Raw genomic sequence first — 41070 nt, forward strand, 5'->3', positions numbered from 1 at the left:
GTGAACTGCACGACATCCACCATTTCCCAATCGCGATTTTTCCCGGTGTAGAACCCGTAGCCCTTGAGACTGCCATCAGCCTGTTGCTCGACCTGTAGTCGTACGCGAGTTCGTGCCTGTTTCAGGGCACGCAGTTGGTCTTCGGTATACAGCGCGCTGTCACCCAGGCTCGGGATCCAGAACAAGGCAACAACACCGGCCAATGTCGCGGCCCCGGCAGCGCCAAGGCCCGGAGTAGCAAGAGTGGGGGCGCCAAGGGCGAGCCGGCCGATGCCGAGCGAGAGGGTACTGCCACTGATGGTTTCGAGATTCAGTAGCCCTGTGTCGTCTACGTCACGAGCGCCAAGCCAGGCGATTTCACCGTAATCCTTGAGGCTGTCGGTGGGGACGACGCCTGAGGGATTCGAGTAGTCGATGATGGCGTCCGGCAAGTTGCAGGACTTGGCGAACACGCATCCGGCACGAACGGTTTCATCCTTTTTCGTCGAGCCTTGAAAACGATCTTCAAAAGCCTGCTGCCGAGCGAGCATGGCGTCGTAAGCGCTTTGTCGCGCCTCGCGCTCGGCCAGTTCGGTGGTGGTCATGAAGCGGTGGGTGACGTGATGACCGTCACCGGAGGGTGGGTTTTTAACCCTGGGAACTTCCTTGTTGCCAGCCACTGATCTTCCTTGCGTTCGTCCGTCGACAGCTCCCGAAAAAGGAGCTGTGCGACGTTAACGAAGGAGGTTGATGGTGGCTGTAGGACGAGTCCTGAATGTCGACAGGACTGTTCGCTATCTCAGGATTTCAGCACGGCGCCTTTGGCGTTAAGGGGACGGATCAATGTGATCCAGCACCCGGATCGCCGTGATCTCCGCCACCATGATGCTGTTGGAAATACCCAGCAAAGCGTGGCGCGACTCGCCCTCCAGATGATCGACCAAGTGATGGACCATCACATCGACCGAGGCCAGCGTCTCGACCAAAAACACTGCCAGGGTTTCGGCTGTGGCCTCTGGGTCCACGGCAAACAGTTTGCTGGGTTTACGCGCGGTGGCTTTGATATCGGCATTCGACGGGAAGTGAAAGTTGAGGGCGCGCTCGGCGGCGTCGTTGAGTTTTTTTGAATCGGGTTCGTACGGGGATGCCGGATCGGTGTCTGGCGGATTGGGCGTTACTTTGAACATTGGCTCGAACCTCATATGAGAGAGGCTGCAACCAGCTCGCGACTAAACGAAAGGGAGGCAGCTGTGCACAGGTTAGTCGACCGATGAGCCAAGAAATCGGCGCGCCGAAGCGCCCTGCGCACAGCCGCCATCGAGTGCAGGCATGGGAGACCTGGCTGATAGAGGCATTGTGCGTTCTTGACATCAACGGGCGACTAAACCCGATCACTGATGGGCAGTGACACGAATCAAGTTACCGAGCGGCCTCAAGGCGCACAAGCCGGCGGATTCTGGCGTAGCCGTAGGTAACGGCGCAAGGTCTTGTGGCTTTCAGGACGTAACCTGGACGGGTTTTAAACAAGCCCTTTCGGGCGATGTTTAATACCTCAAAAATCGAAGGTTCGGCTGGCTCAGGATTCGTCGGGACCCGAGACAGGCTTTGAAGGGGTTGGCTTTTGTGCGCGCCAGGCGGCGGGGGGCATGCCGAACTGGGTGATGAACCAGCGTGTGAAGGAACTCGCCATGGAATAGCCGAGCATGTCGGCGATGCGCCCCAGCGAATAGTTCGGGTTCTCCAGGTAACGCAGCACCAGGTCGCGGCGCACGTCGTTGATCAGGTCGTTGAAGGCGCAGCCGTCATCCTTGAGGCGACGTTGCAGCGTGCGTACGTTCATGCCCTGGGTCTGGGCGATCTGTTCGATGGTGGCGCGCCCCATCGGCAGCAGCAGGTAAATGGCCTTGCGCACCTCGAACAGCAACGATTGCCCTTCAGTGCTCAGCAAAGAGTCGAGGTAACCCTGGGCGTAACGGGCCATGGCCGGGTCGGCATGGGGGTTGGTCGCATCCAGGCTGGCATTGGGGCAGACAATGCCGTTGAACTCACTGCCGAACTCCAGCGTGCAGCCGAACAGACGGCGATGCAGTTGCAGGTTGTCTGGAGGCTGGTGCGTGAAGTTGACACTGTAGGGGTGCCAATGCGCGCCTAACAGCGCCGAGCACAAACGGAACATCACGCCGATCGCCAGCTCGTTGGCTTGCCGGGACGGCCGGAGTGTGTCGGTGACCACCTCTTCGCGAATGATCACCAACTTGCCGGCCTCTTCAATGAAGATGGCCAGCGAGTCGTTCATCAAGTGACGGTAATGCACCACGACCTGCAAGGCTTCACGCAGCGTGCGCTGGTGTGTGAGCAGCAAGCTGACCACCCCGAAGTCCGAGAGCTGACGCGACTCGGCCATGCTCAGGCCGAAGCTCTGGCAGCCACTGGCGACGGCCGAATCCTCCAGCAGACCCACGGCGGAATCGATGGGGATGCGATGCTCCGGCGCCAGCAGTTGGGCCCTGCTCAAACCATTGGCAGCCAGTACGTCACGGGGGTTGAACCCCAGGTATTGAGTGACCTCCAGGTAGTTGGTCAAGACGGCAGCGCGAACAAGCTTTGTCATGCGAAAAGTCTTCCCTGGGCCGGTAGCGTTGGAATGAGCGAGGCGACTATATCCAGCACATCATCAAATGAAAAGTTGTGGTGTTGGCGCTGATGTACAGCCGGTGACACCTCTAATCGCCCTCATCACATCGAGGTAAACCCTTCTCACGTATTGATTACAGTGGTCTTGGGCAATCTCGTTGCAGTTTTCGACCAGCGGGCACCTCACGTCGACCCCCCAAAATCTGTCATGAAAAGAAAAGCGACTGACGTCCAATGAAAAGCGCCGGGGGTGGGCGCTCTTTAATGTCAGCACTACAAAAAGCTTCTGACCACTGAGTCAGTCGAGTCATCGAGAAAGCGTAGGTGCTGATGTGGACAAACTGCAAACTGTCGCAACCGTTTTGATCGTGCCTGGCCTGCGTGAGCATGTGGCCGAGCATTGGCAAACATTGCTTGAGGCCAAACTCTGCAAAGTACGCAGTGTCCCTCCGCTTGAAACCGACAAGCTCGACTGTGCCGCACGGGTCCGTGCAATCCAGCACGAACTGGAGCAAATCGAAGGGCCGGTGATTCTGGTCGCCCACAGTGCCGGTGTCCTGATGGTCGCGCACTGGGCCGCCAAGCACAGTCGCCCGATCAAGGGTGCGCTGCTGGCTGCACCTCCGGATCTCAACGCAATCTGGCCGCAAGGCTATCCTTCCTCTGAATCACTGCGGGCCCATGGTTGGGATCCGCTGCCCAAAGGTCCGTTGCCGTTCCCAAGTCTGGTGGTCGGCAGCACCAATGATTACCTCGCCAGCCTGGAAGCCGTTAGTGATATGGCTCAGGGCTGGGGCGCCGAACTGCGAAATCTCGGTGCCGTGGGTCATCTTAATCCGGCCGCAGGATTTGGCCACTGGCCACAAGCCGAAGCACTCGTCCTCGAGCTGGATCGCTAGTTCAGGAGCCGACTGGCGTTAAGCCAACCGGCAAATGCCCTCACTCCTGGAAAGCGCAACTCCCTGGAACAAGGGGGTGCGTGAGGGCGAGTGTGCTTAAAACAAATACAAAAATGGCGGAGACAACGCAATGCACAACAATAAGAGTCACGGGTTCACAGTTTCGCGATACACCTTGCTGGCCTCGGCCATTCTGGCCGCGACAATGCCGACCGCCCACGCGTTTGAATTTGATACAGGTAATCCGGACTGGGCCGCTCGTTTGGATAACACCGTGAAGTACAACTACGGTGTGCGTACCGAAAGCGCCGACAAGCGCATGCTGGGGACGCCGAACAACAACGACGGTGACTACAATTTCCGCAAGGCGGGTACCAACATCACCAACCGTGTCGATCTGTTGACCGAGATGGACGTGGTGTACAAGAACGCCATGGGCTTTCGTGTCAGCGCCGCCAGCTGGTACGACAAGGCGTATGAGAACACCGGTTCCAACTCCAACCCGTTCGTCAACGGCAATGATGCACGCTCCGGTCTGGTCGCCAACGATCCACGCCTGGCCGGTGTCACCAACGACAACGTCGGTAATGGCAGCCCGCACCTGAGCAACTACGCCCAGCGCTACTACACCGGTCCGTCCGGCGAAATCCTCGATGCCTTCGTGTTCTACAGCACCGAAGTGGGCGAGGAGTCGATGTTCAGCGCCAAGGCTGGCCAGCACAACGTGTTCTGGGGCGAGACCATTCTCAACCCGGTGCATTCGGTCAGCTACGGCCAGTCCGGCCTCGATCTGGCCAAGCTGGCCGCATCGCCGGGTACTGAAGCCAAAGAGCTGTTCGTGCCGCGTAACCAGTTGTCGATGTCGTTCACCGTCAATCCCGAGTTGACCGTGGGCGCCCAGTATTTCCTGAATTGGGATGCTGCGCGTCTGCCGGAAGCGGGCACCTATTACGGTGGTTCCGACCTGGTCGGCTTCGGTGCGCAGTCGTTCCTGCTCGGCAACACCAACGCCGTGGTACCTGGCAGCCCATTGGGTTGCGGCCTGGCGCCGTGCAACGGCTTGACCAACGTGCGTCGCGGTCATGACCTGACACCGCACGACAGCGGCGACTGGGGCGTAATGGCCAAGTGGTCGCCAGCCTGGCTGGATGGCACGCTCGGCGTTTACTACCGCGAAACGTCGGAAATCCTGCCGCAAGCGTGGCTGGATGCCAGAGGTATTACCTCGGCCAACCCCAACGGCACCCGCCCGACCGGGCAAGTGCCTGCGGTGGTCAACACCCTCAACTCGCTGAACACTGCCACCTATCAACTGGCCTATGCCGACAACATCAAGATCGCCGGCCTGAGCCTGTCCAAGGACGTGGGCGGGGTGAGCGTGGGTTCGGACCTGAACATCCGTCACAACATGCCGTTGGCCAGTATCCCGGCGATTGTCAGCACCGCCAGCCCGCTGGGTCTGGGCAAAGGCCTGGGCCTGTTGCCGGCGCGTACGGATGCCACGGGTGTGGTCTATGACACCCCGAGCCGCGGCGACAGCATGAGCGCCACCGGCGACACCTTGCACTGGACGCTCAACGGTCTGATGACCCTGCCGAAAACACCGGTGTTCGATCAGGCAACAGTGCTTGCTGAACTGTATTACAGCAACCTGTTGAGCCTCGATGACAAGAACGAAGCACTCTACAAGGGCAAGGGCACCTATCGCGGCATCGACGCGCCGACCCGTGACAACTGGGGCCTGGCCGTCAACTTCACCCCGACCTGGTACCAAGTGTTCCCAGGCGTCGACCTCAACGCTCCGATGTCCGTCAACGTGGGTCTTGACGGCGTGTCACCGGTGTCCGGTGGCGGTGCCAAGGACACCGGCAACTATGCCGTCGGCGTGGGTGCCGTTGTGTACAACAAATACTTTGTCGACCTGAAATACGTGGACTCCTTCGGCCAGACCGAGAAGTGCAATAAAAGTGGCGTGAGCACCGGCCCGACGGGTGGCGATGGCTCTACTCCAAACGCTTTTAGCGGTAACGAAAACTATGCGTGCTACGCCGGTGGCTACTCGTCCTTCTCGGGTGGCGGTGCCACGACTGAAGACCGTGGTGCTGTTTACCTGACGATGAAAACCACCTTTTGATTCACCACTGATTTGCTCAATGCAAGCAGGAGAATAACAATATGAAATTTGTACAAACCGTATTGGCTGCCTCGCTGGCGATGGTCATCGCTGCTCAGGCACACGCCGCCGTATCGGCCCAGGACGCCGCCAAACTGGGCAGCAACCTGACCCTGGTCGGTGCTGAAAAAGCCGGTAATGCCGATGGTTCCATCCCCGCCTACAACGGTGGTCTGACCACGCCGCCGGCCAGCTTCAAATCCGGTGACAGCATGCGTCCGGATCCTTTTGCCAGCGAAAAGCCGCTGCTGGTCATCGACGGCAAGAACGTCGATCAGTACAAGGGCATGCTCACCGCAACCACGGCGGAACTGGCCAAGCGTTTCCCTACCTTCCATGTTGACGTGTACCCGACTCACCGTACCGTCTCGTTGCCTCAGGCCATCCTGGACAACGGCGTGAAAAACGCCACTGGCGCCAAGTCCCTTGAAGGTGGCCTGGCCATCGACAACGTGTTGCCGGGCATTCCGTTCCCGATTCCGCAGTCGGGCAACGAAGCGATGTGGAACTTCCTGTTGCGCTACCAAGGCGTCAGCATCAGCTCCAAGTACGACTCCTGGAACGTCGACTCGGCTGGCGTGGCGAGCCTGGCGACCACCGGGCAAGCGAACATCTCCTACCCGATCTATGAAAACCTCTCGCAGCCGATCAGCAGCGCTGACGTGTACTACCAGATGAAGCTGCAGTACACCGGCCCGGCGCGTCGTGCCGGCGAAGCAGTGATGCTCAAGGACGCCGCCAACCCGTTGCAACAACCGCGTCGCGCCTGGCAGTACTTGCCTGGCCAGCGTCGGGTCAAGCTCGCGCCGAACCTGGCTTACGACACGCCTAACCCAGGCACCGCAGGCGCAGGCACCTACGACGACGTGTTTGTGTTCAACGGCGCGCTGGACCGCTACGACTGGAAGTTGGTGGGCAAGCAGGAAATGATCGTGCCTTACAACACCTACAAGCTGACCTACGTCCAGGATCCGAAGTCGCTGACCACCCCGAATCACCTGGCACCTGATTTTGTGCGCTGGGAAAAACACCGCGTATGGGTCGTGGAAGGCAACCTCAAGGCCGGTGCCCGTCACATCTACCAGAAGCGTCGCTTCTACCTCGACGAAGACAGCTGGACAGCTCTGGCCTCGGACCAATATGACGCCCGTGGTCAGCTCTACCGTGGTTCGTTTGCCTTCCTCAGCCAAAGCTATGACAAGCAGGTTCCAGACTCCACCCCGTTCATGATCTATGACCTGGTGGGCGGTTCCTACAACATCAACGGTGTGGTCGGCCCTTACGGCGGCATCAAATACATCGAACCGCTCTCCAAGGCTCAGTGGTCGTCGGAATCCCTGGCGGGCGCCGGCATTCGCTAAGCAAACCGCGACAAAACGTTCATGCGGTCCACGGCTCACAAAGCCGTGTGACCGCGCGACGGTTGGTGCTCGCTGATCAGCGCGGCGCCAGTTCTTAACGTCGGGCTGCATGGTTGCAGGCCCTGACGCGGTTTTCCCAAGAGGACGCGGTATGTGTTCGAAAAAGTACCTGCAGCTGGCGTTCGGCGCCCTGCTTGTCTTGTCACAGGGCGCCACCCAGGCGGCCGGCTATATCGATGTGCTGGACCTGCCTGCCAGAGTCAGTGCCTTGGCGGTCAGCAGTCCGTTGTCCGGCATGACCCGTGCGGGCGACCGTTTGGTTGCCGTCGGGCAGCGTGGACACATTCTCTATTCCGATGACAGCGGTAAACACTGGCAGCAAGCAACCGTGCCAGTGAGTGCCGATCTCAGTGCGGTCAATTTTCCATCTGCCAGGGAAGGCTGGGCGGTCGGAAATGACGGCGTGGTGTTGCACAGCAGTGATGCTGGCGTGACCTGGACCAAACAACTGGATGGACGCCAGATCGGTGAGTTGCTGGTCAAGCATTACGATGCATTGGCCAGCGCCGAACCGGGTAACGAAGAATGGTCGCGGCTGGCTGCCGAAGGCCAGCGACTGGCAGAGCAGGGCGCCGACAAACCTTTGCTCGACGTCTGGTTTGCCAACGAACAGGTCGGCTATGTGGTCGGCGTGTTCAACCTGATTCTGCGTACCGAAGACGGTGGCCAGACCTGGACCCCGTTCCAGGATCGCACCGACAACCCGCAAGGCTTTCACCTCAATGCCATCGCTTCGACTGGCGACGCTTTGTATATCGCCGGCGAGCAAGGTCTGTTGCTCAAATGGGATGACGTCGGCCAGCGTTTCGCCGCCGTACAAACCCCTTATCAAGGCAGTTTCTTCGGCGTGATTGGCAAGCCGGGGGAAGTGGTCGTCTACGGATTGCGCGGCAACGTGTTGCGCAGCACCGATGGCGGCCAGAGTTGGACCGCGCTGGACAGCGGCCTGCACATCAGCGTCACCGCCGGCCTCATCGATCTCCATGGCGATTACCGCCTGTTCACCTTGGGCGGGCAGATGCTGGTCAGCCAGGGCACTGGCGCGCAATTGCATCTGGTTCAGCGCCCCGTACCGACGCCGATAGCCGGCGCCACCCAGGCCAACGACGGCTCACTGGTGGTCGCGGGTAGCCGTGGTGCCCGGGCACTGTTCGTCGAATAAGACCTTGAACCTTTAAAGCGAGAACCCAGACATGGGCAATATCAAACAAGACGCCATGCCGGTGATCCGCGACGTGCGCGATTTCGACCGTAAATCCGGCAATCTGCTCGAACGGCTGGTGTTCAACTACCGCCCGCTGTTCATGCTGATGATGGCGCTGGCCACCGTGGTGCTGGGCTACATGGCCGCGACACGCCTGGAGCTGCGTCCCAGCTTCGAAAAAATGATTCCGCAAAGCCAGCCGTACATCCAGAACTTCCTGGAAAACCGCCAGTCGCTGCGTGGCCTGGGTAACTCGGTGCGCGTGGTGGTGGAAAACACCCAGGGCGATATTTTCGATCCCGGTTACCTGGACGTGCTCAAGCAGGTCAACGATCAATTGTTCCTCACCGAGGGCGTCGAGCGGGCCTGGATGAAGTCGTTGTGGAGCCCGGCGGTACGCTGGACCGAAGTCACCGAGGAAGGTTTCCAGGGTGGCCCGGTGATGCCCGATACCTACCAGGGCAAACCTGAAGAAATCGAGCAACTGCGCCAGAACATTTCCCGTGCCGGTATCGTCGGCAGCCTGGTGGCCAGCGACTTCAAATCGAGCATGCTGATTGTGCCGCTGATGGACAAGGCAGCGGCTGGTGGCCAGCGCATCAACTATCACGCGTTCTCGCAGATGCTCGAAGAGCAGTTGCGCGACAAAATCGAATACGCCGGTGACAGCGCAGCGCGCAAGTCCGGCGTTGAAGGCAAGGGTCACTACAAGGTTCGGGTGATCGGTTTCGCCAAGTTGATGGGCGACCTGATCGATGGCCTGATTCAGGTGATGATGTTCTTCGGCCTGGCTGTCGTGACCTCGCTGATTATCATCTACGCCTACACCCGTTGCGTACGCAGCACCCTGCTGGTGGTCGGCTGCTCGTTGATCGCGGTGGTCTGGCAACTGGGCATCGTCGCCTGGCTGGGCTACGCCATCGACCCGTACTCGGTGCTGGTGCCGTTCCTGATTTTTGCGATCGGTGTGTCCCACGCGGCGCAGAAGATGAACGGCATCATGCAGGACATCGCTCGCGGCACCCACAAGCTGATCGCCGCGCGCTACACCTTTCGCCGTCTGTTTATTGCCGGCGTAACCGCGCTGCTGGCCGACGCCGTGGGCTTTGCCGTGTTGATGCTGATCGACATTCCGGTGATCCAGGACCTGGCCATTACCGCGAGTATTGGTGTTGCGGTGTTGATCTTTACCTCGCTGCTGCTGATGCCGGTTGCGCTGTCCTATGTCGGCGTCGGCGCCAAGGCGGCCGAACGTGCCCTGAAAATCGACACCCGCGCCGACCGCCACAAAGGCTTCGGTCGCTTGTGGGATATGCTCGACCGCTTCACCACCGCCAAGTGGGCGACAGGTGCTGTGCTGGTCGCGTTGCTGATGGGCGTCGGCGGTTTCATGGTCAGCCAGCACCTGAAGATCGGCGACCTGGAAAGTGGTGCGCCGGAGTTGCGTGCCGACTCGCGTTATAACCGTGACAACGCTTACATCACCCAGCACTACGCGCTGTCCAGCGACCTGTTTGCGGTGATGATCAAGACTGCACCGGAAGGCTGCCTGAACTACAAGACGCTGGTGCTTGCCGATCGCCTGGCCTGGGAACTGCAACAGAATCCGGGCGTGCAGGCGACCACGTCGCTGGTCAACGCCGTGCGTCAAATCACGGCCGGGACCTACGAGGGCAACCCCAAGCTCAACAACATCCAGCGTAACCAGGACGTTCTGAACTACGCCGCGCAACAAGCCTCGGTCAACTCTCCTGAGTTGTTCAACACCGATTGCTCGCTGATGCCGGTGATTGCTTACCTCAAGGACCACAAGGCCGAAACCCTGGATGCCGTGGTCGCCATTGCGGACAAGTTTGCCAAGGAAAACAGCACCGATGATCGTCAGTTCCTGCTGGCTGCCGGCAGCGCCGGTATCGAAGCGGCGACCAACATCGTGGTGCGCGAGGCCAACCACACCATGCTGCTTTACGTCTACGCAGCGGTGACGTTGTTCTGCCTGATCACCTTCCGCAGCTGGCGCGCGACGCTGGTGGCGCTGTTGCCTCTGGTCCTGACTTCGATTCTTTGTGAAGCCTTGATGGTGGCCATGGGCATCGGCGTGAAAGTGGCGACTTTGCCCGTGATCGCGTTGGGGGTGGGGATCGGCGTGGACTACGCGTTGTATCTGCTCAGTGTGCAGTTGCATTTCCAGCGCCAGGGTCTGTCGCTGTCCCAGTCCTACCGCAACGCCGTGTCGTTCACGGGCCGGGTGGTCGGCCTGGTCGGCATCACCCTGGCGGCAGGCGTGGTGTGCTGGGTCTGGTCGCCGATCAAGTTCCAGGCTGACATGGGCATCCTGCTGACCTTCATGTTCCTGTGGAACATGCTCGGCGCGCTGATCCTGATTCCGGCCCTGTCGTACTTCCTGTTGCGCAATCGGGCGCTGGAACGGGGTGACGTTACCGACGAAACCCCAGCACAAACCGATACCTGCGATACCGCTCAACGTCCTGGCATGCCCCATGCCGTGACCACTTCCGAGTAAGTTAAAGATGTCTGACTACAACGCTCCTCTGCGCGACATGCGCTTCGTACTCAACGAGGTTTTTCAGGTGTCCCGGCTGTGGGCCAGTTTGCCTGGCCTGGCTGAAGTGATCGATGAAGAAACCGCTGCCGCGATCCTCGAAGAGGCCGGCAAAATCAGCGGCGAAGTCATTGCACCCTTGAACCGTGCCAGCGACGAACAAGGTTGTACCTGGAACAACGGCTCGGTCAGCGCACCGGACGGTTTTGCGCAGGCGTACCAGGCATTCGCCGAGGGCGGTTGGGTCGGTGTCGGCGGTGATCCGCACTACGGTGGCATGGGCATGCCCAAGGCCATTTCCGCGCAGGTCGAAGAGATGGTCAACGCGGCCAGCCTGTCGTTCGGCCTGTACCCGATGTTGACCGCCGGCGCGTGCCTGTCGATCAAGGCCCACGCCAGTGAAGAACTGAAAGCGACGTACCTGCCGAACATGTACGCCGGCACCTGGACCGGTTCGATGTGCCTGACCGAGGCCCATGCCGGCACCGATCTGGGCTTGATCCGCACCAAGGCCGAACCTCAGGCCGACGGCAGCTATGCGATCAGCGGCAGCAAGATTTTCATCACCGGTGGCGACCACGACCTGACGGAAAACATCATCCATCTGGTCCTGGCCCGCCTGCCGGATGCACCGGCGGGGCCTAAAGGCATTTCCCTGTTCCTGGTGCCGAAAGTATTGGTCAATGCCGACGGTTCACTGGGCGAAAAAAACGCCCTGTCCTGCGGCTCCATCGAGCACAAGATGGGCATCAAGGCCTCCGCTACCTGCGTCATGAACTTTGACGGCGCGAAAGGCTGGATCGTCGACGCGCCGAACAAAGGCCTGGCGGCGATGTTCACCATGATGAATTACGAACGCCTGGGTGTGGGTATCCAGGGCCTGGCACAGGGTGAGCGCTCGTATCAGAACGCCGTCGCCTATGCCCGTGACCGCCTGCAAAGTCGTGCGCCGACCGGCGCGCAATGCAAAGACAAATCCGCCGACCCGATCATCGTCCACCCGGACGTGCGCCGCATGCTGCTGACCATGAAAGCCTTGAACGAAGGCGGTCGTGCATTCTCGACGTACGTGGCCATGCAACTGGACACCGCCAAGTACAGCGAAGACGAAACGACCCGCAAGCGTGCTGAAGAATTGGTGGCGTTGCTGACGCCGGTGGCCAAGGCGTTTCTCACCGACATGGGCCTGGAGACCACGATTCACGGTCAGCAAGTCTTCGGCGGCCATGGCTACATTCGCGAGTGGGGCCAGGAGCAACTGGTGCGCGACGTGCGCATCACGCAAATCTACGAAGGCACCAACGGCATCCAGTCGCTGGACCTGGCCGGGCGCAAGATCGTCGCCAGCGGCGGGGCGCTCTATCGTCTGTTCGCTTCGGAAATTCGCGACTTCACCGCCAACGCCAGTGCTGACCTTGGCGAGTTCACCAAGCCGTTGAACGCCGCGCTGGACACCCTCGACGAATTGACCGAGTGGTTGCTGGACCGGGCGAAAAACAACCCGAACGAAATCGGTGCAGCCTCGGTCGAGTACCTGCATGTGTTCGGCTACACCGCCTACGCCTACATGTGGGCGCGGATGGCCAAGGCCGCCCTGAGCGCGCCTTCCGAGGACGACTTCTACGCGAGCAAGCTCGGCACCGCGCGTTTCTACTTCGCCCGGTTGTTGCCGCGCATCCATTCGTTGAGCGCGTCGGCCCAGGCCGGCAGCGAATGCCTCTACGAACTGGATGCAGAGCAGTTCTGATCGCCATGCCCCCGCGACTTCCGGCCTAGCGCCGGAAGTCGAATGCAACCGTGTGCATCACGGGGCATTGAGCCAACGCTAAAAAGGACCAGGAACCCCCAACCATGATGGCGACAAAAATAATCCCGCCCGCCGACGGCGCCTATGCCTATCCCTTGCTGATCAAACAGCTCTTGCTGTCCGGTGTGCGCTACGAGCCGGGCCGGGAAATCGTGTATGCCGACAAACTGCGCTACAGCTACCAGACGCTCAACAAGCGTATCCGCCGGCTGGCCAATGCCCTGACGGCGGCCGGCGTCAAGGCTGGCGACACCGTGGCATTGCTCGACTGGGACAGCCATCGCTACCTGGAGTGCTTCTTCGCCGTGCCGATGATCGGCGCGGTGCTGCACACGGTGAACATCCGTCTTTCGCCGGATCAGGTGCTCTTCACCATGAACCACGCCGAAGATGATGTGGTGCTGGTGCATGATGATTTCCTGCCGTTGCTGGAGCCGATCCAGGACAAACTCACCACCGTCAAACGCTACGTGCAATTGACGGACGATTCGGCGACCGATACCTCATTACCGGTGTTGGGCGAGTATGAGCACCTGCTGTCCCAGGCCTCAGACCAGTACGACTTCCCCGATTTCGACGAGAACTCGGTGGCGACGCTGTTCTACACCACCGGCACCACCGGCGACCCGAAAGGGGTGTATTTCACCCATCGCCAATTGGTCTTGCACACGTTGAATGCCGTCGCCACGCTGGGCGTTTATCAAGGCCAGCCGCTGCTGCGTTCCGATGACGTGTACATGCCCATCACACCGATGTTTCACGTGCATGCGTGGGGTGTGCCGTATGTCGCGACACTGATGGGCATCAAGCAGGTCTATCCCGGCCGCTACGAACCCAACAGCCTGGTCAAACTCTTCCGCGAAGAAAAGGTCACGTTCTCCCACTGCGTACCGACCATTTTGCAAATGATCCTGAACTGCGAGGCGGCCAAACAGACCCGTTTCGACGGTTGGAAAATGCTCCTGGGCGGCAGCGCGTTGACCCTGGGGATTGCCAGCGAGGCGAGCGCCAAAGGGATTGCGGTGCACTGCGGTTACGGCATGTCGGAAACCTGCCCACTGCTGTGCCTGACTTACCTGCGTGAAGACGACCTTGCGCAATCCACCGAGGAGCAACTGGCCATCCGCATCAAGACCGGGACACCGGTGCCGATGGTCGACCTGAAAATCATCGATGCCAGTGGCAACGACGTTGTCCATGACGGCGAGTCCCTTGGGGAAATCGTGGTCCGCGCGCCCTGGCTGACCCAAGGCTATTTGCATGAGCCCGAAAAGGGTGCCGAGCTGTGGCAGGGCGGTTGGCTGCACACCGGCGACATGGCTTCCATCGACCCGTTGGGCGGGGTGGAAATCAAAGACCGAATCAAGGATGTGATCAAGACCGGGGGCGAGTGGATCAGCTCCCTGGAGCTGGAGAGCCTGATCAGCGAGCACGAGGCGGTGATGTCCGTCGCGGTCGTCGGCATTGTCGATGAACAGTGGGGCGAACGGCCCATGGCGCTGGTGGTGTGCGAACCGGGGCAGTATCTGGATCGTAAAATCCTTGAAGCGCATCTTCAAGGCTTTGTCGAGAGTGGCCGCATCAACAAATGGGCGATCCCCAAGCAGTTCAAGTTCGTGGCTGAAATCCCCAAGACCAGTGTGGGGAAAATCAACAAGAAGCTCATTCGCGAACACGCGTTGGCTGAAGGTTGAGGCCACCGGGAGTTGGCTGGACGCGGACTTCCCGGGGTAGTAAATGAACGTGGCGTGAGGGCAACCTCACGCCACGTTTTTGTTTGTGCCTGTCTGGCGTTTTGTGAGGGCGAATTAGAGATTTGCCCTACGGCCATTGCCTACTTCCCTGACTTCTTTCCGGTTTGATCCCCGGCAAAGTCTCGCGCGCCCATTTTCTGCGCGAGGGATTGCTGATGTTCGACCCGATTTTCCACTCCACTTCATACCGTTCGGTGCGTTGATGGCGCACATCGCCCGCATCGAGCAGGAGCTCGACCGTTTTCCGGACACCTTGTCTCTCTACCGTGAACAGCTGAAACGCGGGTATGGCCAAGCGGCAGACCAAGCCAGTCACATTGCTGATTTGCCTTCGCTGATGGGTATGGAACGGATCGTCCGATTCGGCAACACCATCACCACGGTGAGCAGTGGCGACGACGAGTTTTTCTCTACCGTCGTGCAATGCCAGAAGGGCGGAAAGCTAGAAATCGAGAGCAAGTTTGAATCGGTTTATGACGTTCCCGTGGGGAATATTCAGGTCGATGTAATTGCCATGGATGGCGGCAAGATCACACCGGTCAAGCTCGATGAAAATGGCAAAGGGACTTTCACGGGGGAAGCGGGCAAGTTCTATCGCATCCACGTCAACGACGAAGTAACACCGCAGCAAGTCGATGATCTTTTCTCTTCTTACGACGGTCTGACCGCAGAACTGGGGGGTTGGTTACGCAAAGAATGGGAAGGGTTTAAGCCGCAGTGGTCGCAGTCGACTTTTGCGGCTGCCGGGAATGGATTGCTGGCGGGAGGATGGGCCGCGGTCATGGGGGTTTGGGATGGCCTGAGCCTTGTCTTTGACATCCTCAAAAATCCAGGCGCTCACCTTGAAAAGCTTGGCAGCGGTGCGCAGCACCTCATCGATCTGGCGAAGCAATCTCCTGCAGCGATGGAAAAAGCCATGCTGCTGGCCAGTGATGAAGCGGCGCTTTGTCTGCTGTTTCGCGCTGCCAGTCTGTGGTTGTCGGCGTTACCACCCAGTGAAGTGGCAGGTAAGGCGGCAGAGCTGAGACCTATCAAGTGGAGTTCGAGTTGGTACTTCCCGACAACGATGTTGTCGCTGCGGCAGAGGAGCCACTCCCTACACTCATAGAAATGATAGGTAACGGATTTTCATGCGCGCTTTATGGGTATTTGGATGGGAGCGTGTTTCGATCTTTCGTTGATTTTTCGGATCAGGACATTCACTACGACCATCCTCATCTGAACGGACAATTTGTAAAAATTCAGGTGGATCGAATAGACGTGTCTTTCTGATGGCAATTGCGAAATTTCTGGGCAAGCTCGTCGGAAGTTTCCTTCAACTCGTATCGATTTCCATGAACTGGTGCAGGTCGGCCCTCATCGATAGTCTTTCACCTGTCGCTGCAAATTCAGTGACAGGGTGTGGAAGCCCTTCTATCGTTAGGCGCGTCACGCGCCACCAGTTCGGCGTGTTTTATCGTCTGTGTTTTATGGTGGCTGTGCGCGGGGCGCTTTCGAGTGCGCCGGGTGCCTAACGTCCCGGTCTTCCACACCTGCGTACAGCCGCCACCTATTGCGTGGAAGTGATTTTTGGCGGCTTCTATCCATACGTTAGGACTTAAATCGATGAAAACTCTGACACCCGACCCACCCTACGAAAAACCAATCCCCCACCCCGACAACCGCTTCATGGCCCTCACCGGCAACTGCACCGACATGCCCACGCTGTTCGTCGATACCCACGCGCCGCTCGATGTTTTATACGAAGCCGCCAACTATCGAATTCGCGCCGTCACGCAGGTGCTGGAGAACATTTCGATGCGAGGTTCGGTTGAGTGCGAATCCTTCATCCTCAGCGACTTCGCGTTGCTCTGCGCCATTCCATTGCGCGATGGCTGTGATGTGCTGGATGTAGTGGGGCGGCGATTGCGGGCACGGACCTCTGAGGTTTAGAAATTGAGGATCAGGCTCAACAATCGGGCTGCCTGATCTGGCCTCTTCGCGAGCAGGCTCGCTCCCACAGTTGATCGCATTCCAATGTGGGAGCGAGCCTGCTCGCGATGGCGTCGGAAAATTCAGCGATGCCCTGCAAGCAATGAATCCTCTTTTTCTGGCGCAGGGGCAGACCAAGCACTAACAACCGACTGCAAAAACTGCTGCGACAACTCAGGTTTATCCAGCGCCCTGGCAATGAGCATTGCGCCGGCTATCGATGCCAGGATTCGCAGCGACTCCTTGTACTTCTCCTCATGGTTTTCGCCTTCGACAAGCACCATCAGCGTTTCGATCAAACGCTCGACGCCTTTGGTGAACGAGCTGCTGACCGTGCTGCCTGTTCGGGCGACGTCAGCGGCCAGTGCGGGGATGGGGCAGCCTTCGGTCCAGTTGTCCATGTGGCTTTGCGTCAGGTAGCCCTCAATCAGCGCCGGGATGGATTTAGCGTTTTGCCAATCCTGGATGTTGGACTCGAACGTGCGGCTGACGGCTTCTGAAGCCAGCTGTTCCTTGCCCCCTGGAAACTGTCCGTAGAAGCCGCCGTGGGTCAGGCCGACTGAACGCGACAGTTCGCCGATGCCGATCCCGTCGATGCCTTTTTCCCGGTACAAGCGGGACGCGGCAGTGAGGATCGCCTCTTTGTTGGCTGCTGCCTGGTCTTTCGTGACTTTCATGAACGGCTCCTGTCGCCGAACGGGCCTTGCCAAGGCCACGTGTCGCTGAGATGTTGTTATTTATTATGTTCGTCATATAAGATCGCCGCAATGGCTTTGTCGGTGTCAGCGAATGTCTGGCGACTCCCGAGCCGGTGGCTCATGCCACAACACTCTACGTGGGCTGATCTATGCAGCGTAATGATCTTCGCAGTATCGATTTGAATCTGCTGGTGGTTTTCGAAGCGCTTATGCAGGAGCGCAGTGTCAGCCGTGCCGCGAAGAAACTGTCGCTCGGACAACCGGCGGTCAGCGGGTCCCTGGTGAGATTGCGAAGGCTGTTCAACGACCCGTTGTTTGAGCGCCACGGACGCACCATGGTGCCCACCGCGCGGGCGTTGTGTGCGGCGCAGACGCTGGGGCCAGCGCTGGATTCTGTGTGTCATGCGCTGGCGAATAACAAGGCTTGAACCGGGGTAAGTCTCTTTTTTTGCCTTTAAACATGACGACCATCATTTAAGTTGATACCCAACTTCACTCCGTTCAATTCGTCGATACCTCGCGCGAGGTCGAGAATCCGGAAATTCCTAAACCGTCTGGCGGACACCCCCCATGGAACAGTCACTGAAACCTTTGCGTTATCCCCTTGCTGTGTTGGCTCTGACGGTCCTCACCGCGTGTGATCGAACACCCAACGCCGCTCAGGCTCCGGGAGCGCCGCACGTCACCGTCGCCAAAGTGCTTGAGCAACCCATCACTGAATGGGATGAAGTGACTGCCCGGCTGGAAGCACCGGAAACCGTTGAGGTCCGCCCACGGGTTTCCGGTCAGATCGAACGTGTTGCCTTTACCGACGGTGTGCTGGTGAAGAAAGGCGATTTGCTGTTCCAGATTGACCCGCGTCCGTTCGAACACGAAGTCCATCGTATCGAAGCGCAGCTGCAACAGGCTCGCGCCACGCTGGTTCGCACCGGTAATGAAGCGCAGCGTGGTCAGCGTCTGTTGAACAGCAACGCCATTTCCGCCGAGCTGGCTGACACCCGCACCACCACCGCGCAAGAAGCCAAGGCCGGTGTCGATGCCATTCAGGCGCAGTTGGATCTTGCACGCCTGAACCTCAGTTTCACCCGCGTCACCGCCCCGATTTCCGGCCGTGTCAGCCGTGCGGAAATCACCGCTGGCAACATCGTGACCGCCGACACCACACCCCTGACCAGCGTGGTCTCCACCGACAAGGTCTATGCCTATTTCGATGCAGACGAACGCTTGTTCCTCAAATACAGCCAGCTCTCGCGCCAAGGGCAACGCAGTCAAACCACCCCCGTGTACATGGGCCTGTCGAACGAGGAGGGTAACAGCCACCTCGGACAAATGAGCTTCGTCGACAACCGGGTCAATCCCAAGACCGGCACCATTCGTGGTCGCGCGGTGTTCGACAATGCTGACGGCCAATACACCCCGGGCTTGTATGCCCGGTTGAAGCTGGTGGGCAGCGCAGCCTATGCCGGCCTGCTGATCAAGGACGAAGCGGTGGGCACCGACCTGGGCAAGAAGTTCGTGCTGGTGATCGATCAGGACAACAAGGCCGTGTACCGCAGCGTCGATCTTGGGCCGAAGCTCGAAGGTTTGCGCATCGTGCGCAGCGGCTTGCAGAAAGAGGACCGCATCGTCATCAACGGCCTGCAACGGGTTCGCCCTGGCGCTGTGGTCGCCCCGCAGGATGCGCCGATGGCCGATGCGGAAACCGTCGCGACCCTGAACCGTCAACGTCAGGCCATCGAGGCGGGCAATCAACCTGCCGCTCCGTCCTCGATCTCAGACAAATCACCGGCGCTGGTGAAAACGGATGCGTCCGTTTCACCTCGCGGATAAGAGAACACCGCCATGAAATTCTCTCAGTTCTTTATCACGCGGCCGATCTTCGCGGCGGTGCTGTCGCTGCTGATCCTGATCGCCGGGGTGATCTCGCTGTTCCAGCTACCGATCAGCGAATACCCCGAAGTGGTGCCGCCGACGGTGGTCGTGCATGCCAACTACCCGGGGGCCAACCCCAAGGTCATCGGTGAAACCGTTGCGGCGCCGCTCGAACAAGCCATCACCGGCGTCGAGAACATGCTGTACATGTCCTCGCAGTCCACCGCTGACGGCAGACTGACGCTCACCGTGACGTTCGCATTGGGCACTGACCTGGACAACGCTCAGGTCCAGGTACAAAACCGTGTGACCCGCACCGAGCCCAAGTTGCCCGAGGAAGTCACGCGCATCGGTATCACGGTCGACAAGGCTTCTCCCGAGCTGACTTTGCTGGTGCATCTGGTCTCGCCGGACAAGCGCTACGACATGCTCTACCTGTCCAATTACGCGATCCTCAACGTCAAGGATGAGCTGGCGCGCCTGGACGGTATTGGTGACGTGAAGATGTTCGGTATCGGCGACTACTCGCTGCGAATCTGGCTTGACCCTCAGAAAACCTCGTCGCGCAATCTCACCGCTATCGATGTGGTCAACGCGGTACGCGAGCAGAACCGTCAGGTCGCGGCCGGGCAACTGGGGTCACCGCCCGCGCCCAATGCCACAAGTTTCCAGATGTCGATCAACTCTCAGGGTCGGTTGGTCACCGAAGAAGAGTTCGAAAACGTCATCGTCCGCGCAGGCAGTAACGGTGAAATTACCCGCCTCAAAGACATCGCCCGGGTCGAGCTTGGTTCCAACCAATACGCGTTGCGCGCCTTCCTCAACAACCAGGAAGCGGTGGCGATGCCGATCTTCCAGCGCCCGGGCTCCAATGCCATCGACATCTCCGACCAGGTGCGGGCGAAGATGGCCGAGTTGAAGAAAAACTTCCCGGAAGGCATGGACTACGAGATCGTCTACGACCCGACCATCTTCGTGCGCAGCTCGATTGAAGCCGTGGTTCATACCCTGTTTGAAGCACTGATCCTCGTGGTGCTGGTGGTGATTCTGTTCCTGCAAACCTGGCGCGCCTCGATCATTCCACTGGTCGCGGTACCGGTGTCGTTGATCGGCACATTCGCCGTGATGCACTTGCTCGGATTCTCGCTCAACGCCCTGTCGCTGTTCGGTCTGGTACTGGCCATCGGGATCGTCGTCGACGATGCGATCGTGGTGGTGGAGAACGTCGAGCGCAACATCGAGTCGGGGCTTGAACCGATCGAGGCGACCAAAAAAGCCATGGGCGAGGTGACGGGGCCGATCATCGCCACGGCCTTGGTGTTGTGCGCGGTGTTCGTACCGGCAGCGTTTATTTCCGGCTTGACCGGACAGTTCTATAAACAGTTCGCGTTGACCATTGCCATTTCGACGGTGATCTCCGCGTTCAACTCCCTGACCTTGTCGCCCGCATTGGCTGCGGTCCTGCTCAAGGCCCACGGCGCGCCAAAAGACCGTTTCTCCCGGGTGCTGGATCGTGTGCTCGGTGGCTGGTTGTTCAAACCGTTCAACCGGTTCTTCGACAAGGCCAGTCACGGCTATGTGGTTGCCGTGGCCAAAATCATCCGCGGCAGCAGTGTGGCCTTGCTGGTTTACGCCGGACTGATCGCGATGACGTACTTGGGCTTCAGCACGACCCCGACCGGTTTCGTGCCGACCCAGGATAAAAAATACCTGGTGACCTTTGCGCAATTGCCAGACGCGGCCAGCCTTGATCGCACCGAGTCGGTGATCCGTCGCATGAGCACCATCGCGATGAACGAGCCGGGTTTCGACAGCGCCGTGGCCTTCCCGGGTTTGTCGATCAACGGTTTCACCAACAGCCCCAACGCCGGTATCGCGTTCATCGGCTTGCGGCCCTTCGATGAACGCAAGGATCCGAGCCTGTCTGCCGGGGCGATTTCTGCTTCATTGAACGCCAAGTTCGGCAGCATCCAGGACGCTTACATTGCGGTGTTTCCGCCACCACCGGTTCAAGGCCTGGGCACTATTGGCGGGTTCCGCCTGCAGATCGAAGACCGGGGCAACCTGGGTTATGACGAGCTGTACAAAGAAACCATGAACATCATCACCAAGAGTCGCAGCGTGCCGGAGCTGGCCAACCTGTTCACCAGCTACACGGTCAATGTGCCGCAAGTCGAGGCGGCCATCGACCGAGAAAAAGCCAAGACCCACGGTGTCGCGATCAGTGAAATTTTCGACACGTTGCAGGTCTATCTCGGGTCGCTGTATGCCAACGACTTCAACCGTTTCGGTCGTACCTATCAGGTCAACGTTCAGGCCGAGCAGCAGTTCCGTCAGGAACCCGAGCAAATCGGTCAGCTGAAAGTGCGCAATGACCGCGGCGAGATGATCCCGTTGGCCACTTTCGTCAACGTCAGCCCGACGTCCGGGCCGGATCGGGTCTCGCACTACAACGGTTTCGTCACCGCGGAAATCAACGGCAGCGCAGCCCCTGGCTACAGCTCCGGTCAGGCGCAAGCCGCGATTGAAAAGCTGCTCAAGGAAGAACTGCCCAATGGCATGACCTACGAGTGGACCGACCTGACCTTCCAGCAGATTTTGTCGGGCAATACGGCGCTGCTGGTGTTCCCGCTCTGCGTGCTGTTGGCGTTCCTGGTACTGGCTGCGTTGTATGAAAGCTGGAGCCTGCCGCTGGCGGTGATCCTGATCGTCCCGATGACCCTGCTGTCGGCGATTGCCGGGGTGATCATTTCCAAGGGCGACAACAACATCTTCACCCAGATCGGCTTGATCGTACTGGTAGGCCTGGCCTGCAAGAACGCGATTCTGATTGTCGAGTTCGCCAAGGACAGACAAGAGCAAGGCATGTCGCCGTTGGAGGCTGTCCTGGATGCTTGCCGCATGCGTCTGCGGCCGATTCTGATGACCTCGTTCGCGTTCATCATGGGGGTGATCCCGCTGGTGACGTCCACCGGTGCCGGTTCGGAAATGCGCCGGGCCATGGGGGTGGCGGTGTTCTCCGGGATGCTCGGTGTGACGTTCTTCGGATTGCTGCTGACCCCGGTTTTCTTTGTCCTGATTCGTCGCTACATCGAGCGCAAAAAAGCGCGCCAAGTCACCCATGTCCACCCGGCAAACGCTTCGAATTCGGAGGCACACTGATGAATGCTTCAACGCTTTTTTTACCCGGTCTTCTGGTCGCTGCGCTCGCCGCCTGCACGGTTGGCCCCGATTACAAAACACCTGACACGGCACCTGCGAATGTCGTCTCGGCACAGACCAGCAACTATGATCAAACTCATTTTGAGACGGTGTGGTGGCGTCAGTTTGACGACCCCACACTCAACCAACTGGTGAGCAAGTCCCTTGAGGGCAACCGCAATCTGCGGGTCGCTTTCGCTCGCTGGAAAGCAGCCCGTGCGATTCGTGATGACATCAGCAACGACAACTTGCCGGTCGTCACCAGCCGCGTGAGCAGCCATCAGGGCAAGGCACAAGTGCCAGGGCAGACCGAAAACCGCGTCAATACCGAGCGTTATGACCTGGGCCTGGACATGGCGTGGGAAGTCGATCTGTTTGGCCGGATCCAGCGTCAACTGGAGTCCAGCGACGCTCAGGAAGACGCCGTGGCCGCCGACCTGTATCAACTTCGCGTGACCATGATTGCCGAGTTGGTCGATGCCTATGGGCAGTTACGGGGCGCGCAACTGCGGGAAAAAATAGCCTTGGCCAACCTCAAAAATCAGCATGACTCGCGCACTGTGACAGTCAGCCTGCGTGATGCCGGGGTGGGCAATGAACTCGACGTGGTGCGTGCCGATGCCCGGTTGGCTGCTGTCGAGGCGACGGTGCCGCAACTGCAAGCGGAGCAGGTGCGGCAGAAAAACCGCATCGCCACGCTCTTGGGCGAGCGCCCGGATACATTGAGCGTGTCGTTGGAGCCGGCCGACTTGCCAGCGATCGCCAAAGCACTGCCGATTGGCAATCCCGCCGAGTTACTGCGCCGGCGTCCTGATGTCCTTGCCGCCGAGCGCAGACTGGCGTCCGCCACGGCGGATATCGGCGTGGCCACCGCCGATTTGTTCCCTCGGGTCAGCTTGAGCGGGTTTCTCGGTTTCACCGCGAGTCGCGGTTCGCAAATAGGTTCCAGTGCCGCCCGGGCATGGGGACTGGGCCCGAGCATTACCTGGGCGGCCTTTGATCTGGGCAGTGTGCGAGCGCGCATTCGCGGTGCCAATGCCAACGCAGAAGGCGCCTTGGCCACTTATGAGCAGCAAGTGCTGCTGGCGCTGGAAGAATCTGAAAATGCGTTCAGCGACTATGGCAAACGCCAACAACGCTTGCTCTCGTTGATCAAGCAAAGCGAGTCGAGCCGTGCAGCGGCGGACCTGGCGGCGATCCAGTACCAGGAAGGGACGGTGGACTACCTGGTTTTGCTGGATGCACAGCGCGAGCGACTCAATGCCGAGGATGCTCAGGCGCTGGGTGAGACTGAACAGTATCGAGGGATCGTCGCTATCTACAAATCGTTGGGCGGTGGTTGGGACAGCGGTGAAAACAAGGTCGCGCGACTGGATTGAGTGGCCCGACTCCCTGGGCAGTGGCAGGCAAAGGTGAGGGCGCGCGGAGTGGTCACCAACCGGTTGGTGCCACTCCTCGCCAAACAATCACTGTCAGAGCGAGTAACCAGGTGCCTGTCCGAGATGATTGTCCTGAGCGCCAGCCATCAAGTGCATTGGAATGTGAGGTTGTTCTTCCAGGGAGGGGACTTCGAAGCTCCCCACAATTTGAACGTGCCGCTCACTCACCGCGATCGACTCTACTGCCTGTGCTTTTGCCATTCTCGCGTGGTTCGCTGCGATTTCACTGAGGGTTGACACGTTAAATCTCCGGTGACTCACCAAGCGTTTCGCTGGGGTCCTTAAGCGTTAATTGGATGGCCGTTGCGTCAGAATTACGTCGTTTCTGGGATGCCAGATCGGCCTTTGCAAACCCCAAGCCAGAACTCTGGCGCGTTGAGCGCCAGGTTTCCCTATGCGACGAATGGTTGTAAACACTCGGTAACTTGCCCCGACGCGGCTGCAAACGAGGCCTTACTACCCTGTCTCGCACCATCAAAGAGTGACCTCAAAATCAACGATGGCACCTGCGGCAAATACATAGGAGCGGGGAGTGGGGATGTACTCCTCTTTCTCTTCCTTTTTCTTCAGCAACACCCCGGAAGCATCGCAATAAATGACTTCATCGTGCTCGTTTACGCCGCGAATGATGAATGTGTATTCAAAACCCGGATCAACCTCTATGCCGGCAGTCATCGGCACGCGCTCGACATCACGCCAAAAGTACTTCGCGAGACGTTGCAAGACGTTTTGTTGACGAATCACACCCATTAATCGTTGAGGCGTGGTGCCATCGACCACCGGTGTTGATTGTTGTGTAATTTCCACGATTCTTTCCGCAAGATTCCGGTGTACTTTCAAGGCGACCCAAGCCTTGGTCTTTGGCGGCTTCGGCGCGATGTTTTCAGCCTTGCGATTTTGTCGCAAGTTCAGGGCGACCATCAGTGAGTTGACGCTTGCACTACCACCGGCAAGTACGAGTGCCGTCAGGAATCGTGTTTCAAAACTGGATGTTACCTGCGAAATATAGATGTTCATCAGGTCGGCAACGAAGTCGATATTGAAACTTTTAATGATGAGATAAGCAGCAAGAAACATCACGACCGTGCGAACGCCGCGTCCATCAAAGAACTCCAGGAAGACTCGCCAGTTGAACACCACGGCGAATGCCGATTCGAGTATCACTGCCAATATGAGCATTGCAAAAAGAAGCCGCGTTGTCTTGCCGATCAATGCGGGGTCTTGCGCAGTCGGAGTATTGGTAATTTCGAACAGGTTGGTTTTTGACGTTTCGCCTTGCTTAAAAGTGATGGGCACTTCGCCTGTTGAAGGAGGCGGGTTCGCGGCGGTATAGATCAGAACCCAGTAATTGCTGGGTGTGCCTGTGGTGAGTACCCGTGCACCTGCAGGTGCTGTGCCCTCAATTTTGATCTCTTCGTTGCCTTGCGCCACGATGATCGTGGCGCCGGGTTGTACAAACAAGCGGGCGACTTCAGCCTTTGCGGGCATGGCGATCGCCAGCCATGCGAGCAATGACAAGACGATTGCCGACAGCCAGTGATACTTGAAGTTCGTTGCTGTTAAGTGGGTGGTCCACATCGATACTGCTCCTTCTTAGTTGAGGGGGACTCATGCAGCATCGAGCGCTAACCCGGTTCATGCGAACGCTGATGAAAATATAATCGCAAGTGGTGAATTAGCAAATTATGCGCAGGGATATAAACGTCGGTGTAAAGGTAACTTATCACTTGCTTTTCAATAATTTGCTGGTAATAGAACGCATAGCGAAATTTCATATGCCTTTCTTTGACATCAATCACTAAGCGCTCTTGACTGGTAGTCAATTGCCAATGGCTGATCCGAAGCCCGGCCACTTATATTGAGTTATGGCTCTGTTCCCAGTTGGCAGTTTCTCGCGTTGTTGAATTTATACGGTTAGTCAGACAAGGAGATCGAGGGTGGACAAGTCCGACTACGCACCACCGGCCATGCGCAAACTGCGGGTGTATGCATTCGACCCACAAGCCTCGACTCAAATGGACACGGTGCGGATCAACCACGCCACCATCGAATTGCCATGGGAGCAGCGTTGGGAACCCGATATCTTGCCGGGGCCGGTGAACGAGTACCTGGAGGTCATTGATGTCGATCCTACCAGCGGCCAGTTCTACAAACCGGTTAACTTGAATGACCCGCATGTGTTGGCCCAGGATGGCATCGCGCCTTCGGAGGGCGACCCGCGTTTCCATCAGCAAATGGTCTTCGCCGTTGCGATGAAAACCATCAAATTGTTCGAGCGGGCATTGGGGCGCAAAGTGTTCTGGTCACCCAGAGCTATCGAGGATAAGCGGACAAAGAAGCTGACCTACGGCTATGTCCGCCGGTTACGTATTTATCCTCACGCCTTACGCGAAGCGAATGCCTACTACAGCCCGGCAAAAAAGGCGTTGTTGTTCGGTTACTTCAAGGCATCACTGAGCAACGCCGGGGTGAACTTGCCGGGTGGCTGGATATTCACGGCGTTGTCCCACGATATTGTCGCGCATGAAACCACGCACGCCATTCTGGATGGCTTGCACCGTCGTTACATCGAATCCACCAGCGTTGATAGCCTGGCGTTTCACGAAGCCTTCGCCGACATCGTTGCACTGTTGATGCATTTTACGTTGCCGGAAGTGGTGTCCAGTCAGTTGGCCGCGCGCCGTGGGGATCTGACCGAGCGTTCCTGGTTGAGCGGCCTGGCCCGTCAGTTCGGCGAGGCGTCGGGGCGCTACTCGGCATTGCGCGATGCAATCGACGAAAAGGGCAAGGACGGCTTGCCTGACCCTACGCGGCTTGCACAATTGAGCGAGCCCCATGAACGCGGCGCGATACTGGTCGCCGCTGTGTTCGACGCATTCATCACCATTTACGAGCAACGTACGACCGATCTTTTTCGGCTGGCAGGGCATGACAAGGCATCGACGGCCAACCTGTCGACCGAATTGATCGCACGCCTGACCCGCGAAGCTGTGAAGGCTGCCGATCATGTCCTGAGGATGTGCATTCGTGCATTGGACTATTTGCCACCCGTGGATGTGCACTTCGGCGAGTTTCTGCGGGCCATTGTCACAGCTGATAACGACCTTGTACCGGACGACCGCATGCACTATCGCCTGGCAGTTATCCAGGCGTTCCGTCGACGCGGCATTTTTCCGGACAAATGCTTATCACTGGCGCCGGACAGTTTGCTCTGGGAATCATTGAAGGGTTATCAGACAGAAGAGCTTTCCCTGACCGCCGATGACCTGCTGGCCTTTCAGGCACCGCCCAAATCCAATTGGCCAGGTGGCTCACTTGATTTAACGCCGCAGTACCTGCGGGGCAATGCATTTCTCCAGTCCGAGCATAATCGTCAAGTGGTGTGGAACTGGCTGATGGAAGAGTCAGACCATGACGCTGAATGGGAGAAGGTCTTGGGGATTTTCTTCATGGCCCATCCCGACGCAACCAAGAAGCAAGGGGCGTTGTTTGTAGGATGGGATGGTGTTCAACCTGCCGTGGAGGTGCATTCGGTCCGCACCTGTCGCAGGGCCGGGCCGGACGGGCAGGACCTTCGGCAACTGGTCGTGGAAATTACCCAGCGCCGTCGCGGTTACTTCGACAGCGCGCAACAACTCAAGGAAGACCAGCAAGCCCCGCGCAAGGATGATCGCCGTTCCTATGACTTCACGTTCCGAGGGGGCGCGACACTGATCATTGACCTGCGTGATGGCACCCTGCGCTATGTCATCCGCAAGCGCATCGATGACGATGAACGTCTGGATGCCCAGAGGCGCTTCCTGCAAACCGGCAACGACTCTCTGACCATGACTTATCGAGAACCGCGCGCGGACGATAACCCCTTTGCCATGACCCACCGTGGAGTCTGACGCCATGACCAATGCAGATTTGCAGGGCAAGGTGGCGATTCGCATGTACCGCGGGATTTTGGGCGACTGCTTTCTGCTTCGCTATCTGGCCGCCGGGATCACCCGCCACATCTTGATCGACTGCGGTGTGCTTCAAGGGGTGACGGGGGCCAAACAGACAATGACGCGTATTGTCGACGACCTTCAAAAAACCACTGGCGGCTTGCTCGACCTGGTGGTGGTAACCCACGAGCATCACGATCACACGAGCGGCTTCCTGTATGAGCAAGCGCGCTTTTTTGGTGATGATTTTCGCATCGGTGAACTCTGGCTGGCCTGGACCGAGAACTCGAATGATTCCCAGGCCGTCGCACTGCACGCCCGATTCAAAAAGGCGAAAGTGGCGTTGGCGGGTGTCGTCGGCCTTAGCGGGCGTGGCACCCCATTGCACCAGGATGCACGAATCCAGACAGTGCATGGCCTGTCGGCCTTCATCGACCCGCTGGCCAGTAAAGAAAAAGACAAGCGCACAACCATCGAGAAACTCAAGGACAAGGCCGGATCGAAAGTGACCCGGTACCTGGAACCCGGTGATGTTGTGCGACCCGCCGCCATCGACGCGCTCAAGGCGTATGTCATGGGGCCACCGCGATCCGAAGAGCGCTTGCGCAAGGATTTGCCGAGCAAGGGGGCAGGGAAAGAGGTGTACATGACCAGCCTGGATGAGGCCATGGCGCTGGAGGAACGCACGCTGCGACTCAAAGGCGAGGTTCCGGACAATGTCGACTCACCCTTCGCGCCGCCTTATCAGCGACCTTTCTCCAGGGTCGCAGATGAAACGGATACCCATGGCGGGGGGGATGAAGAGTCGAGCAGCGTCGAGCAGCGCTATTTTGGCAGCGTTGACCAATGGCGCTGCATTGAGGACGAATGGCTGGACGGCGCGGAAACCCTGGCCCTGAAAATGGATTCGGACACCAACAACACCAGTCTGGTCCTGGCGTTCGAGTTGCCGGACGGCCAGATCCTGCTCTTTCCGGGCGATGCCCAGGTGGGCAACTGGCTGTCCTGGGGCGACCAGACTTACCCCAAAGACGCTATGTCAGGGAAGCCTCTGCCGCTGACCCGAGACGACATCCTCGCTCGGGTCACGCTTTACAAAGTCGGCCACCATTGCAGCCATAACGCCACTGCTCGTGCCGCAGGATTGGAAAAGATGAATGATTCCAGGTTGGTGGCGATGATCCCGGTGGTCGCCGATGTGGCGAAAGGCAATGACTGGAATATGCCTTACCCGGATCTCCTGAGTGCCTTGCAGCAACGTACCAGACAGCGGATCGTTTCCGGGGATGGAAACCCTGCAAGCGAAATCAAGGCCTTCGCCAACTCACCGACGGATCCGGCTAACCCGGTCACGTTAAGTTATGCGCCCGATGAGTTGTGGGTGGAGTTATTGATCCCGTACTGAATTCACCTCACCCCGACCAATGACCAACAGGTACAGGAGGTAGCGATGTCTTCGTATACAGTGACGGCCAGTACCCTCAACTTACGCAGCGAACCGAGTGTTGCACCGAAAAATCGACTGGCTACTTTGCCCCAAGGGCAAAAGGTCGAGAAGCTGGGAGTGCACAGTACCCAAACTGACTGGTGGCAGGTCAGCACGATGCTCAATGGTGTGTCGGTTACGGGGTATGTAAACAGTCAATACCTTGCGCCCGAAGGCGCCCCCGACAATCTCCCTGCCGCTACATCTATCAGTCCTGCTCACCTGACACCCAAACACCCAATACTGCGCTCAGCAGCCGAGGGGCGGGCGTTCCCCTTGAACGAAAACGGTATGCCATCTCGTGCGCAGGGCAGTGCAACGGAAAAAGTCCGGGACTTGCATCGCATCATCGAGTGGTTGGGGGTGGCCAGTAACCCGCGCTATACGAAGTCAAAAAGTGAAACTTACTGCAATATCTACGCTTACGACTTTTGCTGCCTTGCCGGGGTTTATCTGCCTCGTGTCTGGTGGACCCGCAAAGCCATTGCCGAACTCGCCAAAGGCAATCCTGTCGCGGTGCAGTACGAAAAGACTGTGAGCGAGTTAAGTGCAAACAGCTTGAACAATTGGTTTGAGGAGTTCGGCAGTGATTTTGGCTGGACGCGATCATTCGATATCAATGAGGTTCAAGAAGCTGCAAACGCTGGAAGTGTCTGTTTCATTTCAGGTCAGCGAGTTGACTTGAACCAATCGGGCCATATCTGTGCGGTCGTTCCAGAAACGGATGATCATCGCGCGCAGAGAAAAAACGGCGTGGTGGTGACCCCTTTGCAGAGTCAGGCAGGCAGCAACAATTTCAGCTATGGCGGGGTGGTCTGGTGGACGGCCAGCAAATTCAGGCGCTTTTCATTCTGGATTCATCCCTGAGCGTTTTCAGTATTGATATGCAAAAAAGGAATAAATAGATAATTATTTATTCCTTTTGTTGTTTGTGCGGGTGGTGCACTTTGAGGGCCTGCACCTTCGTACGCAGGTGCCCGACATCAGACAGGAAGCCTCAACATGACCATCAAAGCGATCAACGTCCGCAACCAGTTCAAAGGCGTCATCAAGGAAATCGTACAAGGCGAAGTGGTGTCCGAAATAGACGTGCAAACCGCCTCCGGAATCGTCACCTCAGTGATTACGACACGCTCGGTGCGCGATCTTGAATTGCAAGTGGGCAGCGAAGTGATTGCCTTCGTTAAATCCACCGAGGTCTCGATCGCCAAGCTCTGAATTCGTCAGCCAGTTCAGCCATCACGCACTTCGTAGCAGCAGGCTTCGCCAGCTGCTACGGATTGCGTCATTCCTTAACTTATCGGCATTGGCGTTTCCGTCACCCCGAGGTTTTCATGACGACACTTTTCAAGCGCTCCACGTTGACCTTATTGGCCACTTCCGTGGCGGCGATGAGTGCGTTACTCAGCCCCGTTGTTCAGGCCGAAGGCACCATCAGCATTGCCCAGCAATTTGGTATCGGTTACCTGATTCTGGATGTGGTCCGTGACCAGCAACTCATCGAGAAACAGGGCAAGGAGCAGGGTCTCGACATCAAGGTCGACTGGAGCAGTATTTCCGGGGCCACCGCGATGAACGAGGCGCTGCTGGCTGGCGCGCTGGATGTGGTGTCTGCGGGTGTCCCGCCGATGCTGACGATCTGGGATCGGACCAAGGGCAAACAAAACGTCAAGGCGATCGCTTCGCTGGGGTCGATGCCCAACTACCTGCTGACCAATAATCCGCAGGTTAAAACGCTCGAAGACTTCACTGAAAAGGATCGCATCGCCGTACCGGCAGCGGGTGTCGGTTTCCAGTCGCGCACCCTGCAGATTGAAACGGCCAGACAGTTTGGCGCGGACAACTTCAAAAAATTTGACGACATTTCGATCAGCCTGGCCCACCCGGACGCGACAGCGGCGCTGATCGCCGGCGGTTCGGAAATCAACGCGCATTTTTCCAGCCCGCCGTTCCAGTACCAGGAATTGCAGAGCCCCAACGTGCACAAAGTGCTGAGTTCCTACGACATATTGGGTGGCCAGGCCACGTTTAACGTGCTGTACACCACTGAAAAATTCCACGACGAGAACCCGAAAACCTACAAGGCGTTTTACGCCGCACTGGCCGAGGCCGAACAGATTATCAAGGCTGACAAGCCCGCAGCCGCGCAGACCTATATCCGCGTGGAGCAATCGAAACTATCCTTGCCATTGGTTGAGAAAATCGTCGCCGATCCGGAAATCGACTTTACCGTGGTGCCACAGCGAACCTATATCTACGCCGAGAAACTGCAGGCGTTGGGTGTGCTGAAAAACAAGGCTGATAGCTGGAAAGACTACTTCTTCGAGGAAGCACATGGCGGTGCAGGCAGTTGAGAGCAAACCGGACATCATGCAAGAACAGACCTACCAACGGCTGGACGTCGCCCACGGCAAACCGATCAAGCTCTGGACCGAAGGCGTCCCGGTTGAAGACGCCGCCAAACAGCAACTGATCAACACCGCCAGGATGCCGTTCATCTTCAAGCATCTGGCGGTCATGCCTGACGTGCATTTGGGCAAAGGCTCGACCATCGGCAGCGTCATTCCAACTCAAGGCGCGATCATTCCGGCCGCGGTCGGTGTGGACATCGGTTGCGGCATGATCGCCGCGTGCACGACGCTGACCGCCAGGGATTTACCCGACAACCTGCATGGTTTGCGTTGCGCCATCGAGAAAGCGGTGCCCCATGGCCGCACCGGTGGCCGTGGCGCTCGCGACAAAGGCGCCTGGGACAACGTGCCGAAACAGGCCGATCAGGCGTGGTCAGCACTGGCCTCGCGCTTCAAGGCGATCACCGACAAGTACCCGAAGCTCGCCCAGACCAACAACCGTGGGCATTTGGGCACATTGGGCAGCGGCAATCACTTCATCGAGGTGTGCCTGGATGAAACCGACCGCGTCTGGTTCATGTTGCACAGTGGTTCCCGAGGTGTCGGCAACGCCATTGGCAACCTGTTCATTCAACTGGCCCAGGCGGATATGCGCGAGCACCTCGCCAACCTGCCGGACCGCGACCTGGCGTACTTCAAGGAAGGCAGCCGGCACTTCAACGACTACGTCGAAGCGGTAGGCTGGGCACAGGATTTCGCCAGGCAAAATCGCGCGTTGATGATGCACGCGGTGATCCAGGTGACCCGGCAAGTGATCAAAAAACCTTTCGAGGCTGCGCTGGAAGCGGTGAACTGTCACCACAACTACGTGCAAAAAGAGCGGCACTTCGGCGAGGACATCCTGGTGACCCGCAAAGGGGCGGTGTCGGCGAAGAAGGGCGAGCTGGGGATTATTCCCGGGTCGATGGGCGCGAAAAGCTTCATCGTTCGCGGCCTCGGCAACGAGCAATCATTCTGTTCCTGCAGCCACGGTGCCGGCCGCACCATGAGCCGCACCCAGGCGAAAAACCGGTTCACCGTCGACGATCAGATTCGCGCCACCGCCCACGTGGAATGCCGCAAGGATGCTGCGGTCATCGATGAGATTCCGATGGCCTACAAGAACATCGACGACGTGATGCATGCCCAGCGCGAACTGGTCGAAGTGCTGCACACCTTGCGTCAGGTGGTCTGCGTCAAGGGCTGAGCACTTCGACTGATCGCCAGATCACTTGTACTTGATCACGATGCCTTTGAGTTTGCGTCCCTGAATCGTTTCAATGTCGCGGCTCCACAGCGGCCCGCTGACATAAGCGCCGACGGTTCCGATCTGGTCATAAACCACCACCACGGCATCACCGCCGAGCTTGGCGGTTTCTTCTTTCAGTTTTTCTTCGACTTGGGTAATCGGCGGGGCAGGGTCGATGCTGGCGTCGATCAATACTTCACCCAATCGAACAAACGGGCGAGCGGGCGCAGCACGCAGCACCACCACTTCGGCGGCCAGTGTCGGCGCGGGATGTTCCACACCGACATACGCGGTGGTTTGGGCATCAATCGTGGCGCAACCGTTGAGCGCCAGCAGGGCGCCGACAAGGCCGCCCGCCAGCAACGTCATTTTGCAGCGGGTGGACCAGGGGGTGACTGGGGCAGGCATAGCGGCTTTCCTCCGAACAATCCGTTGCCACGTGGCTAGTTGACGGTAGCAGACGGTCCGGGAGATGCCAGAAAGCCCAACCGCTACCGGCCGCGCTTTCTGATGCCTTGTCGTCTCACTGGTCTTTCTCGCAATTGACCATCCACGACACACCGAAGCGATCCACCAGCATGCCGAAACGCGCCGCCCAGAATGTCTTTTCCAGCGGCATCTGCACGTTGCCGTCTTCCGACAAGGCAGCGAAGACGCGTTCCGCTTCAGCGATGCTGTCGACATTCAATGAGATGGAACACCCGCTCATGTCCTCCGTGGGCCGGTCCGGGGTGGTGTCCGAGCCCATGATCGCCTGATCGCCAACCACCAGGCGGGTGTGAAGGATCAGGTCGTGGAGGTCTGTCGGCACGTGTTCGCCGGCCGGTGTTTCACCGAACGTCAACATGGCTTCGATTTCGCCGGGCAGGCTTTGCGCATAGAAAGTGAAGGCTGCTTTGCAGTTGCCATTGAAGATCAGGTAAGGATTGATTTTCATGTTTTACTCCCGGTCACGGAAGGAGGCGGAGGGTGGCGGACTCAGTGCCGGCCCCGCAGTGATTGAACACAAACAGCAAAGCGTTAGAGGGCGGGTTTGGCAAAATTCGTTTAGACGTTTTTTCTATTGAAACGCGGCGTTTTATGGCTTCGGGTATGCGCGACCAGACATTGCGTCAGGTTTTCAGGCCACTGCGCGTGGCGCCGAAGGCCGCAGCAAGCGTTCGATGGCGCCGCTCACCAGGTTTTCCAGCATTTCATCGCGCTCATGGTCATTCAGCGGATGTTGCATCAGCCAACCGGGGGCACTGTTGAGCAAGTTGGCGATGGCGTGCGCTGTGGCACGTTGCGCCTGTTCGCCGACCCGGGTTTTGCTGCCGAGCATCAGCAGCAACCGATGTTCGTATTGTTCGCGCAATTGCCGGACTCGCGCCTGTTGCTCGTCATTGAGGCAACCGCTGTCTCGTTCCGCCAGGCGAAAATGCCAGGGCATTTCCCGGTGCAAATTCAAATGCGCGCGGATCAGCAGCTGCAGCTTGTCGCGTTTCGCCGAGCCCTTTTGATCGAGGCGGTCCAGGGTCGACAGCAGCTCTTCGTAGAACTCTTCGATCAAGTCGAGCAGCAAGTGCTGCTTGCTCGGGTAATGGTGGTACAACGAGCCCGGGGAGAGCCCCAGGCACGTCGCCAGCTCACGCATGCCGACCTGACCGAAACCCTTGCTGGCGAACAACTCCAGCACGGTGTCCCGGTATTCGGCAAAGCGCGAGCAACGCTCAGGCATAGGCATGGAAGCCACGTCCTGTCTTGCGCCCCAGATAGCCGGCGGCAACCATTTCCTTGAGCAACGGAGCAGGGCGGTATTTGCTGTCGTTAAAGCCGTCGTAGAAGGCTTCCATGATGGCCAGCAGCGTATCCAGACCGATCAGGTCCGCCAGGGCCAGCGGGCCGATTGGCTGGTTGCAGCCCAGGCGCATGCCGGCGTCGATATCCTCGGCACTGGCCAGGCCTTCCTGAAGCACCAGAACGGCTTCGTTGATCATCGGCACCAGAATCCGGTTAACCACGAAACCCGGGCGGTTGCCGGCGGTGATCGCGGTTTTGCCCAGGGTGGTCGCCATGTCCAGGGCCAGCGCATGCGTGGCATCGCTGGTTTGCAGGCCGCGAATCACTTCAATCAGGCCCATCACCGGCACCGGGTTGAAGAAATGCAGGCCGATGAAGCGCTCAGGTTGGCTGACGCTGGCGGCCAGTTGAGTAATCGACAGCGACGACGTGTTGGAGGCAATCACGCACTCGGCACTGACCTGCGCGGCAATTTGTTGCAGCACGCGCAATTTCAAGTCGAGGTTTTCGGTGGCCGCTTCGATCACCAGTTGCGCGTTCTGCAGGCTGGCGTAATCGGTGCTGGTGCGAATCTTGTCGAGGGCGGCGAGTTTCTGCTCCTGGCTCAGCGTTTCCTTGGCGACCTGACGATCAAGGTTTTTGCCGACGGTCGCCAGGGCCTTTTGCAGGGCACTCTCGGAGATATCGATCAGGGTCACGTTGAAACCGGCCAGCGCACAGACCTGCGCAATCCCGTTGCCCATGGTGCCCGCGCCGATCACCCCAATGTTTTGCAGATTCATGTTCCCGTCCTTACGGTCAAACCTTGCGATACCTTGGCCGTTGCTACGGTCGAAGGCGTACTATTGGCCGCGAGTCTAGAACCGGCAGGTCGGTTGTCCTATGCCGCAACTGTTCAACGGTGCTGGTGTTTTTTGCCATTTCAAGTGATAGGGAGCGAAACGTTCACATGCGGGAAAAGGACTCGGTCGCGGTTTATTTCGTGCAGGCAATGATCCATGCGCTGGCGCAGCATCCACAGCGCCTGAACGCAGCGTTGGAACAGGCCGGTATCGACCCGGCGTTGATGGATCAGCCTACGGCGCGGGTGCCGGCCAGCGCGTTTGCCGCGCTGTGGCTGATTCAGATCCGTGAGTTGGACGACGAGTTTTTCCGCCTCGACTCCCATGGCATGCCGCCGGGCAGTTTCGCCTTGATCTGTCGCGCCTTGATTCAGGAACCCGACCTGCACAAAGCCATGCGCCAGTGCCTGGCCAATTTCGCCCTGTTCCTGCGCGACTTTCGTGGCACGCTGACCGTGCGCGGCAAGCGCGCGATCATCAGCCTCGACACCCACGCGCAAAACGACGACGTCAGCCGTTTTGGCGAAGAGACGTTCCTGGTGCTGATGATCAGCCTGTTGTGCTGGCTGGGCGGGCGGCGCATCCCCATCGACCGCGCGGACTTTCGTCACGAGCGCGTGTCCCTCAGCGACGACCGTTTATTGTGGGGCCCCAACCTGACCTTCGGCGCCGAGCGCACCGAAATCGAATTCGCCAGCCACTACCTGCGCCTGCCGGTGGTGCAGGACCTGGCTTCACTCAAAGTCTTTCTGCGCACGGCCCCGCAATGGCTGGTGATCCGTTTCCGCAACCAGCATGGCCTTGCCTCGCAAGTCCACCAGCGCCTGCGCAACAGCCATTACAGCCAATGGCCGACCTTGCAGGCCTTCGCCCTCGAACAACACCTGAGCCCCAGCACCTTTCGCCGCAAACTGGAGCGCGAAGGGTGCTCGTATCAAGAGATCAAGGATGAAGTGCGCCGTGGCGTTGCCTTCGAGCAGTTGCGTGAGAGCCGCGCGAGCATCAGCGACATCGCCGAACAGCTGGGCTTTCAGGAACCGAGCGCGTTCCATCGGGCGTTCAAGAAATGGACGGGGGAGAGTCCGGGGCGGTATCGGGCGCGGTTTCAGGTGGCACTGGACTGATCAGCCATCTTGCTTAGAGAGGAGGGTTGCCTGGCTATGAGTCAGCCCAAGGAAAGCGCTGAAGAATATAGCGTGGTTTGCTGGAACCGATTCGCCTGGCACTCAACCTGATGTCGTACGTCTTATAAAGGTTTAGATTCACCGCGCCGGGATCAGGGATCTGTCTTGGAATGCCTCCGTAAATAACCAAACCATCGGCGGTTCTGAATTCGAATGCCCGCTTGCCCGGGAGCGCCCCAATAAATTCTCCGGTGAACGTCTCAGTTGTTTCCTTGATGTTATCCAGACTTAATCGAGCTTTGCTTTGGCGGACCTGTTCACTGTCGACGAACTGAAATTGCCTGGTGAGCGTCGTCAGCGAACAGCAAGCATCGTAGCTGGACAGTTTTCCCAAAAAATCCGCGACGCTCGACAGGGCTCTATCGGCCAATCTTGACACCGGTTCGGAAAGCTCTTCATCACTTTTGGTCGTCGCTTCGAGTAACTCTGTCATCAGGTCGATGGCTTGTGAAACCGAAGTGGCAGCCTCCATTTCCAGTGGTGTCGAAGCCGGCACTTCCTCCAATTCGAAACCAAAGGAGCCTAGCGCCGTTCCCGTAATGAGTAACTGATTGTTCGACCGGTTTGGAAGCGGACCTTTGTCGGCAAGCGTGCCGGAAATTGACGCTGCAATGGTGGCGATTGCTTCGCTGAACGCTTGTGTAGCTGCCGTGCCAAATTCGGCCAGAACACCATGTGCACCCAAAACAGGTGCTCCACGATACGTAATGATGACCTTCGCCGGTTGGTGCGTGTGCTGACTATTTGCCTCGAGAGATGATTTTGCTTCTGCAATTCGCGAGTGAATGGACATAGTCGATAATTTGCTGAGACCAGGTTTGGCTAGCTGCTTCTCCAGGAAAAGAAGCTCTGCCGATAGGTGCAGGTATTCGTTCCTATTCATGCTCAAACTCCAGTTTTCGAGCTGTCAGCATTACCGATGCCGCACGATCTTCCCGAGGGGCAAGATCAACCCGAAGAAATCCTTTCCATTGTTTAGACCTTCGATGGGCCCACATGCTGTACCAGTACGATGTCATTTCTACCAGACGCTCAGGGGCATCACGGAGTGATTGGATGTAAAAATCAACTTTGTACTGCTGTTTCAAGAACGACTGAGCCTCGCGTGTTGCCCCTAACAATCTTAGTTGACCGGGTTGTAGAGCATCATAGAACTCGTCACCTGCAAACGTGAAGGTGACGACATCGATGTCCCTGGGAGCGCGCTGATCAGTCAGCTCGATGTGCTCTGCAAAACTACCATTCAACCATTGGAACCCTTGCTCCATGCCCATCCGGTGCAGCTCAGCGCGGTGCGAGAGATAGCCATCCAGAATTTGACATCGATCCTTACTGATTGCGAAGCGCTCTATGAAGGCCAGCAGATCAATCTCGTAGGGAGACCTGTCCATGCCGGCGGGGTTAAGTTCATTGATGGGCGGGAGTAGTCCCTCCGGGTTCCATTCAGGTATCAATGCTGGCTTCCTTGCTCAGTGATCTGAAAACCGCTAGATCCTCGTCCTGGTGTGTGTTCGGGTCAAGAAAACAAACGTTACAGTAGATTCGTGCCGGGCTCATTGCTCGGCTGAAGTACCATGGCAGCCTGTTTGCCCTCTGCGAGCCCGCCCTAATGCCTGCGGCACTTAACCGCCTCACCACCTTACTCGACCAGGCCCGACGCGCTCTGCTGCTGGTCTGGGGCACCTCTCGCGGTCTATTCCTGGGCCTGGTCCTCGCCACCCTGATCGCCGGCGTACTCCCGGCGCTGGCCGCATGGCTGGGGCAGCGCATTGTCGATGCGGTGGTCCACGCGATGCAGTTGCATGCGCAGCAGGGCAGTGCGCCGTTATGGCCGGTGGTGCGTTATGTACTGATGGAGGCGGGGGTGTTGGCGTTGTTGTCGGCGACTCAACGGGCATTGTCGGTTCAGCAGTCGCTGTTACGCGTGCAGTTGGGGCAGAAGGTCAACACGATGATTCTGGAGAAAGCCCAGACGTTGTCGTTGGTGCAGTTCGAGAACTCCGAGTTTTACGACAAGCTGGTACGGGTGCGGCGCGAGGCTTCGACGCGGCCGCTGGCGCTGGTGATGAAGTCGTTGGGGCTGATCCAGAACCTGATTGTGCTGATCAGCTTTGGCGTGTTGCTGGTGCACTTTTCACCGTGGGCGCTGGTGCTGTTGGTGGTGGGTGCATTACCGGTGTTCTTCGCCGAAGCGCATTTTTCCGGGGATGCTTTTCGGCTGTTCACGCGTCGGGCGCCCGAGAGTCGGCAGCAGACTTACATTGAGACGCTGCTCTCCCACGAGGGCTATATCAAAGAGGTCAAACTGTTCGGCTTCGCGCCGCTGTTGTTGCAGCGTTACCGCGACACGTTTGCCCGTCTCTACGCCGAAGACCGTCGCTTGACGTTGCGTCGTGATAGCTGGGGATTTGTCCTCGGCCTGCTCGGTACAGCGGCGTTTTACCTGGCCTATGCGTGGGTGGTGGTCGATGCCGTTCACGGCAACATCAGCCTGGGGCAAATGACCATGTACCTGGTGTTGTTCAAACAGGGGCAAACCGCGGTCAGCAGCAGTTTGAGCGCCATCAGCGGTCTGTATGAAGACGGTCTGTACCTGTCCAGCCTTTATGAATACCAGGCCGAACCGGTGGTTGCCGATTCCGGGTATCTCACCGAGGGCGCCGTGCCCGGCGATGGTCTGCGTTTCGAGAGCGTCGGCTTCCGTTATCCGGGGGCGAGTCGTGCGGCGCTGGAAGGCATCGACCTGCACCTGGTTCCTGGGCGCAGTCTGGCGCTGGTGGGGGAGAACGGGTCGGGCAAGACTACGCTGATCAAATTGCTGACCCGCCTGTATCGGCCCGATCAGGGCCGAATCCTGCTCGACGGCAGCGACTTGCAGGCATGGAAAGAGGACGCGCTGCGCCAGCGCATCGGGGTGATTTTTCAGGATTACATCCGCTACCAATTCTCGGTCGGCGAAAACATCGGCGTCGGCGACACGCTGGCGTTCAACGATGAACAGCGCTGGCAAGACGCAGCGGCGCAGGGCATGGCCGCGCCGTTCATCGAGCGTCTGGATCGAGGGTATGCCACGCAGTTGGGACGCTGGTTTGCCGGTGGGCAGGAGCTGTCCGGCGGGCAGTGGCAAAAGATCGCGCTATCGCGCGCCTACATGCGTCGCGACGCCGACATCCTGATACTCGACGAGCCGACATCAGCCCTCGACCCGGCAGCGGAAGCGGCGGTGTTCGAGCATTTCAGCGAGCACACCGAAGACCGGATGACGTTGCTGATTTCCCACCGGTTTTCCAGCGTGCGTAACGCCGATCACATCATCGTGCTGGACCAGGGGACCATCCTCGAACGTGGCGATCACGACACGCTGGTGAACGCCGGTGGGCGCTACGCGCAGCTATTCAACCTGCAAGCCCGGGGTTACCGCTAGGCCCGGCCACTTGCGTTGGTTTGGTTTTCATCAAGCGCTCGATGGCCTGGCGATACAGCGTACCGCCCAGACTCATGCTGTTGTTGTGCGTCCCGCCGGGTACCAGCAGCAGGCGCTTGGGTTCATTGGCGGCGTTGAACAATTGCTGGCTGAAGCGCGACGGCATGAACGCATCGGCCAGGCCATGGACCACCAGCAGCGGCATGTTGATGTCGACAATCTTGTCGATGGAATCGAATTTCTGCGACACCAGCCAACGCACCGGCAGCCAGTTCACCGGCAGGTTGCTGTCGGCCACTTGGGCCACGGCATCGCCCAGCGAAGTGAACGTGGACTCGATCACCAGGCCGCGCACCGGCACCTCGGCGTGTTGTTTTTTTGCTTGTGCGGCCAGGTCTGCCGCGAGGTCTATGGCCACTGCGCCGCCCAGGGAGTGGCCGTAGATCAGGCGCTTATTGGCGTCTGGTTGCATCTGGGTGAAACGCTCCCAGGCAACGCGGGCGTCTTCGTAGACACTGGCTTCCGACGGTAAATCACCTTTGCTCTGGCCAAATCCACGGTAATCGATGGCCAGCACTGAATAGCCCATGGCGCGCAATTGCTCGATGCGGAACGCCTGGCCCGTAAGGTTCCAGCGCACTCCGTGCAGGTAGAGGATCGACGGTGCATCACGGCGTGCGGCCGGCCACCACCACGCATGCAGGTTTTGCCCGGCCTTGAAACTGGCGGGTTTGATGTCGAACTCCTGGACATCGCTCGGCAAGCCGCGATACCAGCCTGCCGTGCCCGGTTCGATGCGAAACAACAGCTCGCGCTCTTTGTACTTGAGCACGCCGCAACTCACTGGCAGGCCAACGATCACTAGGGCCATGCACAGCAGCGGCAGCCAGCGTCGGCGAAAGCGATTCATCAAACTCGACAACATGCGGCGTCCGGAAAGTGGGCAGGAAAGGACGGTTTTTAACAGATGCATGCCGGGGGTGGGAACAATTTCGACGGTCGTAGGAAACTGGGTGGTGAATTATAGCGCCACAACGCGGGGCAAGCCCGGCTCCTACAGTGTTCACAAAACCACTAATGAAATGGCTACCCCCGCTGCCCCCTGTGATCGCCCACTAAGCTTTCACAGGGGGCTCATCGGAGATCATTGCCATGAACAACGTAGCTAT

33 protein-coding genes and 1 pseudogene are annotated in these 41070 nt (G+C 58.5%); 21 read left to right on the forward strand and 13 right to left on the reverse strand.

Going from position 1 to position 41070, the window contains the following annotated elements; genetic code table 11:
* The 3 genes from C7534_RS31010 to C7534_RS31020 all read right to left on the reverse strand — a co-directional run.
* On the reverse strand, positions 1–659 hold a 659-nt coding region (locus C7534_RS31010; protein WP_177412309.1), incomplete at its 3' end, for an S-type pyocin domain-containing protein.
* 147 nt (positions 660–806) lie between these two features.
* On the reverse strand, positions 807–1166 hold the full coding sequence (locus C7534_RS31015; protein WP_109788128.1) for a DUF6124 family protein: 360 nt from the start codon (positions 1164–1166) through the stop codon (positions 807–809).
* A 389-nt stretch (positions 1167–1555) separates the two neighbouring features.
* Entirely contained in the window at positions 1556–2590 is a 1035-nt protein-coding gene (locus C7534_RS31020; protein WP_077430416.1) for an AraC family transcriptional regulator, read from the reverse strand.
* A gap of 355 nt (positions 2591–2945) precedes the next feature.
* Between C7534_RS31020 and C7534_RS31025 the strand changes: the two genes are divergently transcribed.
* From C7534_RS31025 to C7534_RS31065, 9 genes and pseudogenes are all read left to right on the forward strand, one after another.
* Positions 2946–3512: an RBBP9/YdeN family alpha/beta hydrolase gene (locus C7534_RS31025; protein WP_046028034.1), complete on the forward strand. Its 567-nt coding sequence runs from the start codon at positions 2946–2948 to the stop codon at positions 3510–3512.
* Positions 3513–3642: 130 nt separating this feature from the next.
* Positions 3643–5646, forward strand: a complete 2004-nt coding sequence (locus tag C7534_RS31030; protein ID WP_077430415.1) for a DUF1302 domain-containing protein — start codon at positions 3643–3645, stop codon at positions 5644–5646.
* A gap of 41 nt (positions 5647–5687) precedes the next feature.
* On the forward strand, positions 5688–7046 hold the full coding sequence (locus C7534_RS31035) for a DUF1329 domain-containing protein (RefSeq protein ID WP_109788129.1): 1359 nt from the start codon (positions 5688–5690) through the stop codon (positions 7044–7046).
* A 151-nt stretch (positions 7047–7197) separates the two neighbouring features.
* Positions 7198–8268 (forward strand): WD40/YVTN/BNR-like repeat-containing protein, encoded by a 1071-nt coding sequence (locus tag C7534_RS31040; protein WP_109788130.1) that lies wholly within the window; start codon positions 7198–7200, stop codon positions 8266–8268.
* Positions 8269–8299: 31 nt separating this feature from the next.
* Positions 8300–10834, forward strand: a complete 2535-nt coding sequence (locus tag C7534_RS31045; protein WP_046028026.1) for an efflux RND transporter permease subunit — start codon at positions 8300–8302, stop codon at positions 10832–10834.
* 7 nt (positions 10835–10841) lie between these two features.
* The gene (locus C7534_RS31050) at positions 10842–12620 is read left to right on the forward strand and encodes an acyl-CoA dehydrogenase C-terminal domain-containing protein (protein ID WP_109788131.1); all 1779 of its coding nucleotides are present in this window, start codon (positions 10842–10844) and stop codon (positions 12618–12620) included.
* Positions 12621–12724: 104 nt separating this feature from the next.
* The gene (locus C7534_RS31055) at positions 12725–14374 is read left to right on the forward strand and encodes a fatty acid--CoA ligase (protein WP_109788132.1); all 1650 of its coding nucleotides are present in this window, start codon (positions 12725–12727) and stop codon (positions 14372–14374) included.
* 262 nt (positions 14375–14636) lie between these two features.
* Positions 14637–15455, forward strand: a pseudogene (locus C7534_RS31060) (type IV secretion protein Rhs); the annotation flags it as partial.
* A 584-nt stretch (positions 15456–16039) separates the two neighbouring features.
* Positions 16040–16366, forward strand: coding sequence for a hypothetical protein (locus tag C7534_RS31065; protein WP_109788133.1), 327 nt, complete (start codon positions 16040–16042; stop codon positions 16364–16366).
* A gap of 122 nt (positions 16367–16488) precedes the next feature.
* On the opposite strand, the gene C7534_RS31070 is transcribed toward C7534_RS31065, so the two are convergent.
* A complete protein-coding gene (locus C7534_RS31070; protein ID WP_109788134.1) occupies positions 16489–17082 on the reverse strand; it encodes a TetR/AcrR family transcriptional regulator in 594 nt (197 codons plus the stop codon).
* 170 nt (positions 17083–17252) lie between these two features.
* Here C7534_RS31070 and C7534_RS31075 point away from each other — a divergent pair, with 170 nt between their 5' ends.
* The 4 genes from C7534_RS31075 (at position 17253) to C7534_RS31090 (ending at position 23555) form a co-directional block, all read left to right on the forward strand.
* Complete coding sequence (locus C7534_RS31075; protein ID WP_046028022.1) at positions 17253–17531, forward strand: LysR family transcriptional regulator; 279 nt, start codon at positions 17253–17255, stop codon at positions 17529–17531.
* Between the two features lie 142 nt (positions 17532–17673).
* Positions 17674–18933: a multidrug efflux RND transporter periplasmic adaptor subunit MexE gene (gene mexE / locus C7534_RS31080; RefSeq protein WP_109788135.1), complete on the forward strand. Its 1260-nt coding sequence runs from the start codon at positions 17674–17676 to the stop codon at positions 18931–18933.
* A 12-nt stretch (positions 18934–18945) separates the two neighbouring features.
* Complete coding sequence (locus C7534_RS31085; protein WP_109788136.1) at positions 18946–22137, forward strand: efflux RND transporter permease subunit; 3192 nt, start codon at positions 18946–18948, stop codon at positions 22135–22137.
* Positions 22137–23555: an efflux transporter outer membrane subunit gene (locus C7534_RS31090; protein ID WP_109788137.1), complete on the forward strand. Its 1419-nt coding sequence runs from the start codon at positions 22137–22139 to the stop codon at positions 23553–23555. The genes C7534_RS31085 and C7534_RS31090 overlap by 1 nt, the downstream gene beginning before the upstream one ends.
* 93 nt (positions 23556–23648) lie before the next feature.
* On the opposite strand, the gene C7534_RS33040 is transcribed toward C7534_RS31090, so the two are convergent.
* Positions 23649–23855 carry a hypothetical protein gene (locus tag C7534_RS33040; protein WP_109788138.1) on the reverse strand — a complete coding sequence of 69 codons (207 nt, stop codon included), beginning with the start codon at positions 23853–23855 and terminating at the stop codon, positions 23649–23651.
* Between the two features lie 234 nt (positions 23856–24089).
* Complete coding sequence (locus tag C7534_RS31100) at positions 24090–25193, reverse strand: hypothetical protein (RefSeq protein ID WP_109788139.1); 1104 nt, start codon at positions 25191–25193, stop codon at positions 24090–24092.
* Between the two features lie 359 nt (positions 25194–25552).
* Here C7534_RS31100 and C7534_RS31105 point away from each other — a divergent pair, with 359 nt between their 5' ends.
* The 6 genes from C7534_RS31105 to C7534_RS31130 all read left to right on the forward strand — a co-directional run bounded on the left by C7534_RS31105 (position 25553) and on the right by C7534_RS31130 (position 32630).
* On the forward strand, positions 25553–27505 hold the full coding sequence (locus tag C7534_RS31105; RefSeq protein WP_109788140.1) for a hypothetical protein: 1953 nt from the start codon (positions 25553–25555) through the stop codon (positions 27503–27505).
* A 4-nt stretch (positions 27506–27509) separates the two neighbouring features.
* Positions 27510–28952, forward strand: coding sequence for an MBL fold metallo-hydrolase (locus C7534_RS31110; RefSeq protein ID WP_109788141.1), 1443 nt, complete (start codon positions 27510–27512; stop codon positions 28950–28952).
* Positions 28953–28997: 45 nt separating this feature from the next.
* Positions 28998–29900 carry an SH3 domain-containing protein gene (locus C7534_RS31115; RefSeq protein ID WP_077430410.1) on the forward strand — a complete coding sequence of 301 codons (903 nt, stop codon included), beginning with the start codon at positions 28998–29000 and terminating at the stop codon, positions 29898–29900.
* A gap of 135 nt (positions 29901–30035) precedes the next feature.
* Positions 30036–30251, forward strand: coding sequence for a TOBE domain-containing protein (locus C7534_RS31120; RefSeq protein ID WP_046028014.1), 216 nt, complete (start codon positions 30036–30038; stop codon positions 30249–30251).
* A 116-nt stretch (positions 30252–30367) separates the two neighbouring features.
* Positions 30368–31387: an ABC transporter substrate-binding protein gene (locus C7534_RS31125; protein ID WP_109788142.1), complete on the forward strand. Its 1020-nt coding sequence runs from the start codon at positions 30368–30370 to the stop codon at positions 31385–31387.
* A 16-nt stretch (positions 31388–31403) separates the two neighbouring features.
* Positions 31404–32630 (forward strand): RtcB family protein, encoded by a 1227-nt coding sequence (locus tag C7534_RS31130; protein ID WP_109788148.1) that lies wholly within the window; start codon positions 31404–31406, stop codon positions 32628–32630.
* Positions 32631–32651: 21 nt separating this feature from the next.
* Here C7534_RS31130 and C7534_RS31135 read toward each other — a convergent pair whose 3' ends face one another.
* The 4 genes from C7534_RS31135 to C7534_RS31150 form a co-directional block, all read right to left on the reverse strand.
* Positions 32652–33080, reverse strand: a complete 429-nt coding sequence (locus tag C7534_RS31135; protein WP_046028012.1) for a hypothetical protein — start codon at positions 33078–33080, stop codon at positions 32652–32654.
* Positions 33081–33195: 115 nt separating this feature from the next.
* Positions 33196–33609 (reverse strand): VOC family protein, encoded by a 414-nt coding sequence (locus C7534_RS31140; RefSeq protein ID WP_046028011.1) that lies wholly within the window; start codon positions 33607–33609, stop codon positions 33196–33198.
* 183 nt (positions 33610–33792) lie between these two features.
* Positions 33793–34395 carry a TetR/AcrR family transcriptional regulator gene (locus C7534_RS31145; protein ID WP_077430408.1) on the reverse strand — a complete coding sequence of 201 codons (603 nt, stop codon included), beginning with the start codon at positions 34393–34395 and terminating at the stop codon, positions 33793–33795.
* Complete coding sequence (locus tag C7534_RS31150; RefSeq protein ID WP_077430407.1) at positions 34382–35233, reverse strand: 3-hydroxybutyryl-CoA dehydrogenase; 852 nt, start codon at positions 35231–35233, stop codon at positions 34382–34384. Before C7534_RS31150 ends, C7534_RS31145 begins: the two co-directional genes overlap by 14 nt.
* A 167-nt stretch (positions 35234–35400) precedes the next feature.
* Here C7534_RS31150 and C7534_RS31155 point away from each other — a divergent pair, with 167 nt between their 5' ends.
* The gene (locus C7534_RS31155) at positions 35401–36417 is read left to right on the forward strand and encodes an AraC family transcriptional regulator (RefSeq protein WP_109788143.1); all 1017 of its coding nucleotides are present in this window, start codon (positions 35401–35403) and stop codon (positions 36415–36417) included.
* 34 nt (positions 36418–36451) lie between these two features.
* Here the strand turns inward: C7534_RS31155 and C7534_RS31160 are convergent, their stop codons facing one another.
* Both C7534_RS31160 and C7534_RS31165 read right to left on the reverse strand, forming a co-directional pair.
* The gene (locus C7534_RS31160) at positions 36452–37360 is read right to left on the reverse strand and encodes a hypothetical protein (RefSeq protein WP_109788144.1); all 909 of its coding nucleotides are present in this window, start codon (positions 37358–37360) and stop codon (positions 36452–36454) included.
* On the reverse strand, positions 37353–37931 hold the full coding sequence (locus C7534_RS31165) for a DUF6932 family protein (protein WP_109788145.1): 579 nt from the start codon (positions 37929–37931) through the stop codon (positions 37353–37355). The genes C7534_RS31160 and C7534_RS31165 overlap by 8 nt, the downstream gene beginning before the upstream one ends.
* A gap of 155 nt (positions 37932–38086) precedes the next feature.
* On the opposite strand from C7534_RS31165, the gene C7534_RS31170 reads away from it, so the two are divergent.
* Positions 38087–39901 carry an ABC transporter ATP-binding protein gene (locus C7534_RS31170; protein ID WP_109788146.1) on the forward strand — a complete coding sequence of 605 codons (1815 nt, stop codon included), beginning with the start codon at positions 38087–38089 and terminating at the stop codon, positions 39899–39901.
* On the opposite strand, the gene C7534_RS31175 is transcribed toward C7534_RS31170, so the two are convergent.
* A complete protein-coding gene (locus C7534_RS31175) occupies positions 39873–40826 on the reverse strand; it encodes an alpha/beta hydrolase (RefSeq protein WP_109788147.1) in 954 nt (317 codons plus the stop codon). The two genes, C7534_RS31170 and C7534_RS31175, sit on opposite strands and share 29 nt — an antisense overlap.
* Positions 40827–41070 lie beyond the last annotated feature (244 nt).

This window comes from Pseudomonas sp. OV226 (assembly GCF_003148705.1).
GTDB lineage: Bacteria > Pseudomonadota > Gammaproteobacteria > Pseudomonadales > Pseudomonadaceae > Aquipseudomonas.

Coding starts and splice junctions, on each gene's coding strand:
- C7534_RS31015 (WP_109788128.1), bottom strand. CDS start 1,166: ATGTTCAAAGTAACGCCCAATCCGCCAGACACCGATCCGGCATCCCCG.
- C7534_RS31020 (WP_077430416.1), bottom strand. CDS start 2,590: ATGACAAAGCTTGTTCGCGCTGCCGTCTTGACCAACTACCTGGAGGTC.
- C7534_RS31030 (WP_077430415.1), top strand. CDS start 3,643: ATGCACAACAATAAGAGTCACGGGTTCACAGTTTCGCGATACACCTTG.
- C7534_RS31035 (WP_109788129.1), top strand. CDS start 5,688: ATGAAATTTGTACAAACCGTATTGGCTGCCTCGCTGGCGATGGTCATC.
- C7534_RS31040 (WP_109788130.1), top strand. CDS start 7,198: ATGTGTTCGAAAAAGTACCTGCAGCTGGCGTTCGGCGCCCTGCTTGTC.
- C7534_RS31045 (WP_046028026.1), top strand. CDS start 8,300: ATGGGCAATATCAAACAAGACGCCATGCCGGTGATCCGCGACGTGCGC.
- C7534_RS31050 (WP_109788131.1), top strand. CDS start 10,842: ATGTCTGACTACAACGCTCCTCTGCGCGACATGCGCTTCGTACTCAAC.
- C7534_RS31055 (WP_109788132.1), top strand. CDS start 12,725: ATGATGGCGACAAAAATAATCCCGCCCGCCGACGGCGCCTATGCCTAT.
- C7534_RS31065 (WP_109788133.1), top strand. CDS start 16,040: ATGAAAACTCTGACACCCGACCCACCCTACGAAAAACCAATCCCCCAC.
- C7534_RS31070 (WP_109788134.1), bottom strand. CDS start 17,082: ATGAAAGTCACGAAAGACCAGGCAGCAGCCAACAAAGAGGCGATCCTC.
- C7534_RS31075 (WP_046028022.1), top strand. CDS start 17,253: ATGCAGCGTAATGATCTTCGCAGTATCGATTTGAATCTGCTGGTGGTT.
- mexE (WP_109788135.1), top strand. CDS start 17,674: ATGGAACAGTCACTGAAACCTTTGCGTTATCCCCTTGCTGTGTTGGCT.
- C7534_RS31085 (WP_109788136.1), top strand. CDS start 18,946: ATGAAATTCTCTCAGTTCTTTATCACGCGGCCGATCTTCGCGGCGGTG.
- C7534_RS31090 (WP_109788137.1), top strand. CDS start 22,137: ATGAATGCTTCAACGCTTTTTTTACCCGGTCTTCTGGTCGCTGCGCTC.
- C7534_RS31100 (WP_109788139.1), bottom strand. CDS start 25,193: ATGTGGACCACCCACTTAACAGCAACGAACTTCAAGTATCACTGGCTG.
- C7534_RS31110 (WP_109788141.1), top strand. CDS start 27,510: ATGACCAATGCAGATTTGCAGGGCAAGGTGGCGATTCGCATGTACCGC.
- C7534_RS31115 (WP_077430410.1), top strand. CDS start 28,998: ATGTCTTCGTATACAGTGACGGCCAGTACCCTCAACTTACGCAGCGAA.
- C7534_RS31120 (WP_046028014.1), top strand. CDS start 30,036: ATGACCATCAAAGCGATCAACGTCCGCAACCAGTTCAAAGGCGTCATC.
- C7534_RS31125 (WP_109788142.1), top strand. CDS start 30,368: ATGACGACACTTTTCAAGCGCTCCACGTTGACCTTATTGGCCACTTCC.
- C7534_RS31130 (WP_109788148.1), top strand. CDS start 31,404: ATGCAAGAACAGACCTACCAACGGCTGGACGTCGCCCACGGCAAACCG.
- C7534_RS31135 (WP_046028012.1), bottom strand. CDS start 33,080: ATGCCTGCCCCAGTCACCCCCTGGTCCACCCGCTGCAAAATGACGTTG.
- C7534_RS31140 (WP_046028011.1), bottom strand. CDS start 33,609: ATGAAAATCAATCCTTACCTGATCTTCAATGGCAACTGCAAAGCAGCC.
- C7534_RS31145 (WP_077430408.1), bottom strand. CDS start 34,395: ATGCCTATGCCTGAGCGTTGCTCGCGCTTTGCCGAATACCGGGACACC.
- C7534_RS31150 (WP_077430407.1), bottom strand. CDS start 35,233: ATGAATCTGCAAAACATTGGGGTGATCGGCGCGGGCACCATGGGCAAC.
- C7534_RS31155 (WP_109788143.1), top strand. CDS start 35,401: ATGCGGGAAAAGGACTCGGTCGCGGTTTATTTCGTGCAGGCAATGATC.
- C7534_RS31160 (WP_109788144.1), bottom strand. CDS start 37,360: ATGAATAGGAACGAATACCTGCACCTATCGGCAGAGCTTCTTTTCCTG.
- C7534_RS31170 (WP_109788146.1), top strand. CDS start 38,087: ATGCCTGCGGCACTTAACCGCCTCACCACCTTACTCGACCAGGCCCGA.
- C7534_RS31175 (WP_109788147.1), bottom strand. CDS start 40,826: ATGTTGTCGAGTTTGATGAATCGCTTTCGCCGACGCTGGCTGCCGCTG.